General features: G+C 32.4%; 39 protein-coding genes, 14 pseudogenes and 2 riboswitches (2 of these 55 running past the window's edge). Of the genes and pseudogenes, 25 read left to right on the forward strand and 28 right to left on the reverse strand.

The window, feature by feature from the left end; genetic code table 11:
- The 5 genes and pseudogenes from SJY24_RS30980 to SJY24_RS31000 form a co-directional block, all read left to right on the forward strand.
- Positions 1 to 185 carry the 3' portion of a hypothetical protein gene (locus tag SJY24_RS30980; RefSeq protein ID WP_000129107.1) on the forward strand. It extends 61 nt beyond the left edge of the window, so only the last 185 of its 246 coding nucleotides appear in the window; its start codon lies off the left edge, out of view; the stop codon is at positions 183 to 185.
- A 352-nt stretch (positions 186 to 537) separates the two neighbouring features.
- Positions 538 to 756: pseudogene (locus SJY24_RS30985) on the forward strand (ABC transporter permease); the annotation flags it as partial.
- Between the two features lie 15 nt (positions 757 to 771).
- Positions 772 to 1,767, forward strand: coding sequence for a VanZ family protein (locus tag SJY24_RS30990; protein ID WP_377867453.1), 996 nt, complete (start codon positions 772 to 774; stop codon positions 1,765 to 1,767).
- Positions 1,768 to 1,984: 217 nt separating this feature from the next.
- Positions 1,985 to 2,652, forward strand: a pseudogene (locus SJY24_RS30995) (ABC transporter ATP-binding protein).
- The gene (locus SJY24_RS31000; protein ID WP_377867454.1) at positions 2,642 to 4,585 is read left to right on the forward strand and encodes an FtsX-like permease family protein; all 1,944 of its coding nucleotides are present in this window, start codon (positions 2,642 to 2,644) and stop codon (positions 4,583 to 4,585) included. Before SJY24_RS30995 ends, SJY24_RS31000 begins: the two are co-directional and overlap by 11 nt.
- 332 nt (positions 4,586 to 4,917) lie before the next feature.
- On the opposite strand, the pseudogene SJY24_RS31005 reads toward SJY24_RS31000, so the two are convergent.
- Positions 4,918 to 5,445 (reverse strand): annotated as a pseudogene (locus SJY24_RS31005) (IS6 family transposase); the annotation flags it as partial.
- Positions 5,446 to 5,740: 295 nt separating this feature from the next.
- Entirely contained in the window at positions 5,741 to 6,634 is an 894-nt protein-coding gene (locus SJY24_RS31010; protein ID WP_098765522.1) for a cation diffusion facilitator family transporter, read from the reverse strand.
- A 305-nt stretch (positions 6,635 to 6,939) separates the two neighbouring features.
- Between SJY24_RS31010 and SJY24_RS31015 the strand changes: the two are divergent.
- Positions 6,940 to 7,248 (forward strand): annotated as a pseudogene (locus SJY24_RS31015) (Tn3 family transposase); the annotation flags it as partial.
- Positions 7,249 to 7,500: 252 nt separating this feature from the next.
- Here SJY24_RS31015 and SJY24_RS31020 read toward each other — a convergent pair.
- Positions 7,501 to 7,605, reverse strand: a pseudogene (locus SJY24_RS31020) (transposase); the annotation flags it as partial.
- A gap of 64 nt (positions 7,606 to 7,669) precedes the next feature.
- Positions 7,670 to 8,347 (reverse strand): annotated as a pseudogene (locus SJY24_RS31025) (IS6 family transposase).
- A 288-nt stretch (positions 8,348 to 8,635) separates the two neighbouring features.
- Between SJY24_RS31025 and SJY24_RS31030 the strand changes: the two are divergent.
- The 4 genes and pseudogenes from SJY24_RS31030 to SJY24_RS31045 all read left to right on the forward strand — a co-directional run.
- A pseudogene (locus SJY24_RS31030) lies at positions 8,636 to 10,167 on the forward strand (alpha/beta hydrolase).
- 101 nt (positions 10,168 to 10,268) lie between these two features.
- Entirely contained in the window at positions 10,269 to 11,255 is a 987-nt protein-coding gene (locus SJY24_RS31035) for a choloylglycine hydrolase family protein (protein WP_377867455.1), read from the forward strand.
- 239 nt (positions 11,256 to 11,494) lie between these two features.
- Positions 11,495 to 12,616, forward strand: coding sequence for an IS200/IS605 family element RNA-guided endonuclease TnpB (gene tnpB, locus SJY24_RS31040; protein ID WP_377867456.1), 1,122 nt, complete (start codon positions 11,495 to 11,497; stop codon positions 12,614 to 12,616).
- A gap of 183 nt (positions 12,617 to 12,799) precedes the next feature.
- Positions 12,800 to 12,880, forward strand: a pseudogene (locus SJY24_RS31045) (serine hydrolase); the annotation flags it as partial.
- Between the two features lie 100 nt (positions 12,881 to 12,980).
- Here the strand turns inward: SJY24_RS31045 and SJY24_RS31050 are convergent.
- Positions 12,981 to 14,108, reverse strand: coding sequence for an FtsW/RodA/SpoVE family cell cycle protein (locus tag SJY24_RS31050; RefSeq protein ID WP_377867457.1), 1,128 nt, complete (start codon positions 14,106 to 14,108; stop codon positions 12,981 to 12,983).
- A 188-nt stretch (positions 14,109 to 14,296) separates the two neighbouring features.
- Positions 14,297 to 14,473: riboswitch (M-box (ykoK) riboswitch) on the reverse strand.
- A gap of 520 nt (positions 14,474 to 14,993) precedes the next feature.
- A riboswitch (M-box (ykoK) riboswitch) is annotated at positions 14,994 to 15,161 on the forward strand.
- 277 nt (positions 15,162 to 15,438) lie between these two features.
- On the opposite strand from SJY24_RS31050, the gene mgtE reads away from it, so the two are divergent.
- From mgtE to SJY24_RS31065, 3 genes are all read left to right on the forward strand, one after another.
- Complete coding sequence (mgtE, locus tag SJY24_RS31055) at positions 15,439 to 16,767, forward strand: magnesium transporter (protein WP_377867458.1); 1,329 nt, start codon at positions 15,439 to 15,441, stop codon at positions 16,765 to 16,767.
- Positions 16,768 to 16,927: 160 nt separating this feature from the next.
- Positions 16,928 to 18,025 carry a phosphodiester glycosidase family protein gene (locus SJY24_RS31060; RefSeq protein WP_377867459.1) on the forward strand — a complete coding sequence of 366 codons (1,098 nt, stop codon included), beginning with the start codon at positions 16,928 to 16,930 and terminating at the stop codon, positions 18,023 to 18,025.
- An 889-nt stretch (positions 18,026 to 18,914) separates the two neighbouring features.
- Positions 18,915 to 19,529: an HAD-IA family hydrolase gene (locus SJY24_RS31065; RefSeq protein WP_377867460.1), complete on the forward strand. Its 615-nt coding sequence runs from the start codon at positions 18,915 to 18,917 to the stop codon at positions 19,527 to 19,529.
- A 644-nt stretch (positions 19,530 to 20,173) separates the two neighbouring features.
- Here the strand turns inward: SJY24_RS31065 and SJY24_RS31070 are convergent.
- Positions 20,174 to 21,424, reverse strand: a complete 1,251-nt coding sequence (locus tag SJY24_RS31070) for an MFS transporter (protein ID WP_377867461.1) — start codon at positions 21,422 to 21,424, stop codon at positions 20,174 to 20,176.
- 15 nt (positions 21,425 to 21,439) lie between these two features.
- A complete protein-coding gene (locus SJY24_RS31075) occupies positions 21,440 to 22,660 on the reverse strand; it encodes an ATP-grasp domain-containing protein (protein WP_377867462.1) in 1,221 nt (406 codons plus the stop codon).
- A gap of 1,080 nt (positions 22,661 to 23,740) precedes the next feature.
- Between SJY24_RS31075 and SJY24_RS31080 the strand changes: the two genes are divergently transcribed.
- The 5 genes from SJY24_RS31080 to SJY24_RS31100 all read left to right on the forward strand — a co-directional run bounded on the left by SJY24_RS31080 (position 23,741) and on the right by SJY24_RS31100 (position 31,518).
- Positions 23,741 to 27,928, forward strand: coding sequence for an amino acid adenylation domain-containing protein (locus tag SJY24_RS31080; protein ID WP_377867463.1), 4,188 nt, complete (start codon positions 23,741 to 23,743; stop codon positions 27,926 to 27,928).
- A gap of 139 nt (positions 27,929 to 28,067) precedes the next feature.
- Positions 28,068 to 29,048 (forward strand): hypothetical protein, encoded by a 981-nt coding sequence (locus SJY24_RS31085; protein WP_377867464.1) that lies wholly within the window; start codon positions 28,068 to 28,070, stop codon positions 29,046 to 29,048.
- 17 nt (positions 29,049 to 29,065) lie between these two features.
- Positions 29,066 to 30,082 (forward strand): protein kinase family protein, encoded by a 1,017-nt coding sequence (locus SJY24_RS31090; RefSeq protein ID WP_483861736.1) that lies wholly within the window; start codon positions 29,066 to 29,068, stop codon positions 30,080 to 30,082.
- 17 nt (positions 30,083 to 30,099) lie between these two features.
- Entirely contained in the window at positions 30,100 to 30,729 is a 630-nt protein-coding gene (locus tag SJY24_RS31095) for an HAD-IA family hydrolase (protein WP_377867465.1), read from the forward strand.
- A 117-nt stretch (positions 30,730 to 30,846) separates the two neighbouring features.
- Positions 30,847 to 31,518: an HAD family hydrolase gene (locus tag SJY24_RS31100; RefSeq protein ID WP_377867466.1), complete on the forward strand. Its 672-nt coding sequence runs from the start codon at positions 30,847 to 30,849 to the stop codon at positions 31,516 to 31,518.
- A 621-nt stretch (positions 31,519 to 32,139) separates the two neighbouring features.
- Here the strand turns inward: SJY24_RS31100 and xerS are convergent.
- The 10 genes and pseudogenes from xerS to SJY24_RS31150 all read right to left on the reverse strand — a co-directional run bounded on the left by xerS (position 32,140) and on the right by SJY24_RS31150 (position 41,118).
- Positions 32,140 to 33,216 (reverse strand): tyrosine recombinase XerS, encoded by a 1,077-nt coding sequence (gene xerS / locus SJY24_RS31105; RefSeq protein ID WP_377867467.1) that lies wholly within the window; start codon positions 33,214 to 33,216, stop codon positions 32,140 to 32,142.
- 1,087 nt (positions 33,217 to 34,303) lie between these two features.
- Positions 34,304 to 34,405 (reverse strand): annotated as a pseudogene (locus SJY24_RS31110) (HNH endonuclease); the annotation flags it as partial.
- Positions 34,406 to 34,878: 473 nt separating this feature from the next.
- Positions 34,879 to 35,247 (reverse strand): DUF898 family protein, encoded by a 369-nt coding sequence (locus tag SJY24_RS31115; RefSeq protein ID WP_002035452.1) that lies wholly within the window; start codon positions 35,245 to 35,247, stop codon positions 34,879 to 34,881.
- Positions 35,248 to 35,525: 278 nt separating this feature from the next.
- Positions 35,526 to 35,749: pseudogene (locus SJY24_RS31120) on the reverse strand (MFS transporter); the annotation flags it as partial.
- A gap of 65 nt (positions 35,750 to 35,814) precedes the next feature.
- Positions 35,815 to 36,564 (reverse strand): IS6 family transposase, encoded by a 750-nt coding sequence (locus SJY24_RS31125; RefSeq protein ID WP_377867468.1) that lies wholly within the window; start codon positions 36,562 to 36,564, stop codon positions 35,815 to 35,817.
- A gap of 145 nt (positions 36,565 to 36,709) precedes the next feature.
- Complete coding sequence (locus SJY24_RS31130; RefSeq protein WP_000713478.1) at positions 36,710 to 36,907, reverse strand: hypothetical protein; 198 nt, start codon at positions 36,905 to 36,907, stop codon at positions 36,710 to 36,712.
- 880 nt (positions 36,908 to 37,787) lie between these two features.
- Positions 37,788 to 38,156: an ArpU family phage packaging/lysis transcriptional regulator gene (locus SJY24_RS31135; protein ID WP_377867469.1), complete on the reverse strand. Its 369-nt coding sequence runs from the start codon at positions 38,154 to 38,156 to the stop codon at positions 37,788 to 37,790.
- Between the two features lie 139 nt (positions 38,157 to 38,295).
- Entirely contained in the window at positions 38,296 to 38,448 is a 153-nt protein-coding gene (locus SJY24_RS31140) for a hypothetical protein (protein WP_377867470.1), read from the reverse strand.
- 753 nt (positions 38,449 to 39,201) lie between these two features.
- The gene (locus SJY24_RS31145; RefSeq protein ID WP_377867471.1) at positions 39,202 to 39,813 is read right to left on the reverse strand and encodes a DUF6944 family repetitive protein; all 612 of its coding nucleotides are present in this window, start codon (positions 39,811 to 39,813) and stop codon (positions 39,202 to 39,204) included.
- A gap of 1,020 nt (positions 39,814 to 40,833) precedes the next feature.
- On the reverse strand, positions 40,834 to 41,118 hold the full coding sequence (locus SJY24_RS31150; RefSeq protein WP_377867472.1) for a hypothetical protein: 285 nt from the start codon (positions 41,116 to 41,118) through the stop codon (positions 40,834 to 40,836).
- Positions 41,119 to 41,279: 161 nt separating this feature from the next.
- On the opposite strand from SJY24_RS31150, the gene SJY24_RS31155 reads away from it, so the two are divergent.
- Positions 41,280 to 41,879 (forward strand): undecaprenyl-diphosphatase, encoded by a 600-nt coding sequence (locus SJY24_RS31155; protein ID WP_000010617.1) that lies wholly within the window; start codon positions 41,280 to 41,282, stop codon positions 41,877 to 41,879.
- A gap of 701 nt (positions 41,880 to 42,580) precedes the next feature.
- Here SJY24_RS31155 and SJY24_RS31160 read toward each other — a convergent pair.
- From SJY24_RS31160 to SJY24_RS31185, 6 genes and pseudogenes are all read right to left on the reverse strand, one after another.
- Positions 42,581 to 42,841: a hypothetical protein gene (locus SJY24_RS31160; protein ID WP_377867473.1), complete on the reverse strand. Its 261-nt coding sequence runs from the start codon at positions 42,839 to 42,841 to the stop codon at positions 42,581 to 42,583.
- A 972-nt stretch (positions 42,842 to 43,813) separates the two neighbouring features.
- On the reverse strand, positions 43,814 to 44,569 hold the full coding sequence (locus SJY24_RS31165; protein ID WP_377867640.1) for an ATP-binding protein: 756 nt from the start codon (positions 44,567 to 44,569) through the stop codon (positions 43,814 to 43,816).
- Positions 44,553 to 45,125: pseudogene (locus tag SJY24_RS32100) on the reverse strand (helix-turn-helix domain-containing protein). The gene SJY24_RS31165 and the pseudogene SJY24_RS32100 overlap by 17 nt, the downstream one beginning before the upstream one ends.
- Positions 45,126 to 45,302 (reverse strand): hypothetical protein, encoded by a 177-nt coding sequence (locus SJY24_RS31175; protein ID WP_377867475.1) that lies wholly within the window; start codon positions 45,300 to 45,302, stop codon positions 45,126 to 45,128. It abuts the pseudogene before it with no gap.
- A 249-nt stretch (positions 45,303 to 45,551) separates the two neighbouring features.
- Entirely contained in the window at positions 45,552 to 45,740 is a 189-nt protein-coding gene (locus SJY24_RS31180) for a hypothetical protein (protein ID WP_377867476.1), read from the reverse strand.
- A gap of 108 nt (positions 45,741 to 45,848) precedes the next feature.
- Positions 45,849 to 46,028, reverse strand: a complete 180-nt coding sequence (locus tag SJY24_RS31185) for a hypothetical protein (RefSeq protein ID WP_377867477.1) — start codon at positions 46,026 to 46,028, stop codon at positions 45,849 to 45,851.
- A 500-nt stretch (positions 46,029 to 46,528) separates the two neighbouring features.
- Between SJY24_RS31185 and SJY24_RS31190 the strand changes: the two genes are divergently transcribed.
- The 3 genes from SJY24_RS31190 (at position 46,529) to SJY24_RS31200 (ending at position 49,042) form a co-directional block, all read left to right on the forward strand.
- Positions 46,529 to 46,957, forward strand: a complete 429-nt coding sequence (locus tag SJY24_RS31190) for a hypothetical protein (protein ID WP_377867478.1) — start codon at positions 46,529 to 46,531, stop codon at positions 46,955 to 46,957.
- A 796-nt stretch (positions 46,958 to 47,753) separates the two neighbouring features.
- A complete protein-coding gene (locus SJY24_RS31195) occupies positions 47,754 to 48,482 on the forward strand; it encodes a site-2 protease family protein (RefSeq protein ID WP_377867479.1) in 729 nt (242 codons plus the stop codon).
- 95 nt (positions 48,483 to 48,577) lie between these two features.
- Positions 48,578 to 49,042, forward strand: coding sequence for a SunI/YnzG family protein (locus SJY24_RS31200; RefSeq protein WP_377867652.1), 465 nt, complete (start codon positions 48,578 to 48,580; stop codon positions 49,040 to 49,042).
- Between the two features lie 635 nt (positions 49,043 to 49,677).
- Here SJY24_RS31200 and SJY24_RS31205 read toward each other — a convergent pair.
- The 3 genes and pseudogenes from SJY24_RS31205 to SJY24_RS31215 all read right to left on the reverse strand — a co-directional run.
- Positions 49,678 to 50,310 carry a hypothetical protein gene (locus SJY24_RS31205; RefSeq protein ID WP_377867480.1) on the reverse strand — a complete coding sequence of 211 codons (633 nt, stop codon included), beginning with the start codon at positions 50,308 to 50,310 and terminating at the stop codon, positions 49,678 to 49,680.
- A gap of 343 nt (positions 50,311 to 50,653) precedes the next feature.
- On the reverse strand, positions 50,654 to 51,178 hold the full coding sequence (locus SJY24_RS31210; protein ID WP_377867481.1) for a GNAT family N-acetyltransferase: 525 nt from the start codon (positions 51,176 to 51,178) through the stop codon (positions 50,654 to 50,656).
- A gap of 275 nt (positions 51,179 to 51,453) precedes the next feature.
- A pseudogene (locus tag SJY24_RS31215) lies at positions 51,454 to 51,540 on the reverse strand (winged helix-turn-helix transcriptional regulator); the annotation flags it as partial.
- A 422-nt stretch (positions 51,541 to 51,962) separates the two neighbouring features.
- On the opposite strand from SJY24_RS31215, the gene SJY24_RS31220 reads away from it, so the two are divergent.
- Positions 51,963 to 53,369 carry an alpha/beta hydrolase family protein gene (locus tag SJY24_RS31220; RefSeq protein WP_377867482.1) on the forward strand — a complete coding sequence of 469 codons (1,407 nt, stop codon included), beginning with the start codon at positions 51,963 to 51,965 and terminating at the stop codon, positions 53,367 to 53,369.
- A gap of 424 nt (positions 53,370 to 53,793) precedes the next feature.
- On the opposite strand, the pseudogene SJY24_RS31225 reads toward SJY24_RS31220, so the two are convergent.
- Positions 53,794 to 54,454 (reverse strand): annotated as a pseudogene (locus SJY24_RS31225) (alpha/beta hydrolase); the annotation flags it as partial.
- A gap of 78 nt (positions 54,455 to 54,532) precedes the next feature.
- Positions 54,533 to 55,008 (reverse strand): annotated as a pseudogene (locus SJY24_RS31230) (PTS transporter subunit EIIC); the annotation flags it as partial.
- Between the two features lie 267 nt (positions 55,009 to 55,275).
- On the opposite strand from SJY24_RS31230, the gene SJY24_RS31235 reads away from it, so the two are divergent.
- Both SJY24_RS31235 and SJY24_RS31240 read left to right on the forward strand, forming a co-directional pair.
- Positions 55,276 to 56,784, forward strand: a complete 1,509-nt coding sequence (locus SJY24_RS31235; RefSeq protein ID WP_377867483.1) for a spore germination protein — start codon at positions 55,276 to 55,278, stop codon at positions 56,782 to 56,784.
- A protein-coding gene (locus tag SJY24_RS31240) for a GerAB/ArcD/ProY family transporter (RefSeq protein ID WP_377867484.1) crosses the window boundary here: on the forward strand, positions 56,771 to 57,671 show its 5' portion. Its footprint extends 203 nt past the window's final position; 901 of the gene's 1,104 nt are visible here — the first part of the coding sequence; the start codon lies at positions 56,771 to 56,773; its stop codon lies beyond the right edge, outside the window. The genes SJY24_RS31235 and SJY24_RS31240 overlap by 14 nt, the downstream gene beginning before the upstream one ends.

Below are 57,671 nucleotides of genomic sequence, written 5' to 3' on the forward strand. Positions count from 1 at the left end.
GTACAGCTTCCGCATTAATAGTTATTCATAATGATAAAATTCTAGTAAACCATTATAACGGAAGGCATTCAAATGTTGTTTCATCATCTCAAAGAGAACTTGTAGTAATTACTACAAGTTCTCTTTGTTTTTCTGATAAAACCGAAAGTAAACTTTTATCTAGTAGTTTACTTTCATACTATTGATTTTTATACGTGTTTGGCAAAAAAAACAATGAGTTGCAAAAAATACTATACTGAAATCTAGTTCGGTATAGTATTGTGCATATAAAAGATCCCACTTTGCTATATCCCCCAAAAAAGAGTCATTGCTTCGAGAATTATAAACTGTATTTTCAGAAACATTACGAGCGTGTAAGAAAAATGTAAGGTAATTCAATATGAGAAAAATAATCTAACTACTACAATGAATAACAGATACATTCATGAGAAAATCTGTGTTGGGATATTAAGTTGTTTTAGTTCTTAAAGCATTCGACCAATTATTGTAGTTTAAATAAGGAAATACGAAACTAGAACATGAATTGTGACAAGATAAATGATGATTCTATTTTTCTTACAGATTGTAGTGGCTATGATTCACAGCAATTTTGCATTTCTAACTTTGCACCAATTAGGGCAAATAACAAATAGGGAAATGTCTGTGATTCAAAGCTCGATTGTTGTATTAGTAATCTATATTTGCATGCAAATTATTTACTTCATTATTATTAGAGATCACTATATAAAATGCATATGTACAAAATTATATTCATAAAAACAGAGGTGTAAAATGAACATTATTTTCAGTCTAATCGCTAGTTATGCGATTCCTATGATACAACTCACATTTTTGTTACTACTTGTATTTGTTTTTAGTTATTTTGTAGTATACAAAAAGATATGTAAAAGAGAAAAGAAACTTACTGTAAAACAAATTATATTGTTTGTTTTAATAGCGGGATATTATTCCCTTGCATTATCAGCTACTTCATTTGGTCGTTCAGATGATATGGCCTTTGCAAGAACAATTGACTTTGATGTACTTAGTGTTTATAAAAAAGCATGGAATACATTTTCATTTACTTCCTTCTTCCATATCTTTGTGAATATAGGTATGCTTTTTCCGTTAGGAATTTTATTCCCTTTATTTAGTAAGGTTTTTCAAAAAACAAAATGGATGTTAATCATCTCAATTATAGCAAGTTTATTGATTGAAATTCTTGAATTTACACTGCAACGAGGAAGTATGGAACTAGCAGATTTACTTCATAATACTTTAGGTATGATGCTAGGATATTCTGTGTTAAACATAGTTTTTATATTTTTGAAAAAAAATGAAACAGATACAAAAATAATCAAATATTTATACCTTCCCATTACAGTAAGTTTCGTCGCAATCGGAATAATTATTTCGTATCAAATGAAGGAATTTGGAAATATGCCTATTGATCCCATTACAAAAACTGATATGTCTCAAGTTGCTATAAAAACATCAATAGAGTTAAAAGACGAAGGGAAAAAAATGCCTGTTTATAAATATTACGGTACAAAAAAATCACATGTTCGGGATGTTGAAATTCTTTCTCCAAAGGAAGCATTTCAAAAACTGAAACAAGGAGACTTCGATCCTATAGTATCTTTCAAAGCAGGTGATACATTATCCATTACAAAATATAGTATAGATTACTACACTGATACAAAAGGTTTCTCTCAGCCTATATATGTTTTTGAAGTACACTTAAATGGTAAAGATAGTTGGCTTCAACCTATTTCCGCAAAGAAATAACGTAAATTTGGTTCTGTTGCAAAGTTTTTTAAGAAATATTATGAAAAGGCTACTAGTACTGGCTGTAATTCATGATACATCGAAAAGGCGGAGTCTGTTTGAAGACTTCGCCTTTATCTGTATAGTGCGTGCAAGGGTACGGAAATGATTTAGGGGATAAGGGGCATCATCTATAAAATCTCATTTTTATTGTGTGAATTTGGAGGGGATTTCTCATATGAAAGCAGTAAAAATAAAAGTAAAAGATCTTAGTAAAGGATACACAGGAAATGTTTCACACATGGCACTTTCAAATATTAATTTAACAATAACAGAGGGAGAATTTGTTGCGGTTATGGGTCCTTCGGATAGTGGGAAAACAACGTTATGGAATATGATATCTACTATTGACTCGCCAACATCAGGTAGTGTATACATTCATAGTAAAAATCCATATCAACTTTCGGTAAATGATTTGGCCTTATTTCGCAGACAGGAATTAGGGTTCGTTTTTCAATCTTTTAACCTACTGCATACATTAACAGTAAAAGAGAATATGGTTCTTCCGCTTGTATTAGATGGCATGAATGTGAAAAGAATAAATAAACGAGTAGAATCTGTTTCGGGAAAATTAGGTATTAACGAAATTTTAAATAAACGAACATATGAAATATCAGGAGGACAAGCGCAGGAAACAGCGATTGCCCGAGCACTCATTCACTCTCCTAAATTGGTTCTTGCAGATGAGCCGACAGGAAACCTAGATTCTAAAGCCTCTCAAGACGTAATGGAGATATTAACACTATTAAATAGAGAAGAAAAGGCAACAATGATGATCGCCCATTATTTTATAAAAATATTATGGAGAGTCTTTCTATGTTAGGGGGGAATAAACATGACTTTTAGACAGCTCGCATTCAATAATGTTTTAAGGAATCAACGAATATATCTTGGTCATTTTTTTAGTAGTACATTTGCGGTATTGATTTTTTTCACTTATGGACTACTTATCTTTCATCCGAACCTACAAGGCGAACTGACTCATGTAAGTACCATCATGAGTACATTTGGGAGAATAGGATTTCATTTATCGTATTACTTAATCTTTGTCTTTTCTTTCTTATTTATTTTCTATTCTGTTAGTGCATTTTTAAAAAATAGAAAAAAAGAGTTTGGATTATTAATGTTACATGGAATGTCTCATCAACAGCTTCATCGATTAATTTTTTTCGAAAATATGTTGATTGGAATCCCTTCTATAGTAGTAGGCATCGGACTTGGGATGGTTTTTTCTAAATTATTTTTACTAGTTAGTGGGTCTTTATTAGGAGTAGAGCAAACATTAGCATTTTACTTTCCATTAAAGGCAATGCTAGTAACAGCAATGTCCTTTTTTGTTTTATTTCTACTCATTTCATTGTTTACATCAAAAATGGTGAAAATGAATGAGCTTGTAGAACTCATAAAATCAGAGGAAAAACCAAAACCAGAGCCAAAAGTCTCTCGTTGGATATCTCTGTTGGTACTTATTTTATTTGGGGCAGGTTACTCCAGCGTTCACTACAGTATCGTCGCGGTGTATTACATGGATTTAGATCAATTATTACTACTTGTAGGAGTGGGCGTCTTATTAATTGTATTTGGAACCTATTTTTTCTTTACTCAATTGTGTGTCTATGTGTTATATACTTTAAAGAATAAAGAAGCTACATTCTTTAAAAGAACCAATCTCCTTGTTATTTCAGAATTGATGTATCGAATGAAGGATAATGCGAGAACGTTCTTTATCGTTACAATTATATCTGCCGTTTCTTTTACAGCAATTGGAGTATGTACAGCTATTGGAAATCCAGAATTAGCAAAACATGAGACCCCATATGCATTTACGTATCGATCGGATAAGGGGAATATACAAGAAAAAGCCCATATTGAAGAGATAAAGAAGCAATTAAAAGAATATGGATTTTCTTATAAACTTGTTGCAACAGAATTTAAAAGGACACTAAACGGATTGGCGTTAATTAATCTATCTACGTATAATCAATATGCAAAACAATTAGGGTATGAAATAGCGAAATTAACAAATGAAAATGATAGCATTGCAATACGACTAAATAAGAACGAGAAAAGTGCGGAGGATATAAAAACTTTTGAAATAATACATGGTCAAATAGAGGTTCAACTTTCTGTACAAAAAACAATTTATATCCCAGAATTATCTTTAATCGAAAAGCCTGTTATTGTCTCTGATGCTGTTTATAATAAGGTCCAAAATGCTCAACAAGAAAACGTACTTCGAGATTACACTATATACGGTTTTATCGTTAAAAATTGGTCTGAAACGAATGCAGTTTCTACTAAACTTATGAAGATTATTGGTAAGAATCAAGATGATTATTATATGTTTTCATCTTTGTATTTAAGATGGCTTGAATTAAAACAACAAAACGGATTACTTTCTATCTCAAGTGTAATGGTGGGGATTGTATTTTTCGTATTTACGCTAAGCTTTTTATATTTCCGTCTATTTACTGATTTAGAACGGGATCAAGAGCAATATCAAATGATTTCAAAATTAGGTTTAAGCCAAAGTGAGTTAAAGCAAATCGTGACAAGACAAATGATGCTACTATTTTTCTTACCGATTGTAGTGGCTATGGTTCACAGCAGTTTTGCATTTCTTACTCTGCATCAATTAGGACAAACAGTAAGTAGGGAAATGTCCGTTATTCAAAGCTCAATTATTGTATTAGTAAGCTTTATTTGTATGCAAATTATTTACTTCCTTATTATTAGAAGCCACTATATAAAACGCATATGTATAAAAACATATTTATAAAAAAAATAATCTATAAATTGAAGGTGCAGGCTCAGTCACTAAATATGATTGAGTCTGCACCTTCAGTATGTTGAAAAATATATCAAGACTAATCTGTGTTTGTTCTAAATTCTCTTGCCACTGTTGACTCAATCATTTGTGAGTGGATCTAAAAAGAAGGAATGGTTGCCGTACCCCCCTCATTGTGGGCGGGGTGCACATAGTTATAAAAAAATACCCTTGTCCAATCCATTATCATTCTTTAGTCATTTAGGGGGTTAGAACATGGAAAACAATGAAAAAATCACGTTTCGATTTGTAAAAAAAGATGGGCAAGAAATTAATTTGGCAAAACGTCTCTTTACATGCCTATGATCCTGTTCAATCAGGTTAATGAGATATTTAACGGTACAATGTTTTGTACGTACATAAAAGCCGTTCTTCTTCAGTTTTTTGAACGCACAAAGCAAGGCCGGAGCTTTGTCTGTAGTGAGAACTGTTGGTTCTCCAAAATGTTTTACTCATCTTTTCATAAAGGCATAGGCAGCCGGATGATCCCTTTTTTTACGAAGTTGAATATCCAACGTGTTTCCATCTTTATCAATTGCACGATAGAGATAATGCCATTCTCCCTTAACTTTGATATACGTCTCATCCAAATGCCAAGATAAGCGTGCAGATTTATTTTTTACTTTCCAAAATTGATAGATGAGATTTCCATATTCATGAACCCATCGCATGATGGTTGTTGGATGAACTGAAATACCACGTTCTTTCAGAATTTCAGATACATCGCGATAACTTAAAGAAAAACGGCAGTAGTAGCCGACAGCTACTAAAATGATATCTCTCTTGAATTGTTTTCCTTTAAAGTACCTCATGTCTGATTCTCCTATATCCTGTTTTCTCGAGTGTAGCTTCATGTAGGAAACTTTGCAACAGAACCCTGATTACCATACATCTTCGTTAAATTAACGGTCTTTATTATTGTACTCATGTGAAAATACCAACTTTCTTGTGTGTCTATAATTTTTATTATGAGGAAAATTCCTTAAATGGCGTTTAACAATTTCTTAATTAAGGAGTAGAAAAACAGGTCTTAAACAATAATTCAAAAATAAAAAAGCAGCTGTACAAATAGCTGCTAAAAACTTATACTCGAAAAATATAATAGACTTATCTTTTGTCATACCATGGGTTTAAGTGGATAAGTACTTCATCTACTTCTGGATCTTGTTTCATAATCGTTGTTTTTATCTCTCTACAAATATCGTGTCCTTGTTGGATACTTAAATAGGCTGGGACACTAATCCTAACATCGATCAAAATATAGTGTCCATGTTCACGGGCACGCATTCTATCAATCCTTTTTACCAATGGATGTGCCTGAATGATCTTCATATATTCACTACTTTTCTCAGTAGGTAGTCCACCTTCCATTAATATATATATAGCTTCTTTCCCCATACTAATTGCAAGTTTTAAAACAAAAAAGGAAACAATAATCCCGGCTAATGGATCACCATAAGCTGCATATGGGATTGAATATATATTGTTTAACAAAGCAACCCCAATTCCAATTACAGCAGCAATTGAAGCATAAACATCAGCAAGATGGTCATATGCCGTTGCGATAAGCCCTTTACTATTTGTCTTTCGTCCAATCCGGATTGTATATACATATAGAATTTGTTTCCAAACTAAAGAAACAACAGCCGCTACAAAAGCGATCATATGAGGCTCGTTTGCTGGATGGAATAAAGCCTTTATTGACTCGTAGGCCATAAATATAGCTGCTAGAATTAAAATAATAGCTACAATTCCTGAAGAAATGACTTCGGCTTTTCCGTGACCATACGGATGGTCTTCATCAGCAGGCTGATTTGAAATTTTCATCGAACCTAAGGATACCGCAGATGCTACAACATCAGCAGCGTTATGTATACCATCAGCCAATAACACCTGACTCTTGAAAAGGAATCCAACTATAATCTTAATGAAAGTTAGAAATACGTTACTTATTACGCTAATCCATGCTGCTAATAAAGAGGATTTATAATTTTTATTCATACCTTTCTTCTCCTGACTTATATTGTGTTTTTGATAATATAATATAATTTGTTTATTCGATTTTGTATTGGAGCTATTTTAGGAATGTAAAATAGAATCAGTATATTATATTTTGGAACATTTAAGTCCTTTCATACATTATCAAATTATAAGCGGGTGGGTCTATACAAACATTGTTTCCTGAAAGTATACATTTAGATTTGGACTTACTTTGTTTCTTTTGCGCTCATTTTTTTACTTAATGCAAAAAATATGATATCGAATTGTCATGCCTTTCATTGTATGTCTGGAGATTAAAAAATTTTCAACTCTTTAATATAGAAAAAACTTTATTTACTCTGAATTATATTTCAAGTAAAACCTTGAGAAGACGTATACAAAGGGGACTAAATAAAGGGGAAGCTGTGAATGCACTTGCCAGCGCTATCTTCTTTGGAAAACTTGGGGAATTTAGAGAACGCGCGCGCCAAGATCAATTACAACGAGCAAGTGCACTCAATATCATAATCAATGCTATTAGTGTTTGAAACAAGGTTTATTTAGAGGAAGCCATAAAGGAACTCGAAAAAAAGGGGACTTTTAGGGAAGATTTAATGCCCCAAGTTTCTCCATTAAGAATGTATTAAAGTGGAAAATGATTTTTGTTTGGCTTATTTATTTTTTATATAATAAACTTCTATTCAAAAGTTTATTTTCAGTTCTTTTTAATTAAAAAAAGAACTTGTAGAAAGACTATAAGTTCTTTTAGGGCAATGTTTTATAAATTTAAGGATATATTTAGGGGCTAGCGCCTTGCTTTGCCTAACAAAGTCAACCTATGGAGCAGCTTCTACTCCATAGGTTGACTTTGAATTCGTCGATTCAGGGCAATCTAGGCGTTCTTTCTGGATTTTTTTGCACTTGTCAATTTGAAAGAAAGATTTCCATGTCTTGAACAAAATTTCAGTTTGCCAGCGTAATGAATATAAATCAGGTTCTGGTGCAAAAATAAAACAAAAGAGAATAAAGCACATATATACCTAACGGAATCGTATCTTATATTGCAAGTCCAAACAATTGATGGATGAACTCTTTTTGATTTTGGACAGACTGGTTCCATAAAGCAATCTGTTCTTTTTTAATCATATGCATGGCTTCTACTCCAGAAAGAATGGATGTAGCTGTGTCAAAAGATTTAAGACCTAGCATAGAACGGATTCGCTTCTTTATAAAGCGATGATTTTGTTCTACTATGTTATTCAAGTACTTTTGTTGTCTAAGTCGCATACCGCTAGGTATGCTTTTTTCTTTTTTTAATTGTTCAATTGCTATCGGATAAGCTGGATTCTTATCGACTGTTATCATACGTGGCTTTGAAACATAACAAAAGCGCAAAGCTTTCTTGAAAAACCGCCTTGCAGCCTTATGATCTCTTGTTTTGCTTAGGCAAAAATCGATTGTGTTTCCGTTTGAATCAACAGCACGATACAGGTACATCCATTGACCTTTTACTTTGATATAGGTTTCATCGACTCTCCAAGAGTCAGTTATTTGTTTGAGGTAACGTCGGATTCAGGACCATACTGACGAACCCAACGCATAATCGTTGTATGAGAAATGGATAAACCCCATTCCTCCATCGTTTCCACCAAATCATGAAAACCTAGGTTGTACCGTTAATAAAATAATATCAGGCGGATAGTGCTTCCATTTGAACCAATTTTTCTTTTCCATACCGATCACACACCTTTTTAGAGTAATAGTATCAGTATGACCGAGTTTTAGAGATTACTCGTAATTACCTTGAAGTTTTTGCATCAGAACCCTTCCATGTCACTCAAAAATCCAATCAAAAAAAGAGGGTGAAGGCATTTTTTATTGAAGTTTGTTTATAATAGCTTTTTAATCTGTTAGGGGGGATCATAAAGTAGACTATTAATCTCTTTGATAATTTTAATTTTCCTTATAGTACATGGCATGCTGTATTAAAAAATCTTAATTTTGAAGGGAGAATCAATAAATATGAGCACGAAAAAAACAATAGGGAATAAGTTATTACTTGTCAGTGCCATTTGTACAATAACTATTCCTTCAGTTTCATATGCGGAGGAAGTAATTTCACCTAAAAATTTCGCGAGTTCTTCAAGTTTGTATGAGGGACGGAATATGGATGTATTGAAATCAAGCTTATATCCTGGTACATATAAAAATCCATTCTATCACCAATTTATTTCGACATTAAAGGAAACAAACACAAATATAAAAAAATAGGCAATACTGACGATGAAAACCCTGTTATAGCTACTACCCTTTCATTTATCCGTTATCTGGATACAGAAGATTATAAATCTGCAGTTGATTTAACTTCTCGATCATTACAGAAAATAATATCCGAAGAATGGCTGAAGAGCTATTGGAAGGGACTCCCTGTGCAATTACAAGCAGGTACTTTTATGGGAATTGGAGAGGTAACACAAAAAGAGACAAATTCCGTTCATACAAATGTAGAGATTAAATTAGCCTTTGAACAATTTACAGTACCTTTACTAATTAGACTAGATCCATCTGGAAAAATAGATGATTTTCAACTTAGCATGTCGTATAGTCCTGTTGCAGAGCGTCCATCATATAGTAAGCCTGAATCATTCATTGATAAAGAAGTAGTAGTTGGAAGTGGTGCGTTTCCATTACCAGGAACATTGTCTGTTCCGAAGGGAAAGGGTCCTTTCCCTTCGGTTATTCTTGTTCAAGGATCTGGGGCAAGCGATCAGGATGAAACAGCGTTTGCTTTAAAACCATTTCGCGATTTAGCTGAGGGTCTTGCCTCGAAAGGAATTGCTGTCCTTCGCTATAATAAACGAACTTATGAACATGGATTGAAAACACAGTCCAGTCCTTTTTATACAGTTGATAAAGAGACAACAGATGATGCTCTTCTTGTGACTCATTTTCTTCAAAATGAGCCTATGATAGATAAGAATCAAATTTATATTCTTGGTCATAGTCAAGGTGGAATGATGCTTCCGAAAATGATTGAAAAAGACCAAAATCAAAATATTGCTGGGGCAATCGTGATGGGAGGACCAGCCCGTACGATCCAAGATGTTGTTTTAGATCAATTTGAGTATCTTTTTTCCATTGGAGCAATGAAACCGGATGAATATAAATTTTACAAATCGCAATTTGAATTATTAAATAATCCCAATTTCTCTAGTCAGAATCCTCCAAAGGATTTTTATTTAGGATCAGCAGTATTTTGGGATTCTATTCGTAAAATTAAAGCAGCAGAAATGTCAAAAGAACAAAAGACACCGCTTCTTATTATTCAAGGAGAAAGAGACTATCAAGTTCAATCAAAAATCGAAATTTCTCTTTGGAAAGAACAATTAAAAGAGCGAGATAACGTTGATTATCGACTATATCCAAAGTTAAATCACTTCTTTACAGAAGGAGATGGGGAGTTAAGTAAACCAGATGAATATTATAGTCCTGCTAATATCCCTGAGTATGTTATAAATGATATTGCTGCTTGGGTGCAAGGAAGATCGAAATAAAAACCATATTTTTTAATAGAGGTCACGATACATGCCTATTAACCTAAGGATAGAAATTAAATGGTTTTTGTTCAAAGAAACTAAATAAAGGGGTGTTCTTTATGTGTACCAGTTTGACATTACAGACAAAAAGCGATCAGCATCTTTTTGCAAGAACGATGGATTTTACATTAGATTTCAATCAAGAAGTAATAATAGTTCCTCGAAGTTATCAATGGAACAATATAACTGGTGAAACCATCGAGGCGAAACAAGCTGTTGTAGGGATGGGGATTAACCATCAAGGAAGGATCATCCTGGCGGACGGAGTAAATGAATCAGGTATGACATGTGCAACACTCTATTTTCCAGGATTCGCAAGTTATAGTAACAGTATAGATGAAAATAAAACGAATCTGGCTCCATTTGATTTTGTGGCATGGAGTCTCACACAATTCAATTCTGTCGAAAAGTTAAAGAACTCTGTAGATAGTATTTCCTTTTTGGATGTACCATTACCTGTTTTAGGGGTTACTCCACCGCTACATTGGATTTTAGCGGATAAATGGGGAGATTGTATTGTACTAGAGCCGACAACTGAAGGACTAAAAATATATGATAATCCTCTTGGGGTAATGACCAATAGTCCTGAGTTTAACTGGCATTTACAAAATTTAAGACAATATATCGGTCTTAAATCGCAGCCATATGCGCCAACACAATGGGGGGGTGTACCATTAAGTGCTTTTGGACAAGGTTCAGGTTCGATGGGACTCCCTGGGGATTTCACCCCACCATCAAGGTTTGTTCGGGCAGCGTATGGCAAACAAAATATTCAAGGTATAGATAACGAAGAAGAGGGCATATCGGCCATTTTTCATATCTTATCAAATTGTGAGGTTCCAAAAGGTGGAGTAATAACGGAAGAAGGTACATTAGATAATACCATTTATACAAGCGCAATGTGTATGGAGTCTGGTACATATTATTACCATACCTATGATTGTAGACAAATTATAGCTATTCATTTATTTCATGAAAATTTAGATACAGATGAAATTAAAACTTATCCGTTCCAGCGGAAACATAAGATATTTTATGAAAACTAATCAGATTTGGAATAACAAAAAAAAGAAAACTTAATTAAGTTTTCTTTTTTTTATCATTTTAACCAAGAAGACTCCTTCCTCAAGGAACGCGAAGTGAGTAGGTGGGAGATGAATTGGCTTCGGACAAGGGATGGCAGGAAGCCATCTTAATTGTTCGACATACATAAACTGTTACTTCACTACCTATCGAATGTACGTTTGTTGTATGATAGACACATATCGAAATGGGGGTGAAACGAATGATAATCAATAAAGCATATAAATTTCGTATCTATCCAAATAAAGCACAAGCGACCCTAATCAATAAAACGATTGGCTGTTCTCGTTTTGTATTCAATCATTTCCTATCTCTATGGGAAAATGCATACAAAGAAACAGGAAAAGGTTTGACATATGGGACATGCTCTGCCAAACTTCCTGCCATGAAGAAAGAGTTTGTTTGGTTAAAAGAAGTGGATAGTATTGCGATTCAGTCGTCTGTTCGCAACCTTGCGGATGCTTATACACGCTTTTTCAAAAAACAAAACAGTGCCCCGCGTTTCAAATCTAAGAAAAACAACGTACAATCTTACACCACAAAACAAACAAATGAAAACATTGCCGTTGTAGGAAACAAAATGAAATTACCAAAACTCGGTCTTGTTCGATTTGCCAAAAGTCGTGAAGTAAAGGGACGTATTTTAAATGCTACGGTTAGACGGAACTCTTCTGGCAGATACTTTGTGTCATTGTTAGTGGAAACAGAAGTACAAGAACTTCCGAAAACAAATTCTTACATTGGAATGGATGTGGGACTAAAAGATTTCGCCATTTTGTCAGATGGAACAACCTATAAAAATCCGAAGTTTTTTCGATCGTTAGAAGAGAAGTTGGTAAAAGCACAGCGTGTTCTTTCTAGAAGAATGAAAGGATCTTCTCGGTGGAATAAACAACGAGTAAAGGTAGCTAGAATTCATGAATACATGGCAAATGCCAGAAAAGATTACTTGGACAAAATCTCAACTGAAATCATCAAAAACCACGATGTTATCGGTATAGAAGATTTGCAAGTATCTAATATGTTAAAGAATCATAAGTTAGCAAAAGCGATTAGTGAGGTATCATGGTCACAGTTTCGAACCATGTTGGAATATAAAGCGAAATGGTACGGCAAACAAATCATTGTCGTATCGAAAACATTTGCTTCAAGCCAATTATGTTCTTGTTGTGGATATCAAAACAAAGACGTTAAAAATCTCAACCTACGTAAATGGGACTGCCCTTCTTGCCTTACACACCATGATAGGGATATTAACGCAAGTATCAATCTAAAGAATGAAGCGATAAGGCTTCTAACCGCAAGGACTGCGGAGATAGCCTAATAAATTAGAGTTCAATAGAACTCTTTACTTAGGAATCCCCCACTTTCACTTCTAAACGAAGTGAAAGTGGGGGTAGTTCAAAGGCGATACGACAATACAAAAGTGGTCCAATTAAATTCAATATAAGAAAAATAACAAGTCAATATATTTCTAATCATTTTAGGTGAAGGGTATGTGATTGAGATGAATAATACATATAATGAAAAGACACATACATCGATTAAACAATTATTTAATAAGTTTTCACCAAAAGCTCCTGCCTTTTTTGGTATTAAAATTAATATTCATACAGTTAAAAACCTAATTAGAAATTATTTGAACATAGATTGCTCAATGAGGTTAAATTTTATAATCTCCAAAAAAATTATATATTATAATTATTAAACTTAATTTTATTGAAAATTGAAATATTAAGCAATATTCCTATTGCTATTAAATTGACCATTAAAGAACTCCCACCAAAACTAACAAATGGAAATGGGGTACCAGTAAGAGGAAATAGTCCCGTAATACCACCTAAATTTACAATGGATTGCATACCAATCATACATCCTATACCAATTGCTATAAAACTTCCGAATGGATCTACACAAAGTTGTGCAATTTTTAAGGAACGAAGAACGATAGTCAAAACCCCTGCCAATACAATAAATACACCAATAAACCCTAGTTCTTCAGAAACTATTGCCATTATAAAATCAGTATGTGGTTCTGGAAGATAACCGGTTTTTTGAATGCTATTTCCGAATCCACGTCCAGTAATTCCTCCAGAGCCAATGGCAATAAAAGAATTTACTAGCTGATATCCTTTTCCTTGCGCATCAACAAAGGGATTGAGAATTGTAGTAATACGTGTCTTTTGAACTTCTGACAAGCTAAATTGAATTAAAAAGTATAAAAAAGGTAACCAAAAAATAGAACCGATTATAATTCTTTTAATTAATAGATTTACATTTATTCCAGAGCAAAGAAATATGCTAAAACCTATACCTAATATTAAAAGTGCAGATCCTAAGTTTGGCTGTTTATAGATTAGGAAAAAAATTGCAGCTAAAAAAAATAAAAGTTTTCCGCTACCACTCCAAATGTGTTTAGCTTGTTCTTGTCGTAATGCAAAAAAACGGGCTGTTACAAGTATTGTTCCTAATTTAAGAAATTCAGCTGGCTGTATTCCAAAGATCCATGATTGAGCATTATTTACCACTTTTCCTTTCCACAAAACCATAATTAATAAAAAAATTCCCCCAACCATAATACAGATAGAGACTATTCGTTTTTTCCATATTTCATATGGGAGAATAGCACAAACTATTAACCCTATTGTTCCTAAAAATAGCTTTGTTAATTGAGAATCAACAAAATGCCTACTGTTATAACCGTAATGTTGAACAGCAACAATGGAGCTCGCGCTATACATCATGATAATACCTAAAGTACATGTTATGAATAGAGGGAGGAGCAATAGATAATCGAGTTTTAATATTTTTTTCATTTTAATATCCTCCTGATTTACATTAACACCTAATATTACATTTGCTAATGAGTAGAATCTTGTTCTCATCAACTACTAAATAGTATTTTTGTTTTGAAAGATTCTATCGCTTACACCCTGTTTTCTTACGCAAAAATCCCCCCTAGTTACATACTAGGGGGGACTTAAATTGGCATGACTAAATAAAGCTTTCCTCCCCCTAGTAGAGCTTTGGCACTATACAACGTAAAGTAATGGAAATTGATTACTTAGCTATCTTAAGAAGAGCCTTAATCCGACAATTCCTGTTCTACCCATTGGCGTCTTTCGACATTTTTGGGCAATAGCCTGTGTTTGTATAGGAGCCTCACCTAACAGGTTTAGCAATATAAATTTTATGTATTTGTTTCGTGTAGCCAGCATAAATATTTTTTTTTTGCTTGTCAAGTAAGCATATTGCTAATTTTATATTTTTTATTGTTTTATGAATTTTGAGAAATAATAGGAGAAAATGTATTTAATCATCTCGTATAGATACTTATTTTCAGCCTGTAGTGTATAATTTGATTGAGTAGTTTAAACATATAAATTTGATAAACAGTAAAGAAGATTTTAATCATAAAATAAGATTTTTGAAGAATGTTCTTTTGAAGTACGATATGACTAATGATTCAACTCCTGCTATAAAGTTACAAATTGATCATAAACAATAAGTTTCCTATACGAAATTTCATATATTTTATAACGTTTCTTCGAACTAATTGTATTTAAATTTTATATCTTTTAAGTTGAATTTCAAATTTACAATAGAATTGAATTACATTTCTCTAAAAAAGAATGTATTATAAATCGAATCGAAAGTTAGTTGACAAATATTAAATTCTGGTTTAAATTTTGAAGTAATTCAATAATCTTTGTTAGGTGAGGCTCCTGTATAGAGAAACGCTGCTGCCCAAAAATGTCGAGAGACGCCAATGGGTCAACAGGAACGGTCGGATTAAGGCCCTTTTTAATGTAGCTGGTTATAAAAACCTATGCTATACAGTGCTAAAACTCAACGAGGGAGTGGTATACGATTTGATAGAAAGGCACCTCTGGGATTTTTGCAGAGCTGTCTTAATAATCATTTATTTGTATTGTAAAAAACCTTTACTCCTTTTTGAGTAAAGGTTTTTTTGTTTAATGTTATTTATTTTTATCTTGTCTATATTCAAAAAGGAGGTAGTTCTAAATAATAAATTGATTGCAATGTAACTATTAATGCTTTAATAAAAATTTTAGACAGATAAAATAGCACAAAACCACTCATGAAACTCTAGAGTCTCCCTTAGCAATATAAGGAGGAGTTAACATGAAGAAATTATTAAATGAATTACTTGTAACCCAAAATAATTTGGATGCAGAGAAAGTTTTACGTCATCCGTCGTATGATGTTGCGCAAGAAATAAAACGGTTTTCAATTGAAGATCAAGTCATATTACTAGATAAGATTCCTGTATTAAAAAGCTCAAAAATTCTTCAACATTTGAGTACAGAAGAAAAATATAATATCTTAATTCACTTATCTGAAAACAAAGCTAAAAAGTTACTAGATTTACAACCGATTGATGAAACAGTAGATCTACTTCTAGCGGTTCATCCGGAAAAACAAGCTAAATTGATGGCGTATTTAAATAAAATTACAAAACATAATGTAAAAAAATTAATGACTTTCAAACCTGAAACGGCAGGAAGTCTTGTCACAAGTGATTTTGTTGCAGTTAGAGGGAATTGGTCAGTAAAAATGACATTGAAGTACATTAGGGAGCATTCTGAAAATGTAGAATCAATATCTTATATCTATGTTCTTGATAGTCATTGTTATCTTAGGGGAATCGTTTCCATACATGAGTTATTACTAGCAGCAGATGAAGAGATATTATCTACTATCATGATTCAAGAGGTAATTTCAATACACGCTGAAGTTGATCAGCAAGAAGTTGTAAAAAAGCTACTGAATTATAATTTAGCAGCATTACCCGTAACAACAGCGAAAAATGAAATGATTGGTATTATAACATTTGATGACGTAATGAATGTTATGGAAGCAGAAGCTACAGAAGATATCCAAAAGTTAGGCGGAAGTGAACCGTTAAATCAATCTTACTTTGAATCTAGTATTTGGAGCATTTTCTTCAAACGTCTACCATGGTTATTGCTTCTTTTTGTTGCTGAAGCATATACAGGTACAGTACTAAAGTATTTTGAAGACGAAATTGAAACAGTAGTTGCCTTAGCTTTCTTTGTACCGTTATTAGTAGGTACTGGAGGAAATACAGGAACACAGGTTGTAGCAACGATTACTCGTGCAATCGGTATTGGAGAGGTGAAATTTAAAGACATTTTCCGTGTAATAAAAAAGGAATTTGCAATTGGCATGCTTCTCGGACTTGCACTTGGGGTAGCTGGGCTCACTCGTGCTTATATGTTAGGAGTTGGAACAGAAGTTGCACAAGTTGTAGCAATCACTTTATTATTTATTGTTATTTGGGCCTCTCTTGTTGCAGCTATTTTACCTTTGATACTAAGAAAATTAAAATTAGATCCTGCAGTCGTTTCTGGTCCATTTATTACAACATTTGTTGACGGAACAGGATTAGTAATTTATTTCATGGTTGCAAAAACGTTATTAAATTTGTAAATATACACTGAAATAAATACGAAATGTAGAATAAGTATTTTGCTTTGCTTGCCAAGACATAGTGGGGAACTCGGGAATGAGGGAAACAAACACTTTTGTCTTTAGGCAAATAATATCTTAAAGGATTCATTGAATGTAATTAATGCCGGAGGAGAAACCTATGAAACATCTAAGAAAAATCTTCAAACGAATTTTGCTTCTTTTTTCTATTTTCATGCTTATTGGCATAGGAATATTATTTGGTACTAACTATGGCCGAGATCTTCGTGTAACAATTGCTGGAAGTATACTAACTTCTCAGCATCCACAATATGCGAAATATACATTCCTATCCCAAAAGGAACTAGATAAACTGCAAGATAGAATTAATCATCCAAAATGGTCAAATAGTGATGAGGCTATTTATAAAAAAATAGCAGGAAAAAGATTAGAAGAATTAAAAAATCAGCCATTAAAAATTGATGTAGAAACGATTAAAAGTAACAAAGATAGTCGCTTTCTTTTCGAAGGAAAATTAATCACTATTAGTAACCCTTTCAATGTTAAACTTGTTAGCCATCAAGGGACACAGGGTGATCAAAGAGGAGAAAAAATTAGCGTAATGGCAAAACGTAATAATGCACTTGTTGCTGTGAATGCAAGTGGATTTGCTGATGAAACAGGAAGGGGAGGAGGAAATGTTGCAACTGGAATAGTAATAGAAAATGGGGAAGCTATTGATACAAATATGGATAGAAATACCCCTACAATTATTACAGGTTTAACAAAGTTTGGACAAATGATAACTGGAAATTATTCTACCCAACAACTCTTAGATAAACAAGTCGTTTCCGCAGCAGGATTTATGCCACAGTTAATTGTAAATGGAGAAAAAATGATCACAGAAGGAGACGGTGGTTGGGGTTCTGCTCCGCGGAGTATTATGGCCCAAAAAGAGGACGGCACAATAATGTTTCTAGTGATAGACGGTAGGCAGACACATAGCATAGGAGCTACGTTAAAAGAGTGTCAAGATATTCTATATGAAAAAGGAGCAATAAATGCAATGGCAATGGATGGAGGATCCTCTGCTACTCTATATTTAGGAGGAAAGGTAATAAATTCACCTTCTACATTGTCTCATGAAGATCGCTATTTACCGAATGCTTGGGTGGTAACAGTAAATTCGAAGCAAAAAATAAAGATGACAATAGATGGAAAACAGATAAATGCCAACACATTAGATGAATATGATACGAATATTTCATCGGGTGTATGAATTTCTTAAATAAATGAATATTTAATTTAAGTAAAAACTAACATGGTAATAAACGTAATACTTACTCATTTAAAAAGTAATAAAGAAATGCGTATAAAGAAATTATTTCATATGAATAATTACAAGTTTAAAATACATCGGATTAGAATTTATAACACAAATAATCTTATTTAATTATATAAAAAATACATAATTAAATAAGATTATTTTTTTGTTTGTAAAGTTTATGATAAGAGAAGCTAAGGGGAAAATACAAGTAGATATCTTAATAAAATTAATATTTCCTCTTCACAATAAGTTTAATTCCTTTTAATGTATGGAAGTGAAGTCGTAATAGAATCTCTTATAGGAAAGGCGCTTTGCTTAGGGATTTTTTATTCCTCAAAATATAGTACTTGAGTACATTTGATAGTTAAGATTAAAGTATTAAACTTAAAGCAAAATGTTGGAAAGTTCCTTATTATTATACATAAATATTAATGCTAAAAATTATGCAATTTTGCATAAACCCTTATATTTCTCTTATAGAAATTTTGGGAATTTTAGCTATAATCATTATCCGTATATTTACTCAGTTCAAAATTACCTTTATATAAAAGTAATGAGATTTTATGGGTAGTGTTATAGAGAATAATGAATAGTAAGGTTAGAGAAAAATATTTATTAGGAGTGCCACGACTTTATTTTAAAGGTAATCTGTCTTAATATTTTATGTATGCCTTGTTTAAAATAAAAATATCTTTACATTAGTTACCTGCAACGATTAATGGGAAGAAATCTAAGCTATTGTAGCCTATATTCGTAAGATATATGTTTTCAACTATATAAAAATGCCTTATTTTGTTACAATATCTTTGTAAGATTTCAATAATAAATTGGAGGATTTGAAATGTACAAACATATAATTTGGGATTTTGATGGTACTCTTTTTGATACATATCCAGTGATGGCGACAATATTTAAAGAATTGCTTAAGAGAGAAGGAATAGACGAGCCATTAAGTGAAATTGTAAAACAAATGAGGGTATCTATGTCATCAGCTTTAAAATACTATGAAAATAAGTATCAAATAGAAAAAGACTTTATAACAAAATATCAATTGCAAAGAAAAGAAATGGAGCTTGAACTATCTAAACCATTTGAAGGAATTGTAGAAATTTGCAAGCATATTCATTCAACTAATAGAAAAAATTATTTGTATACTCATAGAGGAGAATCTTCTATTAAGTTATTGAAAATTTATGGTATATATGAATACTTTTCTGATTTTATAACATCTCAACAAGGATTTGAGAGAAAACCAAGTCCTGATGCAATTAATTATTTAATTAACAAATATGGCATGATTCATTCAGAAACTATAATGATTGGAGATCGGGATTTGGACCTATTAGCAGCGAAAAACGCGGGAATAAGTGCTTGCTATTTTACTGATGAAAATGAAAAAGATGATAATTCTGATTACAAAATCAATAACTTCAAACAATTAAGTTCTATTGTTTGAACGTAGATAGGAAATAGAAGTTAGCGAGTATTAATTCAATTAAACTTTACTGTACAAAATTTAATTAGGTAAAATGGGCTTAAAAACATCAATTTTTCGTTGCACTAATGAATTAGCGAAACATTAAGAAAAAAAATAAGCTTTCAGGATGTTGTCAATTGAGAAAACAAATTATTTCCAACGTTATAGTACCTTTGATACCTTTAGTTACGTTAGAAAAATGTTTTTTTCTGGTATTGAGAAAAGAAAAATAGATACTTTTAATTTGCAAAACATAACCAATTTGGATTTTATGAATTGATTATGTTTTTTAGTTAGGTATAGCGGAGTTTTTTAATGATATTAAGAATGTGAACGAATGAGGATTTCAATATAAATAAATTATACGAATAATATATGAATTCTTAGGGGACAATTATTTTCAATCAATTCTAACATTAATTGAAAAAAATAAAATTAAATACTGTTTCTAAACAAAAAGCAGGGAAAATCCCTGCCTTTTTGTTTAGAAAATAGGTATACATGAGGAATTCTATAGTATTGTAAACTAAAGAATTGAAACCTTATTATATCTCTTTCATTTTAAGGTGAGCAATCAATTATTAGCCTTTAATTGATACCCTTCTCCAATAGTATGAATTTTATTAACCTACTTTATCGGTACTATATTCTATTTCTTTTCGTGCATAAATTTGTGGAAGTAACAGACATAATAGTACAGCTCCTAAAATTCCTGTCGACCAAATTAGTAGCGAAGAGACCCATGCTGAGCTAATACTGACAAGATAGATAATTCCTGTAGAAATTAAAATGCTTCCACGATTTGCAAATTTATTAATAGCCATGTAAGAACTTCTTAATGGTTTTTTAGCTAGATCCCCTAAGTAAGTTTGAAAAATAGGTGCAAATAAAATTTCGCCTAAGGTTGCTACAAACATCATAGTAATTAATATAAGTGGATTTAAATTAGTTGCTAACAATCCATAACCTATTACAAAAAGTACCAGTCCGGAAACAAATGGGATTCTTTCGCGTTTTATTTTCGTTATCTTTTTAGAAAATAAAATAGAGAGGAATACAACACAAATAGTATTTTCTAAAACTAAATTTCCATATAGTTGAGTTCCCGTTAGTTGTACATCAAAAATCTTAAAATCGTAATCTTTAAGCTTAATAGCTATGTACCTAGTGAGATGAGCTTCAAGAGAGAATAACAACATACTGGATACTACAAAAATAATAAAAATGCGATCTTTAAAGACCTCAATGTAATTTTTAATATAACCTTTGTCTTTTTTATTTGTTAAGCTTGAATTATCTGGAAAATAAGTTTCTTTTATTCCAAATAAAGTAACTAAAAATAGCATTAAACTCACAGTAGCAAGAATTGTAAATAGATAAATTAAGTTTGTTTCAAAAAAATAAGTCCCAATTCCAGCACCTATAGCCAAAGACAAATTGTTTATCCAATAGATTATATTATACGTATACTTTCGTTCTACAGTCGTAGTAACATCTAGTAACATAGCTTCAGCAGCAGGACTGTATAACCCATTAAAAAAGCTTCGTAGCAAGAAACATAATACCGTTAGAAGGGGCCAATAATAGGAAGGGGAAGTCCCAAGTAAAAATCCAAAAAAGATTAGTACTTTCACCCCTTCGGATAATACCATTATAGATTTCCTACCATGTCTATCAGCATATCCTCCGCCATACAGATTTCCTAGTAATGTTAATATAATAGATGCAGTGAGAACTAAGCTAGTTGCCTTTAGACCAATATGTTTTGCAAAGTATATACTCATGAAAGGAAAAATCATATTTGATGTTAGATTATTAAAAAAGATTATTAATATTCTAAGTTGTATGTTCCGATGTAATCTAAATAAATTCATATATTTTTTGTCCTTTTATATTGTTAATGTTTTAATATCCCAGATAATATTATTTTCAAGCCATTCGTTAATAATATTGAATCTTTCTTGAACTTGATGCTCGTCTTTACCTTCGATTATAAGTGACATAATTGCTGAAACGCTTGTGTCACCGCCGTAGAATGTTTTTCCAATTTTTTCATCTCTAACTAAACAATGTATTATCCAATCAAAAGGGAAGTCGGTATTGATAGACAGTAATGTTCCTTTTTTAGGAGGGATGAGCATCCATCCATATGTCTCACTATTGTTTTGAATTTTTAGATTTTTATAATTGTAATCTTTATCACACTGTGCACGAACACATTCCGAAAGTAAATTTACACCTGTCTTCTGCAAAAAGGTATTATTTATTTTCCCTCCACCTACACGGGAGGCAATTTCACAGAAAACGATTTCATCATGAGAAGTATAGAAAAATTCAGCATGGAAAGGTATTACATGATTTGGAGTAGGTAAGTTACGTAATACCTTAAGAACGCTCTTATTTAATCTTTCAAATAAAGGATGTGTTTCAGACAACATGACTGATCCTAAATATTTTTCCTCACGGTATGCTAAACAACCATTTATATAGATAGAGGGTTGGGAAATAATTAATTGATTATTGATATAAAGACCATCTACGTGGTACATATCTCCCTCAATAAATTCTTCTGCAATATAAGGAAAATCTGTATATTCTTCAAGAATTTCCCTAAATTCAGATTCATTCGAAATAACTGAAAAACCTGCAGATCCAGCTCCATCTACCGGCTTAATAATAAAGGGGAATCCATTAATTTCTTTAAAAGAAATTAAATCCGTTTGTTCTTTAATCTCTAAATACTTTGGAGTTCTTACGGCTTCTTTTACCATATTTTTCATTAAGACTTTATTTCTAAAACTTTGGGCACTATCTTCTGTCTGACCAGGGATATTTAATAAATCTCTTATCTTACCTACTTCTTCCAAGTCAAATTCGTGAGTTGCAACTATTGATGTAACAGGGTTTTTCTTGTGAAGTTCTTGAATATAAAGACGAATATTATCATCTTCATGAAAATGATTAATTATTTTCCTATTAGGAAATAATTCACGAAATACATTTTTGTGCTTTTCTCTTGTAATTAAGATGTATTCCCCACCTATTCCACTTAAAGCTTCTTCGTAATTTATAGTATTTTCTGAAAAACGGTTAATAATGATTATACACATGGTATTCACTCCTTTGTTTTGAATAACACTAGTTGGTTCTTGAAACAATGTTCTGTAAATCTACAAAGATATACATTCAGAAATCTCCCTAAATGAATTTACAGATTAATTTAAAATATATAATTTTCGAAAATATCTTTAGATATAACCCATCATCATACCTCCTTGATTTCAAAACTTTATATAAATTAAGTTATCTATTTAGTCCCTTTATTCAAAGAGTCTATCTCTAATGAATAAATACAAGTAATAACATGTCTAAATCCACTAAAGGGACTAAAGATAAAAATAAGATTACACCAAAAATATACAATTATGCAATGTTTTTTGAGAATATAAATTTTATTTGACAAAATTATCGTACAATTGTATATTTTCTAATACAGTGTTGACATTTTGTTCCATAGGCACTATCGTATGGAAATAGGTTGGCTTTTTAAGAAAATAAATAATATTAAGTTTAGTTTCTTGACAAAAGCTAAACTCAACATGTTATGAATCATGACAGCAATGAAATAATACATAAAATATTTAATTAGTTAAATGTTTAAGAAAAAATAGGTCTAAAATATCAGAATAATTAAAAATATAATTATTTTATTAAAGGTCAAATGCTTAGAAATGCGATGGTGTAAAGAAAGATATGAAAAGTTTGATGTTTTAATCCAATAGTATTGAATGGGTTTTAGATGTACTGTTCATAATGGTTATATTGGAATCGATACCATCATATTTTGCGGTAATTTAATATAAAAGATGTTTATCGCACTAAAGAAGGGTATAGTTTTTTATCCTTTAACATATGAGAGTGTAGATATGTTGTTCATAATAAGTATGATGAAATCGATACCATTCGATTTGCGTAATATACTCGCGTATATGCATTTTAGAGGCAAGTTATTTTGATTGGGTATGAAAAATGTCATTAAGTTAAATATTTCATGACTTTGTGGGTCGAGAAATAAAAGGGGTATATTTATGTAAAGATTTCCTTATGAAAGAAATCCTTTGAAATGTAGCAATTATGAAAAAGTTTTGGGTATTTAAAAGTTTTATTGTTCGAAGTTAGGAGAGAATAACATGGAATTTTATTGTAAAAATAATAGGGATTTTGAAAAAAACAAGAACAGGAATGATGATTACCTCAGATCAAGTGAGATAATCAACGAAGAACAATACTGGTTAGATGTATATAAAGATGAGATTCCAATATTGAACATGCCTACAGATTATGTACGGCCAAGTATACAAAGCTATGAAGAGAAATTGGTGAGTTTAAAGATTGCTGAAAATATAGTATTAGATTTAAAAAAACTTACGATAGATACCGAAACTACAATGGATACTCTTTTAATTTCGGCGTTTTACATACTACTTTCAAAATATACTGGTCAAGAAGACATTATAATTGGTGTTCCAATTTTTGATAGAGCTTCTATAGGAACTCAAGTAGGAATAGATTTGAGTGAAAATATACTTGCTTTAAGAAATCAACCAGAGGGTAGCCTAACATACTTAGAATTTTTAGAAGCAGTAAAAGCTAACTTATTAAAAGCATATAAGAACCAGAATTATCAGTTTGAGCAGTTAATAGACAAGCTAAAAATGAAACGAGATATGAGCAGACATCCGTTATTTGATATAGCATTTAACAGTATTGATAGATCTAATGAAGAAAATATCAATGTAGATGAGTTGGCATTAGAAAAGGTTGTTTGTAAAGATAACATCTCAAAGTGTGATTTAATATTTAATGCTATTAGTAACAATAATAATGGTTTAAGCATTGTTATTAATTATAATTCAAACCTATTTACTCATCAAACAATTGAACGTTTTAGTTGTCACTTAGTTCAAATCTTAAAAAGTATAACTAAAAACAAAAAAAATTATATATCTGATATAAACGTAATGACAGAAGAAGAAATGAATCAAATATTATTTGATTTTAATAAAACAGACTATACATATCCGAAAATCAACACAATATGTGAACTATTTGAAGCACAGGTTAAAAAAAATCCAAATAAAATAGCAGTTGTATTTGAGGATAATACTTTGACGTATATGGAATTAAATAAGAAGGCTAATAGTTTGGCAAGAAGTTTAAGAGAACAAGGAGTTAGACCTGATTCTATTGTTAGTTTATTAGTAGAGAAGTCCATAGAGATGGTAGTAGGGATCTTAGGCGTGTTAAAAGCTGGAGGTGCATATTTACCTATAGACCCTAGTTATCCGAAAGATAGAATAGAATATATTCTTAAAGATAGTCGAAGTGAAGTATTACTAACAAACATTAAGTTAAATAATAAGATTGATTTTAAATACAAGATTATTGACTTATTGAATGAAGAATTATACGGGCTAGAAACAGAAAATTTAGATAAATTACACACCCCAAGAAATTTGGCCTATGTAATTTATACATCTGGTACAACTGGAGAACCAAAAGGGGTTATGGTTGAACACAAAGGAGTTATAAACTTAATTAATTCATCAAAGAAAAAATTCAAATTAAATAGTAATAAAAAAATATTACAATTTGCTAGCATTGCATTTGATGCATCGGCTTGGGAAATATACATGGGTATTTTACTTGGCGCTGAAGTGCATGTCATATCCAAGAATCTTGCAATGGATATATGTAAACTGAACACATATATAAAACGAAACGAAATCAACATAACTTTATTACCACCATTTGTTGCTAACGAAATAGAAATTGAAGAAACAGAGCTAGAAGTAATTATAACTGGAGGTAGTGAGTCTAATAGATCTTTGGCTAGCAGAGTTGGAAAAAAACTCAATTATGTTAATGCATATGGGCCAACGGAGAATAGCATCTGTACTACCATGTGGAAGTATGAAGGAACCATAAACAAGAGCGTTCCAATAGGAAAAGCGGTAGATAATAATAAAATATATATCCTAAATAAGTTCAATAATATATTACCGATTGGTATAGCGGGTGAATTATGTATAAGTGGAGATGGTTTAGCCAGGGGCTATCTTAATAAAAATGAATTGACAAACCAAAAGTTTATTGACAATCCATTTGAGGCTGGAACAAAGATGTATAAAACAGGTGACTTAGCAAGATGGTTACCCGATGGTAATATTGAGTACTTGGGAAGAAAAGATAATCAAGTAAAAATAAGAGGTTACCGCATTGAACTTGGTGAAATAGAAAATAAGTTATTAGAAAACAATAACATAAAAGAAGCTGTTGTTTTAGTAAAAGAAAATAAAAGAAAGTATTTATGTGCATATATTGTAAGTGATAAAACTGTAGAAGAGCTGGACATTAAAGAATATTTGAAAAAAAAGTTACCAGAGTATATGATTCCAGCACATTTTATGTTACTTAAGAGTATGCCTTTAACTCCGAACGGAAAAATTAATAACAGATTACTTCCAGAACCTGACACAAATAATTTGAATGCTAATTATCAAGCACCTAGAAATGAAATAGAGAAAACAATAGCAGAAATTTGGGGTAAGGCATTAGAAATTGAGAAAATAGGAGTTTCGGATAACTTTTTTGATTTGGGGGGTGATTCTTTATCAATAGTAATCATGCTACATTTACTCGATAGAGAATTTGGTAAAGAAATATTCTTAGATGACTTTTTAAGGAATCCAACCATATCATATATAGCTACTTTGATAGCGGCAGAGAAAGATAAAGAAAATTTGTTAAAGGAAATTGAAGAATCGCTTCAAGAAAAACTTAAAATAAATGTCAAGTTGCGAATACATGATTACAACTTTAGAAGTGTGATTGTTTTATTTACTAATAGTAATCATGATGAGATCAAGAAGATTATTTTAGACAATTACTCAGAAGCTCTCATACCAGATTATATAGTTCCATTAAATGATTTTAAAAATTATAATGAACGAGGAATTTTAGATATATTTGATTCTATTTCTATGAATAGTGAGATAGAAGATAAAATTAATAATGTTTTAAGAGATCAGTATAGAGAAATTAATAAGAAAATAGCACTTAATCAGGTAATAAATCACTTTCCATGTAGTAGTTCCCAGAATAAATTTTTAATGAAAAAAAGATTTTCAAATATTGTATGTACTATTCCTTTTGATAAAATCATAAGTTCATCAGCTATAGAATATGCCTTAATAAATACGATAAATCAAAATTCTATGTTACGTAGCAAGATAGGTTATGCTGAGGGGCGTTATTATAATTTTGAAAGTGATAGAATTCATGACCTGGAAATAAATGTTATAGATTTGAGTCGTTATGACGATGCATCAATCAATCTAGTAAAAAAATATATACAAAGAAACATGGAAAGTATGAATTTTGGCACGGATATAATTGATAAGGCCTTATATAGTTTTATATTAATCAAAGTGAGTGAAAAAAAATATGAATTATTAATGATGTTTAATCACATGATTTTTGATGGCGCAAGTATGTTGATTTTAAAACGGCAGATATATTCACTTTTGAATTCATATTTAATCAATAATAAAACAAAGAATTCCAACGTGAAACCGATAGATTATTCGGAATATGTAGATGAACAAATGAAAAATACAAATAAGGAAAAGATTATTCAATATAAAGAGGGACCCGAATTTAAAGAAATATATGACTTTATTCTGAAGAGAAAAATAGATATAAATGATAACTCGGAATACTTGGCTGATTATTTCTTTGAATATAGTATAAAAGACAATCATGATTATGGAATTATAGTATCAGAAAAAATGGAATGTTTATCGTTTTGGATTGCATTACAAATGTGCAAAATAATATTTGACCGTAATCAATTTGTTTTAAGAATGACTAGAAATGCTAGAAATATTGGGGGAAAAGATTTCGGCGATGTAATTGGGGATTTCCATATCAGTATCCCAGTAAAAGTAGATGCAGATGATCAAGATATTAATACAAGCTATAACAAAGTCGAAAATAGTTACAAGAAAAACTACATTGAAGATAAAGTCTTTATTGATAATATTGCATATGGTGAATATGCAGACAAGGAACTTGGAAGGGATATTAAAAAGTTATATGATAGTTTGGATTTTGGCTTTAATTATACGGGAGAGTATTCTGAAAGCGAATATGATAATATCCGCACTATAATTTCTTCAAAGTTTAAAAAACATAAAAGATATTTTATCACTGCGTTTTCGTACAAAAACAAAATGTGTTTTATTTGTAGGTTACCAAAAAATTACGATGTAAATAAATTACAGAAAATTAAAGAAGTTCAAATGTTATTAAAGTAACTAACTAAGTATATTTAATTACCTTGGCATGATCTTGAAGTCCAAGAAATCTATATATTATTATAAACAGAAACAAGGGTTAAGTCATGCCAGGTAATTAAATTTGTTTATATAAAATAATTGGAATGGGTAGGCGAAAATGATGAAATTAACAGAAAAATCTTTAAAGTGGATTAAAAATCATATCAATAATCAGGAGTTTATTGATTTACCGATTGAAGCATATTATAAGGCACCTATAGCTTTATACTTGGGTGGAGAAAGTATAGATGCTCAAAGAATTTTATCAAAAATGAAGAATATTGGGGACCTTTATCATTATTCTGATAATTACACTATTGGAAGAAAATGTGATAATTATTATAACTACTGGTTATTTTTATACCAATATTTTGCGAAAGACCCTAATAAAAAGGAAATATATGAAATAATTAAGGAAAGTTATTCAGAAAAAACTGGTGGCTTTACATCGATAAAAAATGCAGATTTTTACGAGTTAAGAGCTACAGCTTTTGGGGGTATATGTGCTTTCTTAATGAAAGATTATCAGGTAGGAAAGAGCACAGCAGATTTTATAGTAAATTTATTTAAAAAGAATGAGTTTATAGGGGATCATTTTTATTTAATTCAAGATGAAAATAATGAATTAATTACTAATTACTCAGAAGATAATCAACGATTTTATAATTATTATGTAAAGAATAGTAAACCTTTATACTATTCAGTGTCTCTAGCAATTGTGAATTTGTGTTTGGCTTATATGGCGTCAGGAGATGAAATATACATAGAATGTGCAAAGGAATATTATGATATTTTAATAAAAAGCGGCAAAGAAGCAATATTCAATAATTACATAGGGAAATTTGGTATTGCTAGTGTCTTATTGTATATCAATACAAAAGATGAGTTATATGGGGATTATTATAAACGAGTAAATGAATACTTAGCACAAACACAGAAAGAATTCGGTTTTTGGGAGGACAGTGCTTCGAATTTAACACTTGCTCTTGATAGAACATCTGAATTTACCGCTTCAATATATATTATGAATTATTTAACGTCTCAATTCTCGAATTATAATAGTATTAAAACAGAAAGCTATATGGTTGCATCAAATTAATATATAGGGAAAGATTGTTGGAGGTGAATATACTGAAAAATATAAAGAGCAAATTTATTAGTAATTATGATTTGGGAGATATTATTGAGACGGAAATTAATAAAGTAGGTTGGGGTACTAACTATATATTTAAAACAAAATTAGGTAAGTTTTTTGTGAAAATTTTTGAATTAAACAAATCGAATAATAATAGCTTACATGAAATATTAATTTGTAATTACTTAAGGGAAAAGGGATATCCAGTTTCAAAATTTGTTAAAAATAGAAATGGTGAATATATAAGTAAATTAGATTTTAAGAAATCATTTCATGTTCAAGAATTTATTGAAGGTGATATTTGGAAAAAAAACACTGCCCCCAATTGGTTGTTAGAACAAGGATGTAATTATATTGGGAGAATTCATAATGAATTAAAACAGTTTGATTTAAATCTTCGACCATCTATAAAACTATTAAATGATAAAAACTATCATATTAAACGTATTGAGGGAATAATAAATCAAATTAAAAAAATGAAAGTATCAGAGGATACTAAGCTCTTTATAGAAGACCTGGAAAACAGACGTGATGTCATATGTAACAGTGAGATTATTGATATGTCAAAACTTACATTCGTTAATGGGCATTCAGATTATTCGATAACACAAATTATAACTTCTAATAATAATATAGCTGGAATTATTGATATGACGGAAGTTTCTAAAATACCTGCAATATGGGAATTAATACGATTTTACTTAAATTCTATAAAAGAACGTAATGACGGCAGTATTTGTGTTAATGAGTTAAGTTGGTTCTTGGAAAACTATATGAATATATGTTCTTTATCAAAATATGATTTGCTTATGATGTATAAGTTAAATTATTTATATATGTGTCAAGCCGTATCGGTTTATGAAAAGTTTATTTATACAAAAGATGTTAAGTTTGCTAACAGAGCGAAATTAAGAATAAACAAAATAAATAAATTTAAAAATTGTCAAGATGATCTGCAGAATATAATTAGTAAGTTGAATCACAACTGCAGTAACTAAAAAAATGGAGATACAAAATGAATAAGGCTGCTGTAATTTGGGATTTAGATGGAACATTAATTGATTCATATGAGGTTATTGTTTGTAGTATTTACGAGGTAACTAGTAAATATAAAATGCCGTATGATAAAATTACAATTTTGAATTATATTAAGAATAAATCAGTTCAGGAATTTCTTATAATGATTTCAATACAATATAATATTGATTATAAAAAAATTAAAAAAGAATATTCAAATTTAAGTAATATGAGAACGTATGAATTAAAACCTTTGTTGAACGCAGAAAAAATACTTAAAGTAGTATTAGAAAAAGATATGATGAATTTTATATATACTCACAAGGGAAGCACTACTTTAGATGTGCTAAAAAATAATGGATTGATTGACTATTTTGATGAAATAATTACCAGCGACAACGGTTTTAAGAGAAAACCGAGTCCTGAAGCACTTAGGTATTTAATTGATAAATATTCATTAAAAAAAGAATCCACCTATTATATTGGTGATAGAAGTATAGATATAGAGTGTGCAAAAAATGCTGGAGTAAAGTCAGTTTTGATAAGTAATGACGAAGAAGAAAATATTGATGCTGAATACGTTGTAGGTGATTTGTTAGAAATTCAGAATATTATTTTACATCACTAGTAATCTTATATTATATCGTAAAAAGAGCTTAAAATAGAAGATTGGTAGTAATATTACACTTTAGATAGAACTAACAGGTTCTACAGCTGATAAATTAATATATATTGGGAGGTACTTATGAATAACAATAAGTTGAGTATAGATCAGATAAAATTAGTTATTTTTGATATGGATGGACTAATGTTTGATACAGAAAGATTAGGGATAGAAGGGTGGAAATATGCATTTGAACATTTTGGATTACCAATTCCAATGAGTATATTAATTAAGAAAATTGGTCTAAATTCAGTTGATTCAAGAAAACTATTCGATGAAGAAATTAAATATGAATTTGATTATAAATCTATAAAGGAAGTAAAGAGAGAGTATGTAATTAACTATATTAGAGAGCATGGGACACCTATAAAAAAAGGACTTTTAGAATTATTAGATTTTCTTGATGAAAATAATATAAAAAAAGTAGTTGCGACTTCTAGAAGTAAAAAAATGGCAGGATTTTACTTGAGTGAAGCGAAAATTCAACATAGATTTGATGCAATTATTACAGGTGATATGGTTTCAAAAGGAAAGCCTAATCCAGATATATTTATTCATGCGAGAAAATTGTTTAATTATGAACCAGAAAATTGTATTGTTTTAGAGGATTCTCTAAATGGAATAAATGCTGCTGTAAATGCCAAGATGATCCCAGTTATGATTCCAGATTTAGTTCATCCAAATGAAGAAATAGAAAAGCTAATTTATGAAAAAAATAATACTCTTATCGAGGTTATTGATTTATTTGCTTAAATGTATAGGGAACTAAGAAATTAATTATATATAATTATAGCTAGGAAAGCACCCACAAAATCCAATTTGTGGGTGCTTTCGCTGCCTATCAAGCTAAGGTTTTGTTAGAAAAGTTTAAGAAGTATGTTTTCGCTTTTTTCACGGAATAATAGAGTGAATTAATCGAAATTTAACATATGAAATAAATCCTAACAAGTTATTTTTTAATTAAGCTATTTGAGTATCAGTAATGTTACAATTACAAACCACACAAAATGTATCAAAGATGGTCTATGTGATTTTGTCCATATCGCTGAAGGCTGCTCAGAGACTACGAAGAATCTGTTATTTGGAAAACTTGTAAAAGTGGGTTTCAACGAATTTCTTTTTAACAGGGTTATTAACTCAATATTGAGGTTAAATGACATTTAGGTGTGAATGTATTGTCCTACTGAAAAAAACTCCATTTAACGCACTGTGAGAATCCGTTTTTGAAATGATTTTAATAGAATTTGTAATTATTTATAGTTTCTTGTTCAAGAAGTTTAGATTTTCATGTCGTTGTAAAATGAAAGAAGAAGGATATAATAACCTTCTTCATCAAACTGTTCCTAAAATACAAAGTTTATACTAAACAAGAATCTATCCTTTACTATTTCCAATTCTTCCTAAACTATCTTTAATAGTTGTTTCTCCTAGTTGAGTGTATAACAAAGCTGTATCTTGACTGGTATGCCCAAGTTGCTGCATCACTTGTAACGAGTCTTTTTCTTCCATATATAATTTATTTGCTAATGTATGTCTTAATTTATGAGGAGACATTCTTTTTCCGTATGCCCTAGTATATTTTTCTACTATATCTTGGATAGCCCTAACTGAAAGCGGCTGTGCAGTATGTTTATATTTCGATAAGAACACATTTTTTAGTTCTTTTCCTGGAGCGTATTTGTTATCTCTACTTTCCATATATTTTTCTAAATCATTCAATGCAATGGGAGTAATCCATACTGAATCTTCTTTATTTCCTTTACGGATCACGTCAATTAGTCTTTCCTTTAAGTTTATATCTTCCATACGAAGATCGGCTAATTCACTTACACGTATACCGCTACCAAGAAAGAGGGAGAGAATAGCTACATCCCGGTCTTTATCCCTTAGGAAATAGAACAACTGATGTTTTGTTAAAGATTTTTCATGTTCGTACTTAACGTAATTCATAAATTCTTGATCGTCATCATTATGGAATATTTTAGATCTCATACGTTTTGCACGGGCATTTAATGTTTCTTTATCTTTATGTATTTCAATTTTAGCCATTACATTTCTATAAAAATAGCATTCTCCATCTTCATTCTCTGATAGGGCGGTAAGGTACTTAAATAAAGACTTTAAGGCCGAAATTTTTCTGTTAACAGAGGAATTCTGCATGTTTTGTTGTAATTTTAGAAACCTCATAAAGTTCTCAACATCTTTTTTCTTTAAATTCTCTAAATCAGAGAAGGATATGTCTTTGATGGACTTTAATTCAATAATTTGTTCGGATAATAGCCAATTAAAGAAGACCCTAAAATCGTATACATAATTCAGTAGGGTGGAGGGAGAGGCATCATGCAATTCTTTGTACTCCACAAATTCTTCTATGTAAAAGGGCATTTCATTTAGATTCTCGTATAATTTTTTACGATGTACGGATTTTTGACGTTGCTTGCTGTAATCCATAAAAATCACCTCATATATACTATAACAGAAAAAGAATGCGAACACAAGTTCGCGTTAAATTCAATTTTTACACAGACTTATTTACATAATTAAATTATGAAATACTAAAATATACTCAAAACTAAATATTATAGTGTAGTTAATCCAATGAAAATTATAGCTAACCAAGTAATAAAATAGTATTAGACCATAAAAATTCGTGCAAAAACTACATATAAATGTATGTAAAATAAATTTGATATATAAAGCCTTACAAAAAATCAATACATGAAAATAGTTTAAAAATCATTATCAAATGCAAATTGATTAAATTAATCATGGTTATGGGAAGTTAATTAGATCAACATAAGAAAAAATCTTATAAATTAAAATGTAATTTACTATAAAAATTATTAATGAGTAACTCGGCATTTAATGATTTCTATATAAAGTATGGATTATATAAGCACATACCAATATACTGAGATTAATGCAATTGAGCTAGAAATCCCTAAATACTGTATTAGATTTTTATTTAAACCCTATATTGTTCGTAAAATTGGTATTTCGTGCGAAGTTGTAAAATATTTGTTTTTCCCCCTTTTTATAATTCTTTTATGTTCATCCAACAAAATGCATCATGCACCTTTCATCAGTATGAATATCTTTTAGTTGCAGATACATTCTCCTATACATTTTAATATTGATTACATGGTTGCTTATAGGGTATAGCTAGCATATAAATACATGTTAAAAAAATTTCAATGCAATACGGGTAACTTTAACCACTTAAGACTAAATAGGTTGTGCTTTACCCAAAACTTAATTGTTTTTATATTGAAAGAGAATGTTTCCTATAATCCTGTAAAAAGTATTCTTTATTGTACTTTGTTTATGTGAACATACAGTGATTTTTAATTCTAATACAGATTTTAAAATATAACTTCGCAATTCCCCCTTCTGTCTCAATAAGATAAGAATTCTTTTCATTTTGAGACGGATTTTACTCCTTTTTTTCAAATATCTATAATATCTCTTATGCAAACTAAATATAAGTAAGTAAACAATTTTTCTTTTTGAATGTACTTCCGTGTTTTCTATTGTGTTAATCCACACAGATTGTTTCTAGATTATCTATATCTAATACGAGTGTTGAATGATGTTCGAGTTCTTTTATATGATGGATAACGAGTTGAATCTTCTTATGCTTCTGTTGTTTGGCTTTGTATTTATGAAGCTTATCCCTCCAACTAAGCAATATCAAATGTTAGAATGATAATTCATAAAGGTGTTAAACAAGTGATAAATACTAATGATACAAAACAAGCATTCTTTTCTATCACATTATTAGATCCCTTCAGGATAACTAACTGGAACGTTGGCATTTTTTGCATACTTAATAAATAGCAAAAAAAAGCAAGTCTGCTGGAACAGGCTTGCTTTCTGATAGAGCTCTGACAACTCAAAAACCATTTCTCTATATTATTTAAAAATAATAATTTATGAAAATTATTGCACTCACTTAATAGAGAAATTAAAGTCATGAACCCTCACATAAATATTTTAATGACTACTATAATCAATCATAAGAATTAAAACAACGCTATATAACACTAAATGAATTATTTTTAATGTACGTAATTTCATAATGCATCTCTTAAGGTACTGGATCAAAATATCCACTTAATTAACGAAGGTTGTATTTTTTACTTTCCAGTCTTCAAGTTTAATGCTAACCCAAAAACCATAGATACCTAGTGTAATAACTGTTAGAAGTAGCCATTTAATCCAGTTACCAAACAAGCCAACTGCTGAACCGTTAAATTTCATTCTATGCCCATCAACCACAGTATGATTAATTTTCCAACCATAAACCATACACAACGCCCACGGATAGCAAATACCAAGCGTGAACACTGTAATAAGCGCTCCCAAGATACTCCAACCAATGAAGCTCAAAAGTCCACCATCAAAGAAAGACTGACGCCCCCATTTTGATTCTGGTCCATAGTTACTTCCTGCATTAACGTTTATGTTAATATTTTCTGCCATAAAACACACTCCTTTGCCAGTTTATCGTGATTAGCGCACGTATTTTATTCAATATAACCTTACATATTTTAGCACAAAAATGTTACTTTCATAATTTTTTTAAACGTTTAGTTATTTCATTTATACCAATAAACTCAAAAACTCCACTCAATGCCGCTACGGTCTAAGAAAACAGCTAGAATAATAACTTTGATTCTGTTTCTCTCTTGCTAGATATATTAAGCAATTCATTTATTTCTTCCCACTTAAATTTCATTTTACTATAGAAGACATACGTTTCAGATATTAGCACGAGGTTCCTCTAACTCCCCCTTATTTCTCCAGTTAAATAAACTTTCAGACTTAGTCTGCTGCCCTGGTTTTACAAACAACATGGCCCCATTGCAATAGCGGCCAGAATGGCAGCTACGATAAACATAGAAGGATAGCCATAACTTACAACTAGGTATCCAGTTAAAGTCGGAGCTAGGATTGTCACGATATTAGCGATGAAATGCATAATTCGGTTCTGGTGCAAAAATAAAATAAAAGAGAATAAAGCGCATATATTCCTAACGGAATCGTATCTTATGCTACCAGTCCAAACAATTGATGGATGAATTTTTTCTGCTTTTGGACAGACTGGTCCCGTAAATCAATCTGTTCTTTTTTAATCATATGCATAGCTTCTACTCCAGAAAGAATGGATGTAGCTGTGTCAAAACATTTGAACCCTAGCATAGAACGGATTCGCTTCTTTATAAAGCGATGATCTTGTTCTACTATGTTATTCAAGTATTTTTGTTGTCTAAGTTGCATACCATCAGGTATGCTTTTCTCTTTTTTCAACTGTTCAATTGCTATAGGATAAGCTGGATTCTTATCGACTGTCATTGGATTCTTATCGACTGTCATTGGATTCTTATCGACTGTCATAACACGAGGCTGCGAAACATAAAAAGACCGCAAAGCTTTCTTGAAAAAGCGCTTTGCAGTCTTCTGGTCTCTTGTTTTGCCTAGGCAAAAATTGATTGTGTTTCCTTTCGAATCAACAGCACGATACAGGTACATCCATCGACCTTTTACTTTGATATATGTTTCATCGACTCGCCAAGAGTCATTTGTTTGTTTGAGGTGACGTCGGATTCGTTTGTCCAATTCAGGACCATACTGGTGTACCCAACTCATAATCATTGTATGAGAAATGAATAAACCCTGTTCTTCTAGCATTTCCACCAAATCACGATAACTGAGGTTGTACAGTAGGTACCATCTTACCGTTAACAAAATAATATCAGGCTGATAATGCCTCCATTTGAATACATTTTCCTTTTTCATACCAATCACGCACCCTTTCTAAAGTAATAGTAACAGTATGTCCAAGATTTATAGATTCATTGCAGTGTCCTTAAGTTTTTGCACCAGAACCGTAATTTCTATATAACAAAGAAAAAAGCACCCGTTTTGGATGCTTTTTTTGTATTTAATCCTTCTTCTCTTTTACCACTAAAGAGAATACATTGTCCAAATTAATCATACGGTCTCCAAATCTGAAAAATCTAGCTTCTCTTGCTTGTATAGAATTTTCTATAGCAGAAACTGTTACTGTCTTTTTATGCTCAATTTCAAATTCGTGTTGTTTACCATCGACTGCTTCTATGCTTATTATAAATTTTTTCATTTACTTATTCCCCACCTCTCCCAATCTATCTATTCGACAGAAAAGAAGAATATCCTACAAAACAAAAAGCCATCACCGAAGTGACAGCTTTCAAGGGGATGGGAGAAAAGAGAGAAAACCAATGGCAATAAGTATCTCGTTATTCAACTGAGTATTCTCAACCTTCTTCAAGCCACCGCATCAACTAGTATGGCTAAACGCCCTGCGTTCGGTGACCTGGAGAAGACTAAGAATCTTCTCGTTTATACTCCGTAGAGTTGATATGTCTTTCGTCCCGTGAAAAACATTAGATAATCAGTTCAACGTGATCATATAAAGGGAATCAGTCTTAATATGCAAGACGTGTATGTTTCTTTCGACCCCTTGTTTGAACCAATACACTAGAGGGACGGAGGGGAATATTCCGCTGTACTGGCTCAAACAAAGAGCGGAAGCACTCTGCTCGTTTAATTAGTTAAGAAGAACAACCTGACTTATATTAGTTACTGTCGTGAGCAATTATTAATTTAATTGAGTTATTTCTTCTTGCTAGGAGACGCAATCCATTCAATCGAACAGACCAACATCCTCATTTGTAAAACGATCCAGTTTTAACATAGAAAACAAGAATACACATGACAGGTGTGTTTTTACTACCTATGAGTCCACAAACGAAAGGCGGTACGTTTATACACTCAATGAGAAGTAAAATATAAATAATTTCGGGAAGCTCTTATCCCCTCTAGCCTCCGCGTCACCGAGTACGTTATTATAATGGGAACGCTATCCCCAAAACGTATTCTCTTTTCAAAGAACTGTTTATAGGAATAGCTTACCGTTGATTTCATTTGCAAAAACTCCCTAAAAAATATGCTGTTTCTCTGCATTTTCTCTGCTATTTTTAACTGATACCTAATGTAGTAGCGATCAGTTTAATCGCACTCTTCTTCTTCTCATAAAAGTAGGAGTTTTTCATCATCAATTCGTTTTGTACGAATGAATCCTTAACTGGTTTATTATCTAAGAATTTCATAGTAATGATGTTTCTTTCATCCTCATCTAAGATATGTTCCAAAGTCTTCTCTATTTGTTTCACCTTTAATTCGCTTACCCTTCTTGAATTTCGTATCTCTGGAAACAGACTGATCCCTTCTTGTTCCACTTCATTATTGAATCGCATCTTTAATGCACGGTATTGCTTTAAGATGCTGACTACTTCCTTTTGCACTTTCTTGTCATCGATTGCTGGTAATAATGTTAATTGTTCCATGAAGGAATCCCCCTATTTCGTATTTTGGTTTTTATATTCACATCAGGTACGTGAAATTTTACCATCTCATTGTTGAATAAGGGAACGATGACTACAATACAGCCCCCACCACACTGTTAGTCATTGTTCCGTTATCCATTCATTTCTTCAATGGATCTAGTACTTGTTTCAATTCACAATCATCACTATGACCACTTTCTTCATCATAATAACAATACGGACAATCATGACCAATGAAACCTTGTGAAAACTCAAGTTCTTCTAGTAACTTAATAACTCGTTCTTTATCCATCTCTACCCCCATTAAGCTGTTGTCTTCTTATAAAACGCTGCTATACGTTTCGCTTCATCGTGAATTCTCCATCCATCATCTTACTCGATCCTGTGAGTTACATCTAGTTAATTTAGTTTTCAAAGAACAAGACTAGGGACTATCCCTCCACATTCGCTACATGCTTCGTCGGTACTTTGTCCCTACCTTCACAAGAATGAAGCAATTTCGGTTCGTTAAAACCTTATATGCATCTGTCCGCTAGTAGGCGTTGGTGACAGTTTCTTGCTTACCACGTTCCGATTGACTTAGCTATACATATATCCTTAGGTGCTTGCTTTAAGCCTGTTATCTTTACACCCTCATCGTTAGATGTTCCGAATTTCGTATCCTTTACTCTTACTTTTCGGTAGATAACGTCATCATTGACGACATACAAATTTCTATTGTATTAATAATTTAGACCCGTACATTCGCAAGTTCGCCAGTCCGTTATTTTAGACATTCTCACCATAGATATTTTGTAGCATCCCGACCTATCCATTACCATATGATTTCTCACTTAGGTTTTGTTCAGCCGACTTCACCTAGCTTCATACAATTTGTGACTACTATCACGCCTTGCATGTAGGAGTATTAGATAAGTAGTTTCAGCTCAAACTGACGGGTTTCATTCCTACTTTCAGTCAAACAGTTGTTGTTATCAAATTGATAGCCCTCCTATTTCGTGTTTGAACACTTATGAGGAAACGTGTCGCACAAAGGATTATTTTGTTAAGTTCCTTGTAAATTTTTTTCTTCTATCTCTTGGCCTTCTTCTTTTATTTGACCGATTAATGAAACTACTGAGCCAACTGCTTGGACCCAGCTCCCCGTAATTACTATTAGCTGTCCATCCTCCTCATTCCCCTCAAAAATCCCCTCCATTTTATCCCGACTAGCTTTCAATTCATCTACCCCGCCTATTGCCTGCAATGAATTACCTGTCGCTTGTAACAAATTCCCAACAATGTTATACGATTCATCTATATTTGAACTATCCTCTATTTCCTCACCTATTGCGGTAACACCACCTAATGCCTGTACCCAGTTCCCTGCAATCACTAATTTTTTTTGCGTTTCATCTTCAAAGTCTATAGTGAGTCCTGTTAGAACCGTTATATTACCGATTGATTGGATTCCGTGACCAATAAATTCAAGGGATACTTCTTGTTGTCCATCAGCTTCCAGACCATTCCCTGTCGCCTGTAACACATTGCCCCATATGCTCAAGTCTTTTCTTATTTCGCTGTTCAAGCTTTTTAAAGGGGTACTCCCAATCGCAGCAATAATTGTCCCTACTGCAACAAACCAAGCACCAACTATCTCCTTAATCGGATCATCCATTCTTAATCTACTCCGTCATTAATTTATTACTTATAGGATATGAAATTGCGCATATCCAGGTTAATACCCTACTTCTCTCAACATCTGAATAAAACTCAATATTCCGTTCATACTATAGCTACATCTAGAGGTCCATCCCTGTTTCGAGTGGTTAGTTTTTGCTAACTGCTCTTTTATTACTTTCCCGCTTTTGTTTTTCAAAGAACTCTTTAACTGCCCTTTCCCAATAAGTACACATATCCCTCTCCCCCTTGAATAAATCCATAAACCTTGTCCATACTATAAATACACTTGAATTCTGAACTTCCTTCTTAACGTTTTTCTGGAGAGCAATTAGCTTTTGTTAGTTGCTCTTTTGTATTAAATCGATAATAAAATTTTGTTCTTATCTCCTTTTTTCACCATATACATCTAATCTATCCGTTCCATTCAGAGAGTTAACTCCTATCTTAAAGAGCACTGATGCGTGGCGCTCTTTTTTAGTTTCCTTATTTATACAAAATGAAATTTTTATTAAAAACCGAACATTGCCCTTAAACTGCAGCTCCAAACCTAAATCAAATTCCGAACATTAATACTCATAGCTAATATTATTTGCTTCCATCCAATTTTCTCGTTCTGCTTGTGCAATCATTTCTTGCTCCGCTTTAATTTCTAAACGCTCTTGCTCATTCCAAATCTCTTTCATTTCACATTCTCCTTTTCTATTCAGATAGCGTTTTTGTTTAGTTTTACTACACCGAGATATATAGACAACTATATATTTCGGTGTTAAAATGTTATTGTGATTTCCATATGGTTTCACACGCGACTTTTTCTCTGTTTATGGGGCTCTTACATAATTGTAAGAGCTATTTTTCTATTCAAATTACGACTTTTTTCACTTTTTCGATACATTTATGAAACATTCACATGTTATCCTCAGTACGTTCTATTCTTTTTATAAAATCGTGTGAGATATACCAACACAAGAAGCCCTAAAGCCCCAACTCTAGGGCTTCTTCATTTAAAATAAGGATTTTATAAGGTTTCCATTATTTTAATTAATTTGTCTCTATAATAGCCGATACGATAAAAGTACATCCCTTTAACTCCCATAAGGTCCTCACGTTCATGTACCTCTATATCTCCGTATTTATCATGTAACTCTTGTAAGTCATTTACTTTTTCTTCAATTCTCATATTCCGCTTAATTTCAAATCCGTCCGCTTCCATTGCTTTACGATGCTCTTTGTACTCATCACGATTTTTGTAAATAAAGAATCGTTCTTCACGTTCAATCGTTTGAAAATAATATTCCTGCATTATCTAGCACTTCTTTTCTACAAGATAACTATTTTATTAAAAATCTTTAATGAGCTAATCCTTACAGTTTTGTAAGACTAGTGTCACTCAAATCAATTTTTTCACTATAAACTCTTCACTATAATTTTCCTTATACACAAAAAATAAGGAGCGATTTAAAAATGTCTTTTTCTCAATTAAATATTGATGCTTTTCGAGCTATCAATGATTTAGGGAAGCAATATTCATCTCTAAACTCCACTATGGTATTTTTAGCGGAATATATGGTGTATGTTTTAGGTTTAATTATTATGGCTTATTGGTTTACTCAATCTAGAAAAAACAAAATGATGATTATTCAAGCAATAGTTGCTTTCGTAACTGCTGAAATAATTGGAAAATTAGCAGGGAATTTGCATTTGAATTATCAACCATTTGCAGTATTACCTAATGTTAATAAACTTGTCGATCATGCAGTAGATAATTCATTTCCTAGCGACCATACGATTCTATTTTTTTCAATTTGTTTTTCATTCTGGCTTGTTCGTAAAAAGGCTAGATGGTTATGGCTTGTACTTGCATTCTGCGTAGCTATTTCTCGTATTTGGGTAGGAGTTCACTATCCTTTCGATGTCATGACTGGAGCTCTAATAGGAATTATTTCAGCACTGTTTTCGTATTGGTTAACACCGAAAATTACATTCATCAAACAATTACTTAATCTTTACGAAAAAATAGAACAGCATGTACTACCATCCAAAAGCAATTCGAAAAACTTTTAATTAATCACAAAGCTTAAAAGATTTCATATATTATCGAGTATTTTTTAATATTGTTTTGTTCGAATAGCACTCCCTTGGGCGCTCTTTAATTTTAAAATAACTCTTTTGTTAAGATCTATGAATCCATTTCTTAGGTGAAAAACTTTTATAGAAGCACCTTTTTTGGACAAATTTACCGGGTGAATTAGCGGAAATTTCGTGTTATTCTGAACTTGTTGAATACCCCAATACATTCAACAATACTCTTGATTGCATATTTAGTATGCAAAGAACTATCCAGATACCTTAGCTAACACTTCCCCCTGGTCGTCGTTATTGCTAAGGTATCTTTTTAGATGCCCTGTGTGCAGTGATTTTTTATTTCTACAAAATGAAATTTTTATTAAGTTTCCTTCATTCCACATAATATTTCCAAGCCCATTTATACTAAAACTGTAACTTTAAGTTACAGTTCATGAAACATTACTTGTAGGGCCTAGTTTCTTTTGTACAACAAGTGGTTAGCTAATTAAGCTGGCTACTTTATTGTGCTGAATGTAGTTTTTATTAAAATCTTTCTCAACAACTAACACATAGATAATACAATCCATTTTTGGTAATATATAGTTAATCTCTATATGCTTAGTTTTATTAAAAGGACCCACCCCCTCAATGTGGGTCCTTTTAAATCTTTTCTACTAAAATAGCGTTTTTGTTATAAATTACTCATCATAATCCGTATCATCTACTGCAATAAAATCTTTCTTACATCCAGGACACGTAGCTAAAAAATCTGGATGATGATGATCATCGTCATAAAATCGGAACTGATTCCCTTCTCCGCAGTGAGTACATTCCCAATATCCTTGCATAACATAACCTCTTGTTGTTTCTGGTTTATCATTACCAACTGAATAAACTAGATACGGTTTGGCTGTCTCAGCATAATGCGGTTTATACATAAAAGGCGTTAATCCTGGCATCCCCATTCTCCCTTTCTCTCAAATAACGATTTTATTCATTTTTATAGCTTACTATTCCTCATAGTTGTGTTTTTCTTCTAGGACTTTTATAAAGTTACAGTGTCCATCGAGATAACAATCATTGATATAACCCCAAAAATATATTTCATTAACTTCGCTTAAAGTAAAATTTTCATTTTTTCATTCAACCAAGTTCATAACATATTCTTTTCCTCCGATAAAATAATGATTAGGTGCCCCACGCGCATTTTATCCACTGGAAATAATACCTTTCATGCACTTAACTATTAAAAACTTCATTTCTGCTTCTTCAGCAATAGCAATTTTGTTCACTTTTTCGATACATTTATGAAACATTCAAATGTTATCTTCAATATGTTCTATTCTTTTTGAAAAACCATGTGAGAATACCAAAACAAGAAGCCCTAACTCTAGGGCTTCTTGTTATTAAATAACGATTTTGTTAAAAATTTTTTACCTTTTAACTGGACAAGCATATGTTATTGTATGGAGACTCTCCACTCATAGAAATCTACCTTTCTTGTCTAAGAGCATACTTATATGTGTGCTCTTTTTCGCTTGTTATGAAATAAAAATTTCGTTCATTTTTTGATACATTTATGAAACATTCATGTGTTATCTTCAGTAAGTCCTTTTAAAAACAGAAAGATTTATTATGTAAAAGACCCTAGTCCCCTCTAGGGTTTTTTACGTTCAAATAACGCTTTTGTTTAATAAAAACCAATTAACTATAATTTGAAGAATCGGAAACATTTACTCAATGTTTTTTCTGAATACTCATGCTATTATTTATGTGCTGGTGTTCACCATCCCAAGAACTCAGTAATTTCATCCACAGACTCAACTCTCACCCTTTTGAGAGTTGAGTTTTTATTCATATGATTATCCCCATTCCAATATCGTTTCTAATTACTTCTGTTCCGTTACATGCACATATCTTAATTCCCCCTTTTAAAATGGCAATGTTTTTCTTCTGTAATCCTTTGTATCTTTGAAAACCAGCGCCCTAAACTTATTGAAGATACGCGATACAATTCGCTCGTCGTATGCACCTTCTAAACGCTCTCCTGTAAGGTTTGTTGTGAAGATAGTAGATTTTTGCCTACCATCAAAAACATCGAACAGCACCCTATTAATGAAGTTTGTTGCTTTTGTATTGGCATCTAATGCACCTAATTCTGCTCCTAAATCATCGACTATTAATACTTCTGCTCTTACTAAGATCCGAATGATTGAATCCTCAGTTAAGGAGAAATCTTTATTGAACGTACTTTTAATCTTCCGTAGTAATTCACCGACTGTAACGAAGACAACCGACTTCCCTGCTCCTGCAAGTTGATCTGCGATAGCGTAAGCAAGATGTGTTTTACCTGCTCCACAATTCCCGGCCACAATCGTGTTAAACACCTTTTCATTGAGATAATCTGTTGCAATGACCTTTGCAAGTTCAAGGTTCTTTGCTCCTTCCTCGCTAGTAGGTTGGAAATTATCAAAGTTAGCTTTTTTAATATTGCTATCGGCAATCATACTTTGCTGGTGGAATAAGAACTTCTTCTCGTTCGCTTTATCCGCATCGTATTTCTCTTGTTCTTGTTGTTGAAGCTTCTTACTTTCGTTTTCAAGGAAGCATCGAGGGCATACAACTTGTCCACGGAACTTCATCTTATTCATGCCATGTGTATCACACACATCAGAATCCATAGTCATATTCACCTTTTTGGCTATATCGGTTGGTATTGCTGCTGCCGCTCTCTGCATTGTTCTTCGCTTGTATCTTTAATCCACTGTTCTATGCTATCTGCCATGAATGGATTTAATATTCCGATGTTACTTTCTTAGAATGAGAAGGGATTCTTACTACTACTATTTTTTGTTAAATTAGTATTGTTAAGATTAGAATTGTTAGTATTTCCCTCAGACACTACCCCTAGTTTCTCTGGGATACTACTGGCTTCCGTGAGACACTAGGGGAGGGTAGTACGTAATAGATATTTGATAAGTTATTTCCTTGTTCGTCTTTCCTGTTAACTTTCTGAATGTATCCTTTTTCTTCTAATGACTTGATGCATTGAACAATTTTCTTCCTTCCACAACCAACCTTTTCAGTTAATGTTGTTAGTGATGGAAACGCTGATTGCGTGTTTCTATTTGCATGTCTCACAATTACCGCATAAGCCTTAAATTCATATACATCTAAGTCACTGTTATCAATTGCATCATTCTCTATCATGAAAAATCCGCGTCTGTTATCAATAAAATCCATTTAGTTCACTTCCCTTTCGCATACCGCTATGTCGCCATGAATCTTGATTACTCTGTATCCCGGATAGCGATCGGGAGTAATGTACTCAATCGCCTTTGTTTTTACTTCTTTTTCGTTTCGCGCACCCTTCCACACCCACGTCGGAAGGCCGACTTTCGATTGATTTTTATCTAACATAGGTTTCACTCCTTAGCTTGATTTATTAAGTTTCAAGACTACACCGTTTTTTTCGTCTCTATATTCGTCCTTATTTACTTTCGGAGAAATCATTTGGTATAATATAGGTACGTTATGTTTTATGGTTTCTCCAAACCATCTTAGGGGTAGGGTGGTTTTTTATTTTCTCAATATCAATTAATGAATGATTATGTTAATATTTAATTACCGATATGTGTATCAACCAGCCTGTGCTTCTGTACGGGCTTTTTATTTTGTTTTGATTCCTTTTCCCCAGCATTTATAGATAGGGATGATTGGCATTACCTCAACGATGTCAGCCTTCCATTCAGGCGGTTCACCTTCAAAACGGCTTTCCACTTCATAATGTTCAAATCTGCATAAGTATTTGTTTCCTTCTAAGTCATTGCAATATGTTGGTTCGAAACACGGTGACATTCTCATTCCCCTTTCTTGATGCTGTACGCATCGGAATATCCAGGAGCCCATTTTCTAGGTGGGGGATACCGTTAGATTACTCAATATTCCGACAAGTGAGAGCTTGTCTTATTTAGCTTTTGACTCTTTTTTGAGCTCCAAAAGTGTATGGAATGTGTTCCTTTTAATCATTTCTAACAATTGAAAGGCTTCATGTGGCGTATAATCTTCTTCCTCAACTAATCTTGCAAGACCAGTAATTATAAGTTGTTGACCAAAACTTTCTAAATTTAATTCATCCTTCTTCATTTGTTTATTCCCCTTTACCCTAGTTTCGGATTACGTTCATCAGATAAAATGAAATCCCCATCATGTGTTTCTAAAACGCTGTATTACAACTATTTGCCCAAGAAATTTAAAACTTCTTAACTCCAAACTTCTTACGAGATTTTGCTAGAGATGTTGGCTTTGTGCAACGAATCAGTAAGGGGTACAGCCGAGATAACTTAGCATGGTAAAATAATATTTGGATGGGAGCCCAATACATATTATTAAAATTAAGATGGTTCAAGTCGGAGAAAGGCACCTTAGGGTGTCTTTTCTTTATGACTTTACACAAAAGAGGTAAGGGACGCAATCTCTCACCAAAATGGTATGGTAAGCCCAAATAGGCAGGTTATTTTCTGGTGCTTTTTGTTTTTATACATATCATTTTTACTTATCCGATAAAAATATTTTCCATATTTACATTTTAAAGGAGAAACAGTAATATTAAGTTGTTAAAAACTGTAATCAAAGGAGTCGTAAAATTGAAGAAAAGAATTCTTATTCCGGTAATGAGTATGGGGTTTCTAATCTTTGGTACATTTTACAGTCCTGATCAGAATACAGTTTCCGCTCAAATTAATAATGAAAAATCATCCGTAGATGAAAGTGAATTTTGGCTTTATGATGGGGATGCCATAAGATACTACCCTTATTTTAATACTTTTATTGGGATTGCTGATGTAAGTTCGGCTAATGAACAAGAACCAAGCCGTGTAGTATTTGAGTTTTATAATTTAAGAGATGACCTATCATATGTAACAAGTGCCACTATCCCTAATCATAAGCATTCAGCTTTTCAACCATTTTCAGCCCCTATAAATTCTCTAGAAGTGGCTACCTATTCTGTAAAGGTCAAAGTTATAAATGCAAAGTTAGATCCAAATAAAGTTCAATTTGCTCATATAGAATAATATGTGTGTGTACATGTACACAGAAAGAAATTCACCATATCGAAAATAACATTGGATGCTAAGGTCTAAAAACCCTTACTATGACAGTGTTCAAAATGAATATAATTCAATATTTATTACAATAGGATGGTTCAAAGCACCTTATGGTGTCTTTTCTTTATGACTTCAATTTATAAATTAATAAAAAAGGACTAGCAGCATATACTAGTCTTCTAAATAGGGTACCGCCAGCATTTCGGAAAAAAACCAGGCTAAGAGTATGCAAAATTTTATACAGTTTTTCTGCTAATCCAGTAACCTAAAAACCATGCCAGGATAGGAGTGTATAAAAAATGAATAGAGTGATAGAAAAAGAAAAAGTGGATTTCTTTTGAGAATAGGGATTCGCTTTTTTCTTGCTACTGATAATGAGACGCTATGTTAACTTCACATGTATAGGATATACAAGAAAACTTTTCTTATAAGTGTATTATCTAAATGATACAATTAAGAAAAGGGAGGTGTATGTATGAAGAAGGGCTCTATAAGAAGAATATCCCTGAAGGAATGGACGTTTACTCTAGTGCTGATAGCAATCTTCCTTGATGTTTATATCCAAAAGCAGGTATGGCACACATTTCTCTGCTCAAATTGCTGTTTATTCCCATTATCTTTGTGGTTGCCCATTTCTTAGATAAGAAATTTGCAGAGTATGCAGGCTAGGCATAGAAAGGATTCTGAGGTTAAAAGAGCAATGTAAGGATTTTCCCCTTTCCGTTTAGGAAGGGGTTGCTATGAAAAGGGATGTGACAGTAATTTGAAAATTGTAATTCTATTGATTGCCACAATTGTACATGAATTAGGTCATGTAATTGGAGCAAAACTTGTGGGGATACGAATAAAAGAAGTTGGGATAGGATTTGGTCCTACCATATTTAAATTCACTCAAAAGAACGTGACTTATAAAGTTTCCTGGATTATATTAGGCGGATATGTAATACCAGAAAAACATGGTGAGGATTTTTATGAATATTCAACAACAAGCAGAGTTATCTTGACCGCATCTGGACTTATTATGAGTATATTGGTATTGCCTCTGTTGTGTATGTTTATCATCCATGCTATGCAAGGCAACCTCTCAAACATATTTATAGATTTGGAAAAAATGTTAAATCCTTTTTATTCACACCCATTACAATATGTATATCATGGGATAGAATCATTTCCAACCCTGATTTATTCAAATAATTTTCTAAGTGGTTTGGCATGCTTAGCAGAAATTAGTTTCTTTCTTGGAATTATAAATGCTATACCCATTCCTCCATTGGATGGAGGCTCACTCCTATTAGAAATTATAGAAAAGGTATACCCAAATGTGCGTATCAATCAAACGAGATGGATTTCAATAGGATACCTAATCATATTTTTATGTATCTCTATGCCTATTTTAATAGTACTTGTTCAGCGTATCAAAGAAACATTTCCTATTTTTATTATAGGGACATTCCTTGTATTCTACATTGTAAAAAGATGGAGAGTTTTATAAGGTAGTCAACTTCCGCTAACGGATTTTATGTGAACTAAAAAATATATTGAATCTAAGCAATGAGTAAAAAATAGGAGTTGGAATAGGAGAGAGTAATGATTTTAAAGAGTGAGATCACACAGTTAGTGCCGTCAAATGTTAAATTAGGGTTTTATTTACTAGATACCAAAACAAAAGAGCAAATAGTAATAAATGAAAATGACTGGTTTCCATTAGCTAGTGTTTCAAAATTAATCACAGCCATTTTCGCTTTAGCTAAAAATATCAATATAAAAAGAGAAAACATTTTTAATGTCATTAGTAAGCATTGTGGTAGTTCTTATAAAAGATTATTGGAAGAAATATCAAGTGAAGAAATAAACCGCCGACTTGATTTGTATAACAAGATAAGAAGTGTAGCATTCTATGATGCTACCTATGTGGATGTTGAAGAACCAAGTGCAATCCGTATCGGAACAGCATATGGGACAACTGATCGTATATTAATTAGAACTGTAAAACAAAATTATGTATTATTTACTACAAACAAAGCGTCAGTTTTAAAAGCTATTCTTGCTTAAATATGGTCATATAAATAGACTCAAACAAAGTTCGAATAAAGCAAAGGAGAGAAGTCATAGAATAGACTCCTCTCCTTTGTTTAATCGAAATAAATTTTATAATCCATACTCACTTCAGTATAGCTTTTACAACATAAGTACGTCTTACTGTTTTGGTTCTAATATTACAGATTTTCCGAACGGGAAAGCCCACTACGGTGCGATGGCACCCACTTTAGAGGTGGGATGAGAATGAGGTCAAATGCGATGTACAAACAAAACACCGAAGGTACGTTCTGTACATCAAGAATTTGAAATGGTATAATTTTCATAATAGATAAGTAAAGGTCTCTAAAACAATCTTGTTCTCTGAAAACAGAATACATATGAGGTTGGAGTAACAAATTCTTCTACTCCGTAAAATGTATTGAGTCGTCAAGCACCAGACGCTAAAACACATTTGAGAACTCACAATCTGACTCGTTTGGTAATAGAACGAGTGCCGTATCTGCTATATGCACTGGATACGGAGTGGTGATGGCACACCGCAATCTTGCACGTCAGCGATACTAGAAATAGACTTCGCCTTGGGTAGCAAGAATCCCACTGACGTTAGTCAGCTTGTGGCTTTAGCCGTGGGAGTGTCAATAATCAAATTAAGACCAAATCCACACATCATCATTATTTTGAGCGCTATTGTTTACCTCACGCACTTTTTCGATGTGATCAACTGTGTTGTAATTAATAGAAATGCCACCCCAGCCTACATACTTCATATCAATTTTCACTTTCTCCCCTGTTTTAAATACTTGTCCCTTTGTTAAGAACACGTCAATAACGTCTTTCTCCCCATTTTGTGTTGGATACTCAACTACGACATATTTAGTAGCCCTGTCTTCCATCGTACCTACTTCTGATACTTCACCAATCACATAATCAGGTGAGCCATTTTCTTTCAAATGCATACCTAATTTGTTTGTAGTATTCTCAACTTCTGTTGCAACCATATACTCCGTAAAGTTACGCATTATGGATCCAGTCGCTTTTACTTCGTCTCCTACTTCCACATTTGAAATATTTTCTACATACACACTAACAGGTTCTTCGTATTGTTTAGATTTCACAACAATCACACCATGATCCACTTCTACTACGCGTCCTTCTAACGTCGAGAAATTCGTTTCAATAGAAGCTGCACTCGCTTTTGTTGCTTCTAATCCTGGTAGATTTGTTCCTGATAATGCTGCGAACCCTAAAGCACCTGCTAAGATTAATTTTTTCATACCCATTCGATAACATCTCCATTCATGATGATTGTATTTGTTTGATTGGTAACCACCAACCTGTAACCATTATAGTTACAGAACGTGCAAGATTGCAACCATTTTACACATGCAATCTTGCATATCATTATCCTAAAATATAAAAATTTGAGCTCACGGGCTTTTATTTGTGTAATTTTAATTTGTTTTAATAAAAAATACGGGAGCTTTTCTACATTTGAAATTATCAAGACCTAATTTTAAAAAGGTTAATGAATTAAAGGGTATAATATATTAGTCTTTGATAATATGTTATACCCTTTGTTATTCAACTAACGCACCCGTTAGCATAATAAAATCACTATGTCTATTACTTCAAATCAGAGGATAACATTCCATATACAAGACTATCTGTCCATTCATTTTTACTCCAAAAATCTTGTATAAAATGGGCTTCTTTTCTCATGCCTATTCGTTCACACAATTTTTGTGAAGCTGTATTACGTGCATCAAGATTAGCTTGTATACGATGTACATTAAATTCATCAAATAATTTAAATACCAAACTACTTACTGCTTCAGTTGCCAAACCTCTCCCAGCTACTTCATTTGAAAAACTATAACCAATCTCAACAGTGTCTTTCATATCTGTGTACCATACAGATAGATCCCCCACTACATTAGTCTTGTATATGACTGCCAAACTTAATAGTGATTCTTTAGTGAGTACATTGTTTGCTAGCTTCTTATTGAATCTTTTCTGCATATCTTCAAGAGTCCACTTATTATGTAATAGGTACTTACATGTATCATCATTATTATAAATAGCAAATACATCCTGTAAATCAGTACGCTTAAAAGGTCTAATTATTAATCTTTCTGTTTTGATTTCCAAATTAGTTTTCCTCCCTTACATTCGTTCTACAAAACAATTTTTATAGTATTTAAACCTCCTTCTAAGATTTCACCTAGATTACATATTTCATCATAGTAAATTAAAATCCTTCTTCCACTAACTGCATCGTTAACTACATAAGAAAAAGAACTACAATCGCAGCTCTTAAATTACTATTGTATCAATGTGCTTGTACTCAAAAATCAACAATAATGTTATTTAATTTGGACTCAATGCCCTCTAACTATTGGTAATAAGAAGTTAGTAATACTTTATTAGTCCTCTTGTCTTTCATGCATCTCTATTTTTTTATTTAGTAAATCTTTACCCCAAACTTGCATTTCTTCTAATTTTACAGGTACGGACACTGCCTCATAACTATCCTCTTCTCTCTTATTTTGTTTTATTTCGCTGCCTTTCTGCTGGTCTTTCTCCGCTACATTTCTTGTAACGGAAATTCCAGTGTCATCTTTGCTACTACACCCTGTTACCAATCCTAAAATCATGCACAATATAGAAATGAACCATAAAAATTTCTTCATCGTATACCTCCCTCTCTTCTTGTTTTTCTTCCCTTACATCATAATGAGATTGGAATCATTGTTGGAAATACTATTGATTTCTGTGATTTAGCAAAGGTTGATGTATTAATCCATTGCTTAGCTCCTCTACTCTTTCAAACGGACTTTTTATGATATATATGCAGGATTCCCCCATACATGTACCGGAACCCCAATAGGGAAATACCCCACTAATTACCATTCCTATTTCATACCATTTCATTTTGGAGGTTAAACAGGATGAAAAAGATGAAAAAAAGAAGTTACAAAAATCAGCACTTTCTTTTACCCTACTCTTTTCTTTAGGTGTTTCTTCTTTTCCGCTTACAACAACGATTCATGCGGATACACAAGTGACACAAACTGCAGAAAAGAAACCAGTCTCTTTAACGGAGCGTACGTCTTTATTTTTTGAATATCTCCAGCAAGGCAAATATGCAGAGGCACTTCAGTTGACGTCTGCAGCTTTTCAATCCAAGTTTACGGCAAACATATTACAAAGCTGGTGGACACAAAGTGGCGGGAGCAGAATTACAAGCATGGGAGCACCTGTTATAAAAGAACGAAACTTGGTCCATCAAACGGTTGAAATTCCAGGAGATATCGAAGGAACTACTATTCCACTACTCCTTAAATTCACGCCTGGCGGCAAAGTTGATGAGGTTGGCGTAAGGACGGTGCCAGAGAAATCTTATACCATCCCGCATCCTAGCTATGACCAACCTGATTCCTACCAAGAACGAGAAATCGTCATTAGAAATGCTACATACCCGTTACCAGCCACATTAACGGTTCCAAAACATAAACCTGGCGAAAAAGTACCTGTTGTTGTTCTTGTTCACGGGTCTGGTCCGCAAGATCGTGACAGTACATTTATGGGAGCTAAAATCTTTAGAGACCTTGCAGCTGGTCTTTCATCAAGCGGTATCGCAGTGTTACGTTACGAGAAACGTTCCTTAGAACACGGTTTTAAAATTAGTGCAGAACCTGTAACGTTAGACCGAGATACTACAGATGATGCCATATATGCAGCAAAATCAGCAGCGCAGCAGGAAGGCATTGACCCAGATAACATTTTCATTCTTGGCCATAGCCAAGGTGCCGGCACCATGCCGCGCATACTAAGCAAAGCACCTTCATCACTTGTAAGAGGAAGTATTTTAATGGCACCACCTGCACGTCCGTTTACTGACATGCTCCTTGATCAGTATCAGTACCTCGGAGCACCTAAGGAATATATTGATGAAATAAAAAAACAATTCGCTTACATTGAGGACCCTACTTTTGATCCGGATCACCCACCAGCTGGTTATAATTATCTTTCTCCACATTTCATGTATGATGTGACTCGTTGGCGGCCAGTTGAGGAAGCGAAATCACGAAAAGAGCCATTACTGATTCTGCAAGGTGCACGTGATTATCAAGTAACAGTAAAAGACGAGTTTACGAAATGGCAAGAAGGGCTTTCAAGCCGCAGTAATGTTCATTTCAAAGAATATCCGAAATTGAATCACTTCTTCACGGAGGGCGACGGGGAATTAAGTCACCCTAGTGAATACGAAGTCCCTTCCAATGTTCCTGCGTATGTCATCAAGGACATCGCTACATGGGTCAATGAGACAATGAAATGAGAAAACAACAAAAGCTATCATGCAATCATCATTGCGTGATGGCTTTTTTGATATTAAAACATGTAATATCAGAAATTAATCGCTTCTATAGTAATGTATGTATTATTTTTTGAGTTTGTTTGCAAGTAAGTACATCCTAGACTTGATATTTTTACAGTGCTTATTTGCTTCACATCTTGCTATTTCTGGTCCGTCAATGCAAGAATACAAGATTTATTTCGATATGTAAGAATATATATTTTTTCTCTTGGATGTTATGATATACTCTCTTTGTGAGCTGATACAATATTTCTTTAGATTGGAAAACTAAAACCTCATTAACCCAAGTCAGGGGCGCCTTATGGCGTCTTTTTTTAGTTCTGCTACATAGACATTTAGCTTAGATATTGAAGTAACCAAAAAACAAACACTAAGCTGCCCATTTGGACAACTTATTTACATCATTTTCGAATGCGGGAGTTCCATCTTTCAAAACCACCCTATTAAATAGGATTAGATGTATAAAACATATTAGTAATTTTTCAAAGTCTTTCTTCCCTAAGTAAGCCCAACCAGAGATACGCATAAAATCTTGTACTTCTTTAGTTGTTTCCATCTTAGCTAAAGCTGGCATAATATATGGACCACAAAATAGCAACACACCTAGTCGGAGTACTGGTGTAGGATATTCCCGTTTAGGAACAAGAGCATAGTTTATATTCACCACTGTATAACCATAGGCAGCTAACTCTACTGTATACCCAGTGATACCTGATTTATCACCACCTACAAATCCACCTCCATGTACAAAAAAATAACAGGAGTTTTTTCTGTATAATCTTTCGGGTAAACGATGTCTAATGTGCCATCTGGAAACTTAGATTTATAACTTATATCCTTAACGATTTTTGTTTCTTGTAGGGCTTTTTCTTAACCCAGTGACGGAATGAACGTCCCCCTTCGAACGCTTTTTTAATCAAAAAAGCTTTCGGAGATGGTAAAAGATTCCAATAACTAAATCCCACAAGAACTAATCCAAAAACTATGAGGAAAGATATAAGGCTTTTTTTCCATGCTCCTCTAGGTTTTTGTTTTTTTATTTTCATAATAAAATCTTCTCCATTTCTTATTTGGTTACTTTCTTAATTTAGACCTAGATTAGAATATAAATTAAATTTGTTTCCCCCTCCTTGACCTGGTGATAATGGTTCACCGTTGAATATATTGTTTATTGGTAGATTAGCTGTTACTCCTGTTAAAAGGGTTACACCACCAATGAATCAACTAAGAGATGGTGTTGCTCCAAATTCTTTTGCAGCATTAATCCCTACATAAATAACCAAATAACTAAATATCTCATTTTTAATAACATTAAAAATAGTTACATACTGCTGCCATGTAGCACTGTCTAAGTTTCCTGCAGTAATATTGTTTGACAAAATTGATGCAATACCCGCGATTAAACCAGTTCCAACAAAAGCTGGAATTAAAGGGCTGAATATATTCCCGATTTTTCTTAAAAATGTTTTAAAAAGTGTATTATTTCTTTCTTTTGTTCAGCCTTCATTTCTACACCTTTTACTTGTAAATCTTCAGCGGAAGGTACTGCTGAGCCAACATACTTCTCTTTCTCTTGTGCTACAACAATATCGAATTGTTCTATATGCTAATATATTTGTACGATTTTGTAATATGTAAAATTAATGTTCTTTAAACTTTTATATACGGGGCCATCAAACCCAGCAAACAGGTCACCACAAAAATAATGATAAAATGAAATTCTTTGTTTCAAGAAGGCTTTAAAATTTCGTTCTGGGGGTGCCACAAAATTTCAAGTTGATAGCGATGTGTTGCTATCCAAATGAATAAAATTTGATTATATAAAAATAATAAAAACACGACTGCTATACGTAAAGAGGTGTAATTCATGTCTTTAAATGAAAAGACCTTAGAAACCATGGAAAATACCATTGTTGAAACTATCCAAACAAATAATTTACAAGAACTTAAGAATACATTAGAACAGATCTTTGATATTTGTGCCGATTTAGTTGAACATCCATTACAATTAAAAACAAAAACGAATGTTTTACTATATTATTTTGAAGGTCTGACAGATGGGGTTGCATTAAAAGGAAATGTCGTTACACCATTATTACAAGAAGTAAATGAAGACAGCAAAGTATTTAATTCTAATATTATTGCTACTTATACAAAAACAGTATATACATGGAATGAAATTAAAAAAGGGCTGCTCGAGGGACAATGTGTACTGTTTATGGAAGGAGAAAAGAAAGCCCTTCTCATAAATACAAAGGGATGGGCAGAAAGATCGATTCAGGAACCTATTTCAGAAGTTACCATTAAAGGTTCTCATGATGGGTTTATTGAGAATGCCACTAAAAACATAGGTCTCATTCGTAGATATATTCCTTCTACTGAGTTAAAAATCAAAAAATTGACAATCGGAGAACGGGCCACTACTTTTGTATATTTACTTTACTTAGGCGATGTAGCTAACGAAGATGTGGTACAGGAAGTGGAGACAAGAATCTGTAAAATTAAAACTGATACTGTATTGAGCGTAGGAGAATTGTCCAACTTTACAAAAGATCAAAATTGGACTCCCTTTCCACAGGCTTATTTAAGTGAACGCCCAGATGCTATTTCTAATCATATTCTTGATGGTAAAGTAGCAGTGTTAATTGATAGATCTCCTGGTGCAATGATCGTTCCAATGAATTTAATTGGATTTTTTCAGACTCCCGATGATTATAATGTACATTGGCTCATTGCATCATTTTTTCGCTTATTACGATTTGCAGGATTTATTATAGCAATTTTTTTACCCGCATTTTATATTGCTATAGTCACTTTTCACTTTGAAATCATTCCTATAGATTTATACACTTCTATTGCAACGTCAAGAGTCAAAGTTCCTTTTTCTCCTTTACTGGAAGCTTTTATAATGGAAATCACACTAGAAATGCTACGTGAAGCTGGTATTCGCTTACCACAACCAATTGGACAAACCATTGGAATTGTTGGAGGAATTGTAATTGGGCAGGCGGCTGTTCAAGCTGGTCTTGTGAGTAACGTTATGGTTATTATCGTATCTATTACAGCCATTGCATCATTTGTTGTTTCTAATTATGATTTATCAAGTTGTATTCGGCTTATTCGTTTTCCAATGATGTTATTTGCCTACTTTTTTGGAATTGTAGGTATTGTTAGTGGATTAATGCTCTTATTTGCTCATTTTGTTTCACTAACTTCCTATGGCTCACCATACGGATTGCCAATTGCACCATTTCGTCTCCAAGAGTTAAAAGATTCATTTGTAAGATTTCCTATTTCTATGATCACCACCCGCTCGAGTACCGGACAGCCGAAACAAAAAAAGAAAAAAGAAGGTGGTTCGCATGGGGAATCTTAAATTCCAAAACATAACTTTATTTGAATTTATTGTTTTCATTCATTCACTGCAACTTGCATCAGGTATGTTAATTATGCCAAGCCCTCTTGCCACTACCGCTGGCACAGACGGCTGGATTTCTATCATTCTGGGATGGATAATTACTTCTATAATTGGCGTAATTATTATATTAATGTTACAAAAAAATCCTAATAAAAATTTCTCTCAGATCTTAAATGCATACTTTGGTAAATGGCTAGGAACAATTTTTCTTCTTTTATATGCCTTTTATCTATTTTTTGCTGGTTTTAATACATTATTAAAGGCAACTGATATTGTAAAAGTGTGGATATTCCCTTCCACTCCCGCTTATCAAATCGCCATATTATTACTATTGCCTTTTATTATTTTAGCCCTGAGTGGGTTAAGGGCTCTTACTAGTTATTCTATGCTTGTTTTCTTCTTCACTACTTGGATGCCACTATTTCTTCTTTTTTCACTAAAGAGTAACTACAATCCTTTACACCTACTACCAATTTTTAAAGATGGCCTATACCCTATTGTAAAGGCAACAAAAGAAACCATTACTCCTTATGCAGGCTTAGAAATTGCATATTTTATTTATCCGTTCTTACAAAAAAAACAAAAAGCCATAAAAGGAATACTAATAGCGAATACCGGAACCATGTTTTTCTATCTATATGTGACTATTCTTTCTTATATATACTTTAGTCCGGAGGGGATAAAAGACGTAATTTGGCCAGTATTTCATCTGTTAAAAGGAGTTCGTTTTTCTTTCATAGAACGATTAGAAATTTTATATATCGCTTACTATTTGATTGTATTTTCCACTACAATATATCCGTATTTATTTTTCAGTTTCGAATCTGTGACCATTTTATTTCAAA

This window comes from Bacillus sp. R86525 (assembly GCF_042466195.1).
In the GTDB taxonomy this organism is placed as follows: domain Bacteria; phylum Bacillota; class Bacilli; order Bacillales; family Bacillaceae_G; genus Bacillus_A; species Bacillus_A nitratireducens.

What these genes read in the sequence shown, in the direction of transcription:
- SJY24_RS31070 (WP_377867461.1), bottom strand. Translation starts at nt 21,424, where the DNA reads ATGAATTTATTTAGATTACATCGGAACATACAACTTAGAATATTAATA.
- SJY24_RS31200 (WP_377867652.1), top strand. Translation starts at nt 48,578, where the DNA reads ATGATTTTAAAGAGTGAGATCACACAGTTAGTGCCGTCAAATGTTAAA.
- SJY24_RS31160 (WP_377867473.1), bottom strand. Translation starts at nt 42,841, where the DNA reads ATGCCAGGATTAACGCCTTTTATGTATAAACCGCATTATGCTGAGACA.
- SJY24_RS31065 (WP_377867460.1), top strand. Translation starts at nt 18,915, where the DNA reads ATGTACAAACATATAATTTGGGATTTTGATGGTACTCTTTTTGATACA.
- SJY24_RS31135 (WP_377867469.1), bottom strand. Translation starts at nt 38,156, where the DNA reads ATGGAACAATTAACATTATTACCAGCAATCGATGACAAGAAAGTGCAA.
- SJY24_RS30990 (WP_377867453.1), top strand. Translation starts at nt 772, where the DNA reads ATGAACATTATTTTCAGTCTAATCGCTAGTTATGCGATTCCTATGATA.
- SJY24_RS31080 (WP_377867463.1), top strand. Translation starts at nt 23,741, where the DNA reads ATGGAATTTTATTGTAAAAATAATAGGGATTTTGAAAAAAACAAGAAC.
- SJY24_RS31085 (WP_377867464.1), top strand. Translation starts at nt 28,068, where the DNA reads ATGATGAAATTAACAGAAAAATCTTTAAAGTGGATTAAAAATCATATC.
- SJY24_RS31100 (WP_377867466.1), top strand. Translation starts at nt 30,847, where the DNA reads ATGAATAACAATAAGTTGAGTATAGATCAGATAAAATTAGTTATTTTT.
- SJY24_RS31235 (WP_377867483.1), top strand. Translation starts at nt 55,276, where the DNA reads ATGTCTTTAAATGAAAAGACCTTAGAAACCATGGAAAATACCATTGTT.
- SJY24_RS31150 (WP_377867472.1), bottom strand. Translation starts at nt 41,118, where the DNA reads ATGCAGGAATATTATTTTCAAACGATTGAACGTGAAGAACGATTCTTT.
- SJY24_RS31140 (WP_377867470.1), bottom strand. Translation starts at nt 38,448, where the DNA reads ATGGATAAAGAACGAGTTATTAAGTTACTAGAAGAACTTGAGTTTTCA.
- SJY24_RS31125 (WP_377867468.1), bottom strand. Translation starts at nt 36,564, where the DNA reads ATGAAAAAGGAAAATGTATTCAAATGGAGGCATTATCAGCCTGATATT.
- mgtE (WP_377867458.1), top strand. Translation starts at nt 15,439, where the DNA reads ATGAAGAAATTATTAAATGAATTACTTGTAACCCAAAATAATTTGGAT.
- SJY24_RS31175 (WP_377867475.1), bottom strand. Translation starts at nt 45,302, where the DNA reads ATGTTAGATAAAAATCAATCGAAAGTCGGCCTTCCGACGTGGGTGTGG.
- SJY24_RS31180 (WP_377867476.1), bottom strand. Translation starts at nt 45,740, where the DNA reads ATGTCACCGTGTTTCGAACCAACATATTGCAATGACTTAGAAGGAAAC.
- SJY24_RS31145 (WP_377867471.1), bottom strand. Translation starts at nt 39,813, where the DNA reads ATGGATGATCCGATTAAGGAGATAGTTGGTGCTTGGTTTGTTGCAGTA.
- SJY24_RS31075 (WP_377867462.1), bottom strand. Translation starts at nt 22,660, where the DNA reads ATGTGTATAATCATTATTAACCGTTTTTCAGAAAATACTATAAATTAC.
- SJY24_RS31130 (WP_000713478.1), bottom strand. Translation starts at nt 36,907, where the DNA reads ATGAAAAAATTTATAATAAGCATAGAAGCAGTCGATGGTAAACAACAC.
- SJY24_RS31205 (WP_377867480.1), bottom strand. Translation starts at nt 50,310, where the DNA reads ATGGGTATGAAAAAATTAATCTTAGCAGGTGCTTTAGGGTTCGCAGCA.
- SJY24_RS31060 (WP_377867459.1), top strand. Translation starts at nt 16,928, where the DNA reads ATGAAACATCTAAGAAAAATCTTCAAACGAATTTTGCTTCTTTTTTCT.
- SJY24_RS31165 (WP_377867640.1), bottom strand. Translation starts at nt 44,569, where the DNA reads ATGACTATGGATTCTGATGTGTGTGATACACATGGCATGAATAAGATG.
- SJY24_RS31010 (WP_098765522.1), bottom strand. Translation starts at nt 6,634, where the DNA reads ATGAATAAAAATTATAAATCCTCTTTATTAGCAGCATGGATTAGCGTA.
- xerS (WP_377867467.1), bottom strand. Translation starts at nt 33,216, where the DNA reads ATGGATTACAGCAAGCAACGTCAAAAATCCGTACATCGTAAAAAATTA.
- SJY24_RS31115 (WP_002035452.1), bottom strand. Translation starts at nt 35,247, where the DNA reads ATGGCAGAAAATATTAACATAAACGTTAATGCAGGAAGTAACTATGGA.
- SJY24_RS31185 (WP_377867477.1), bottom strand. Translation starts at nt 46,028, where the DNA reads ATGAAGAAGGATGAATTAAATTTAGAAAGTTTTGGTCAACAACTTATA.
- SJY24_RS31095 (WP_377867465.1), top strand. Translation starts at nt 30,100, where the DNA reads ATGAATAAGGCTGCTGTAATTTGGGATTTAGATGGAACATTAATTGAT.
- SJY24_RS31000 (WP_377867454.1), top strand. Translation starts at nt 2,642, where the DNA reads ATGACTTTTAGACAGCTCGCATTCAATAATGTTTTAAGGAATCAACGA.
- tnpB (WP_377867456.1), top strand. Translation starts at nt 11,495, where the DNA reads ATGATAATCAATAAAGCATATAAATTTCGTATCTATCCAAATAAAGCA.
- SJY24_RS31155 (WP_000010617.1), top strand. Translation starts at nt 41,280, where the DNA reads ATGTCTTTTTCTCAATTAAATATTGATGCTTTTCGAGCTATCAATGAT.
- SJY24_RS31050 (WP_377867457.1), bottom strand. Translation starts at nt 14,108, where the DNA reads ATGAAAAAAATATTAAAACTCGATTATCTATTGCTCCTCCCTCTATTC.
- SJY24_RS31035 (WP_377867455.1), top strand. Translation starts at nt 10,269, where the DNA reads ATGTGTACCAGTTTGACATTACAGACAAAAAGCGATCAGCATCTTTTT.